Source organism: Chitinimonas sp. (assembly GCF_036568685.1).
GTDB lineage: Bacteria > Pseudomonadota > Gammaproteobacteria > Burkholderiales > Chitinimonadaceae > Chitinimonas.
Genome location: NZ_DATCSC010000074.1, coordinates 1 through 57,671, shown reverse-complemented (window position 1 = coordinate 57,671; position 57,671 = coordinate 1). Strand labels below are relative to the sequence as shown.

The following is a 57,671-nucleotide window of genomic DNA, read 5'->3' as shown; positions in this document are numbered from 1 at the left end:
ACGCCAACGTCTGCCCGCCAGACCCGTAGCGACTGGCAGACGCTGCTTACCCTGTTTCCCTATCTCTGGCGCTATAAGGGACGGGTGGTATTGGCACTGTCCTGCCTCGCGCTGGCCAAGCTCGCCAACGTCTCGGTGCCACTGTTGCTCAAGAGCGTGGTGGATCAACTGAGCCACCGTACCGATGCCCTGATCGCCGTACCGGCTGGCCTGATCGTAGGCTATGGCCTGTTGCGCCTGGCCTCGACCGCTTTTGGCGAGTTGCGCGACGCGGTGTTCTCCAAGGTGGCGCAAGGTGCCATCCGGCGGGTAGCACTGGAGACTTTTGAGCACCTGCACCGCCTGAGCCTACGCTTTCACCTCAACCGGCAGACCGGGGGCGTTACCCGTGATATCGAGCGCGGCACGCGTGGCATCGGCTCGCTGCTGAGCTTCATGTTGTTCAATATCCTGCCTACGCTGCTGGAGATCGCCTTGGTCACCGGCATCCTGGTCACCCTGTACGACTGGCGCTTTGCCGTTGTGACCCTGGCCACCATTGCGGTCTACGCGGTCTTCACTATCGGGGTGACCGAGTGGCGTACCAAGACCCGCCGGGCAATGAACGAGCTCGACTCCAAGGCCAACGTCAAGGCCGTGGATTCGCTGCTCAACTACGAGACGGTCAAGTATTTCGGCAATGAGCGTTACGAGGCGGACCGCTACGACGAATCCCTGCTGCGCTGGGAAAAGGCAGCCATACGCAATGAGATCTCCATCGGCCTGCTCAACAGCGGGCAGAGCGCGATCATTGCCTGCGGGGTGACGGGTCTCGTATGGCTGGCTGCCGATGGCGTGGCCAAGGGCACCATGACCTTGGGCGACCTGGTTGCGGTCAATGCCTTCCTGATCCAGCTCTACGCGCCGCTCAATTTCCTGGGCATGGCCTACCGCGAGATCAAACAGGCTCTGACCGATATGGAAAAGATGTTTGGCTTGCTGCACGAGCATGCCGAAGTTAGCGATGCCGCCGATGCGGTGCCGCTGGCCACCACGGCTGCAACCGTGCGCTTCGAGCAGGTGGATTTCGCCTACGAGACCAAGCGGCAAATTCTACAGGGGGTGGACTTCACCATCCCGGCCGGCAACACCTTGGCGGTGGTAGGCAGCTCCGGTGCCGGCAAGAGCACGCTGTCGCGCTTGCTGTTCCGCTTCTACGATGTCAGCGGTGGCGCCATACGGATCAACGGCCAGGATGTGCGCAGCCTCAGCCAGGCCAGCCTGCGCGCGCATATCGGCATCGTTCCGCAGGATACGGTGCTATTCAACGACAGCATCTACTACAACATCGCCTACGGCCGGCCAGGAGCCAGCCGCGAGGAGGTGATCGAAGCCGCCCGCTCGGCCCATATCCTCGACTTTATCGAGCGGCTGCCGGACGGCTGGGAGACGACGGTCGGTGAGCGGGGGCTGAAGCTTTCGGGCGGGGAGAAGCAACGGGTCGCCATCGCCCGCACCATACTCAAGAACCCGCCCATCCTGATCTTCGACGAAGCCACCTCGGCCCTGGATTCCAAGACCGAGCGCGGCATTCAGGCTGAATTGGCGGCCATTTCGGCCAATCGCACCACCCTGGTGATCGCCCACCGCCTCTCCACTATCGTCGATGCCGACGAGATCCTGGTCATGGAACAGGGCAGGGTGGTCGAACGCGGCAGCCATCGTGACCTGCTTGCCCTGGGCGGCAATTACGCCCGCATGTGGGCGCTGCAGCAAAGCGAATCCGAGCGCGAGGCTGAACTGGCCGCGGACTGATTGCGCTGCTTTACCTCGGCTTTCTCTTTGCGGGGATTTCTGAGCGCCTGCGCGGCACTCGCGATTTACTCGCTGACAACCAAATTCTCGACGCTCACGACGGTGAGGTCAGCCGCACCAGTAGATCGGCCGCCGCCAGCTTTTCCTCCTGATTGCCGTGCATCAGTATGTCTTCCAGGATCGCTGCACCCGCTTCACGGTCGCCACTGGCGATCAGGCGGCGGGCTTGCTCCATCGGGCTGGCTGGCGCTGCGTCGGCCGCCTTGGCTGCATCGGCTTGGTTGTCGGTAACGCCAGGGATATCGATCAGATCGAGGTGCTCCGGCTTGCCGACGGCCGTGATGGAGCGGTCCAATTCGAACGCCAGCGGTTCGGCCAGATGCTCGCGCGAGGGCGACGGTGCCGCCGCGATGCCGGCGTCCAGGACACTGTTGAAATCGTCATTGCCGTGGCCGAAGGCAGTCTGCTGGAGGTCGAACAAGGGCTCATCGGGCAACAATACCAGGCCCATCTGCCTGACCTTTTCCCATAGCGCCTCGCTGGCGAAACGCTGGCGAAAGTCGCGCGCCAGCGACAGGAAGCGTTCGGCGTCACGGTGGCTGTGGAGCAACTCCAGCAGCTGCATCCAGTTCACTACACTGGTTGGATAGGTCTGTATTTCGTCTTCCAGCATCGCGATGGCCCGATCGTACTGGCCATGGGCCGCCAGCACCGCTGCTTCGCTTGCGGCGCTGTTGAGTATGAAGACGTCCATGTCCGATTCCTGCGGCGAATGCCCAGGCGTGTCGAAGTGGGTCGGGGAGGCCGCCATCGCGCGCACGCCTTGGGGTGTTCCCGGCATTTCCACTGGCGGCTCGACGATGGTCTGCTGGTGCCAGGGCAAGGCTTCCTGCTCGTCGTTCAGCGCGGCGGCGATGGTGGCGGCTTGGGTCTGGACAGCGGCGCGGCGCTTGCCGATGCTTCCCAGCAGCCAAGCCAACCCACCGGCCAGGCCTGCGCCCAGTAGAGCGGCCAGCGCCAGCCCCTTCCACTCGGAGCGGTTTTGCTCCTGCGAGGCCGCGGCGCGTGCAGCGTCCCGACGCAGCATTTCGCCATCCAGCCAAGCCAGGCGCTTTTCCAGCTTGTCGATCCGGTTCTGCGCCTCATGCAGACGCGCCAGCTGCTCGGCAGCCTGGTCCATCAGCTCATGTTCGTGCGTCTTGAGTGCCTCAAGTTCACTGGTGCCACTAGCGCCGCTGGCGCTGGCCGGCGCTTCCGGCGCAATGGTACCTGAGAGCTTGAGCGAACCTTGGGGGGCGGGTGCCGTCGGCTGGACGGTTGCGCTGCTGGCCGGCACCGGCGTAGGGAGCTGTGCGGCTGCCGGTACCGGCTTGGTCGCGGGTTTGGTGGTGGTTTTGGGAGCGGCAAGTTTTTCCGGCAGGCGTAGCGGTACGCCGTCGACCAACGGTTCCTTGCTACGCAGCGGAAGCTGGGGGTTGAGCTGCCGCAGCTGCCGTATCAAGGTGCGCTGGGCGTTCTGCTGCCCTGGATAGATCTGGGCGGCGATCGAAGCGTAGCTGTCGCCGGACTTGCTGACCCACTGTCCGCCATAGGCGGTCAGCGGATTGTCGCCGTCGGCCCGGGACGATGCACCGTTCCGCGCCATGGCAGACGGTACGCTGCCGCCCATCACCGGCACCTCGTTACTGCTCCGCGCGAGCGGTGGGGCGACGTCCAGCGGGACGGCGCGATCCTGCGGCGGGTCGAACAGGAATACGTAGTCGCGACGCACCTCGCCGCCGTCGATACAGCGCAAGCGCAGCGATAGCTTGGCGATGGGTTCGTTGAGCGTGCCGTCGCTATTGATCAGCAGCCAGCCACCGCCACCTTTGTCCGCGCTGAACTCGATGAAGGCGCGGCGCAGGTAGCCGTCATCACCACCGTCGTAGATATTGGCCGAAATGCATTCTCGCCCTAGCGCTTCGTCGGCGTGGGCATTGATGCGGACACGGGCATCCAGGGACTGGCCTATCCGGGAGTTCACCTGGAGCTGGCCCAGCGTTGCACCGAGGGCTGGTTGCCACAGCAACGCCCCCATGATCATCAAAGCCGGCGATCCAATCTTGCTGCTGGATAGTCGATAGGACATGCGGTGCCTCTAATGCTTGGGTGACCTGCCACCTGGCGCCTCTAGCCATGCAGCGAGGTCTTTGAAATCGCTTTGCAGTTATAGGTGCAGCGTGCCTTGCCGGCCCTGCTTTATTTGTTGTCCTGCCTGTTGCTGGGAGTGTAGGTAAAAACGGTGCTCATCGGTATGGTCCTGGGGGTGTTGTCTGCTTTTTGTTTAGGTGATTTCTAAGAAAAATGCGCTAAACCCTGGTTTTTTTGAGTTTTTGTATGACGTTGTGTTGTACGTTCATCGCGCGGCACTTGATTTAAGATCGAACGATCGTGCTATTATTGGATCGTCGACGGTAGCCGCAGAGATACGGTGCAATGGCACGATCCATCAGCAAGGGTGAAGCCACCCGCGAAGCCATACTCGAGGCCGGCCTGTCGTTGGCGCGAGAGGTGGGGCTGTCTGCCTTGACCATAGGCGAGTTGGCTGAGCGGGTTGGCATGTCCAAGAGCGGGCTGTTTGCCCACTTTGGCGCCAAGGAGGAATTGCAGCTGGGGGTATTGCGTGCCGCCCAGCAGCGCTTTGACGACGAAGTGGCGCGCCAGGCCTTCCGCGAACCGCGCGGTTTGGCGCGGATGCGGGCGTTGTTCGGGCGTTGGTTGTCCTGGACTGCGGCCCAGCCACAGGGCGGTTGTGTGATCCTGTCGGCGGCCGGGGAGTTCGACGATCGTCCAGGGGTTATCCGCGACCATCTGGCCCAGCAGCAGCGAGGCTGGTTGCAAGGCTTGGCCCGCTTGGTCGGCCAGGCCATCGAAGCGGGCGAGTTGCCTGCCGATACCGACGAGGCGCAATTTGCATTTGAGCTGTTCGGTTTGATCCTCTCATCCCACCACCATGTCCGGTTATTGTCGGACGTCGGTTTTCTGCAAGCTGCGCATGCCGGCCTGGAACGCTTGATCGGCAATCCGCCGCGGCGCCCGGGCTAAGTCCAAGCCCTGTCTTCCTATCGAGGAGTTCATCATGCAGGCGGTAAATTTGACCTTTAATAGCACGAACGTTCGTAAAATTATTGCGCTCGGGTCGCTGCGTCTGGGCGTTGGCTTGCTCTCGCGCCTCGCGCCCAAGCTGGCTGTTGCCTGGGCCGAGCGCATCTTCTTGACCCCACCACGGCATGATTGGAGCGAGGTGGAGCGGCCATGGCTGGCCTCTGCACAACGCGCTTGGCTGCACACCAATGGCCTACCGGTTGCGGCCTGGAATGGTCGGCCTATGCAAACCTATCGCTGGGGAGAGAACCGGCGTGGCAAGGTCGCGCTGCTGCATGGCTGGGCCGGGCGGGCTACCCAGTTCCACGCCCTGGTTGAAGCCTTGGTGGCGGATGGCTACGAGGTTGTTGCCATCGACGCTCCGGCTCACGGCGCCAGCCCGGGACGGCAGGCATCCTTGCTGCACTTTGCCCAGGCGCTGGCCAGACTGGTGCGTAATGAGGGCGGGGTAGATGCGGTGATAGCCCATTCGCTCGGTGGGGCCGCCGCGGTCTACGCCATGGCGCGCTATCGCTTACCGGTGGGGAAGCTGGCCCTTCTGGGGCCGGCTGCCGATGTGGCGGTCTACGCTCGGCAGGTTGGTGCGGCACTTGACCTTGATGCCGAGCAGATGGCCGCACTGCGCTATGGCATGGAAACCCGCTTGGGCGTGCAATGGGCTGAATTGAATGCCGTTTCCCGCGCCGCGGAATTAAGACTGCCTGGCCTGGTAATCCATGATCGAGACGACAAGGAGGTGGATCATCAAGCTGGTGCCGCCATTGCCGCGGCGTGGCCGGGGGCGCAATGGCATCTGAGCCAGGGCCTGGGGCACCGTCGCTTGTTGCGCGATTCTGCTGTTATCGCGCAAGTCCGGACATTTCTGGCTGCTTAGACTGCGCCAGTCTTGTGCAGCTTGCTGGCAATGGCCTCGGCCAGTTCCCGGTAACCCTCCGCATTGGGATGAACTGCATCACTCTTGAGCTTGGCCTTGCCCAGGATCTGTCGCAAGGCCTGATCTTCCAAGGGGATGCGGTACTCCTCCGCCAGCTGCCGATAGAAGTCGGGTATGGCCAAGGTCAGGCCGGGTTTGGGCGTGGCGACGAGCAACACAGGTATTCTGCGGTTCTGGGCCTGGTTCAGCATGCTGCGCAGGTTGGCGACTGTTTCCGTTTCCGGTTTTTGCTGCAGAAAATCGTTGCCGCCCAGGCACAGGATCAGCAGCGCAGGATGCTGCTCGGCCAGTACGTCGTCTAGCCGGCCTAATCCGTCTTCCGTGGTATTGCCGGGAATGCCGGCATTGGCGACGGGGTGGCCAATCAGCTGGCTCAGGATGCTTGGGTAGCTGCTGTCCGGTGTGGCGCCGGTACCATAGGTCAGGCTGTCGCCAAAGGCCAGGATGGTAGCCTGGGCGGGAAGTCTGGGGAGTTTGGTCCGTTCCCCGCAGGCGGCGAGCAGCAATAGCAGGCAGCAGAGCAGCGGCCGCAACCACCGATGATGTTGCATAACGACTCCTTTTGTCGTGATCGTAGCAGCGAGGGCGGCATCGTTTACAATCCGGCGACTTCCGTCTATCGATTGCTTCCGTGCGCCTAACCCACGTCAAACTTGCCGGTTTCAAGAGCTTTGTCGATCCGACTGCCATCCCGGTACCGGGCCAGCTGGTTGCCGTGGTCGGCCCCAACGGTTGCGGCAAGTCCAATGTGATCGACGCGGTGCGCTGGGTGCTGGGCGAATCGTCAGCCAAGCAGCTGCGTGGCGAATCCATGCAGGACGTGATCTTCAACGGCTCGACCAGCCGCAAGCCGGTCAGCCGGGCGTCGGTAGAGCTGGTCTTTGACAACAGCGAAGGGCGTGCTGCCGGCGCCTGGTCGCAATATGCCGAGATCAGCATCAAGCGGGTACTGACCCGGCAGGGTGAATCCTCTTACCACATCAACAATATCCAGTGCCGCCGCAAGGATATTGCCGACCTTTTCCTGGGTACCGGGGTGGGCACGCGCGGCTATGCGGTGATCGAGCAGGGCATGATCTCGCGCATCATCGAGGCGCGACCGGAAGAGTTGCGCGCCTTCCTGGAGGAAGCTGCCGGCGTCTCCAAGTACAAGGAGCGGCGCAAGGAGACCGAAGGCCGGATGGCCGATACGCGGGAAAACCTGGCGCGTGTCGACGATATCCGACAGGAGCTGTTGGGCCAGCTGGAAAAGCTGGAGACCCAGGCCGGCGTCGCTGCTCAGTACAACGAGTACCGTCACCGCCTGACCGAGCGGCAGAACCTCCTGGCACTGCAGCGCAAGCTCGATGCCGAGCGCGAGGAAGCCAAGTGCCGTAGCGAGATTGCCGATGCACAGGCCGGCCTGGAATCGCAGACCACGCGGCTGCGCGAGACCGAGGCGGCCATCGAAATGCTGCGCGAGGCGCACTATGATGCGACGGACCGGGTAGGAACGGCACAGACTGCGCTGGCCGATGCAACCGCGACCGTGGCGCGCCTGGAGCAAAAGCTGCTGCACCTGCGCGAAACCCGCCAACGGCTCACCGGCCAGCAGACCCAGGCCCGCCAGCGGCTGGATGAGCTGGGCCGGCAGGAGCAGGCCCTGAGCGCCGAGCGCGAAGAGTGGCAGTTCAAGCGTGACGAAGCCGCCCTGGCCCAGGAAGACGTACAACTGGCCTTGCTGACCGAGCAGGACGCCTTGCCGCGGCTGGAAGAAGCGTACAAGACCCATGAGGCGGCGCTCAGCGAAGCCCAACTGGCTTTTTCGCACGCACGCCAGACCAAGCAGCTGGCCGAGCAGCAGCTGCTGCACCTGGAGCGCAGCCTGTCGCAACTGCAGCAGCGACGCGAGCGGCAAGAGGCCGAGTTGCGCAACCTGCCGTTACCTGATGCCGAGTTGCTGGAAGAGAAGCGGCTGGCGCTGGAAGAGCTCAGCATGGCGCTGGAAGAGGCGCAAGAGCGAACGCAAACACTGGATGCGACCTTGCACCAGCAGGAGCAGGCCCGTACCGATCATCGTCGTGAAGTCGAACGTCTGCGTGCCGAGCGGGCCGAGTTGGGCGCCCGGCATGAGGCCCTGACGCGGCTGCAGGCCCAGGCCGCCGCCGATCAGGCGCTCACCGGTTGGTTGGCTGAGAAGGGATTGCAGGACGCGCCGCGCGTCTTCCGCCATCTGCAGATCGAGGCGGGCTGGGAAGTGGCCGTCGAGGCCGTGCTGCGCGAGCGCATGAATGCTGTCTTGGCAGCTCAAGGTTTGCCGTCCGAAGCCGCACCGGCCCGGCTGACCGTGATCGCTGGGTCGATCGCCCCGGCAGGCCAGCCGACAGCATTGGGTGCAGCACAACCCTTGTTGGCCAAGGTCAGGACTGATCTGCCCGAGTTGGCAGGTGCGCTGGCAGACTGGCTGGCGCTGGTCTGGTGCGTGCCGGCCGATGGCGATCTCGGCGTCGTCCAATCGCAATTGCCGAGCGGTGGCTTGGTCGTATCGGCGACAGGGCAGGCTGCCAGTCGCTACGCACGCCACTACTATGCGCCGGACCAGGCCTTGGGCGGTATGCTGCAGCGTGAACGTGAGCTGGCCGAACTCGATGGCCGGCTGGGTAGCCTGGGCCCTGCCTTGGAGCTGGAGGGCAAAGCGCTGCACGCCGCTGAACAGCGGCTGGGTGAGCTGCATGGCGAGCTCAAGCACGCCCGGACCAAGCTTGATGCGTTGCGTCAGCAACGCGGCGAGCGGCAAGTCGAGGTTGCCCGCCTCAGCCAGGCGGCCGAGCAGGCGCAGGCGCGCCGGGCCGCCTTGCAAGCCGAGGTGAGCGAGATTGCGCAGGAGGCTGATGAGCTGGCCTTGGAGCGAGAAGAGGCTCGCCACGAGGCAGAGAGTGCCGCGACCGAGTTGCCCGCCTTGGAACGCCGGGTGGAAGCAGGCAAGCTGGCCAAGGTGGAATCCGAAACCGCGCTGGATGTGCAGCGTGGTCGCTTGCGCCAGGCCGAGCGCCAAGCACAGGAGGCCGGCTTTGGCCGGCAATCGGCCGAGGCTCGTTTGGCGGAGATGCAGCGGCGCAGCAGCGATCTTGCCAGCCAGATGGAAGAGGCAAGGTTGCGGCTGGAAGAAGCGAGCTTTGATCTCGAAGGCATAGACGAAGGCGAATTCGACGTCGGTTTCCAGGAGGCGGTCAACGCCCGGGCTGAGAAGGAGCGCCATCTGGCGGCCGTGCGTGACGCCGCCAATGCTGCAACCAACACGCTCAAGGAAAAGGAACTGGAGAAGCACCTGATCGAGCAGGGCTTTGACCCGCTACGCGATCGGGTAGGCGAACTGCGACTCAAGGAGCAGGAGGCTCGACTGGCGCTGGAGCGCTTCAGCCAGGAGCTGGATGAGGCCGGAGCGGACGTCGAGGCGTTGATGCCGCTGATCGGCAATGGGCTCAAGATCGCTTCGCTGGTTGGCGAGATCGGTAAGCTTACGCAGGCGATCACTTCGCTGGGCAATGTCAACCTGGCGGCGCTGGACGAGCTGAACGCCGCCCGCGAGCGCAAGGATTATCTGGATGCGCAGGCCAATGACCTGACCGAAGCGCTGGAGACGCTGGAAAGCGCCATCCGGCGTATCGACCGAGAAACCCGTGCCATGCTGCAGTCCACCTTCGATACGGTAAACGCCAATCTGCAGGAGCTGTTCCCCTTGCTCTTTGGTGGCGGCCACGCCGAGCTCAATTTGACCGGGGAAGAGATCCTGGATGCCGGCATCCAGATCATGGCCCAACCGCCAGGCAAGAAAAACTCCACTATCCATCTGCTGTCGGGTGGGGAAAAGGCGCTGACCGCGCTATCCCTGGTGTTTGCGCTGTTCCGACTCAACCCGGCGCCGTTCTGCCTGCTGGACGAGGTGGATGCGCCGCTGGACGACGCCAATACCAGCCGATTCTGTGAGATGGTCAAGCGCATGGCGGAAAAGACACAATTCATGTACATCAGCCATAACAAGATCACCATGGAAATGGCCGACCAACTCATCGGCATTACCATGCAGGAACAAGGCTGCAGCCGGGTAGTGGCGGTGGACATCGAGCAAGCGTTGCAGATGCGCGAAACCGCTTGATATCAAGGTGCTGGAACCGGTCCAGGCCATATAACAGACATGCCAGGAGACAGCATGGACAGCACGCAGGTCGATTTTGAGCTGCTGCAGGAAGTCATGGTCGATCTGCAGGATCGCCTTCCGTTGCTGGAGGACGATCTGCACCAGCTTGAGCGCTTTCGTGAGTCTCCCGAGTTGGTCGCCAGTGCCTTCCGCCATGTGCATACCATCAAAAGTGACTTCGCCTACTGTGGCGCGGCCCCCATCGCCGACTTTCTGCACCGGCTGGAGAATGTGCTGCAGTGCCTGCGGGAGCGGCGCTACCTGAATTCCGCACTGGTTGCAGAAGCCGTGCTGCAGAGCCTGGACCGGGTGCGCGACATGGCCATGACGCTGCGCAATACCCGCCGTTTTGACGAGACGCCGCTGGATGGCCTCCTGGCATCCATCGACGAGCTGGGTGGTGCCAGTAGTCAGGCTACCGCCGACCAGGCGGCCCGCCATGTATTGCTGGCGGCGCATTCGCCAGGCCTGATTCTGCAGGTGACCAGCCGCTGGGCCGAAGGGGCGCCGCCGGTGCTGGCCGGGCCTGCTTTCGACGCGGCCTTGGCACAGGGCAAGCAATTGGCCCAAGCGCTGGGCGAGCGCTACCCGCCTTGGCAGGGGCGAGCACAGAGCCAGCTGGAGATCGTGCTGTCACTCAATCGTCACTACCCGCAACCGCTGCCAGAGCCATCGCTCAGCTTGGCCGTCTATTGGCATGACGTGGCCATGCTGGCGCAGGCTGATGGTATGTTCACCCGCCCACCGAGCGGACCCAAGGAGGCCGAATGGCAACGCTGGACCGAGCACCCGGCTCAGGCGGCTGACTGGCTGCTCTCGGTATGTCCGGCCGCCGAGGAAACTGCCACCATGATCCGTCAGCACCACCAATGGGCCGATGGCCGTGGCTTTCCACTGCGGGGCGGGCCCAGCCCTTTGCACCCTGGCGCGCAAATGTTGGCCTGCGCCGACCTGTTCCATGCCGGCGTGGCCGGCTTCTCGGGCGAGGATTATCGCCGGGCGGCTTTGCGTGCGGTGTTCGACATCCACGGTGGGCTCGATACCCGCTTCGATGCCTTGCTGATCAATGCCTTCCAGGCAGCTTCTCCGGAGTGGACGCGGTCCGCCACGGGTCGGCCGTCCATTACCGGCTGATGATGTTGGTCATGGCTGGTTGGCGCGCCCCCCTACATCCGTTAAGCTGCCGCGCTGTCGGGCGCCTGCATCTATGGCGCGGAGAACCATCGCATGACTGAATTTCACTGGATTACGCTGAGTCTGGGCGCTGCACTGGTAGGTGGCGTGTGGGGCTACAACAGCTGGCAGGAGTGGCGCTTCAAGAAGCGCGCCGCAGCCGCGTTCGCCAAGAGCCATCCGGATGTTCTGCTCGATACCCCTAAGAATATGGTACGCCAGGGCGAGGCCGGTATGCGCTTTGAGCCCTCGTTGGAGCCGGAAGCCCCGGTACTGGGCGAGGCGACCACCAGTGCACCCGAAACGGTAGACCTGAGTGAATCCCTGGCCTTGGCTGTGGCTGTGCTGGACCCGGCCTTCGACTATGTGGCCGAGGTGCACCCTGGTGAGCCGATCGATTTTGCCGATATCCCTGCCATTGAAGTTGGCAAGCGGGTACGTATTCTTGGCCTGGGAGATAGTGACGAGTGGGAGGTCATCCGCAGCGGCCAGCGCTACCATGAACTACGGGTGGGCTTGCAACTGGTGGACCGGCAGGGGCCGGTCAGTGAGGCCCAGCTTGTCATGTTCTGCGAGCAACTGAGCGCTTTTGCCGAACGTGAGAGTGGCGTGGCGACCTTCCCGCGCCGTGAGGATAAGCTGCAGGTTGCCCGGCAGCTCGATGCCTTCTGTGCCTCGGTCGATATGCAGATCGGCCTGAACGTGCTGTCCAGCCGCAACCCTTTCGCCATCGGGCGCGTTGTGGCCATGGCCGAGGCCGCTGGCCTAGTGCTCGAGACCGACGGTGTGTTCCATGCCCGGTCCGAATCGGGCAAGGCCCTGTTCAGCCTGTCCGACCGCCATCATCGACCGCTTGATGCGCTCGAAGACACTCCCTCGCTCACCCTGTTGCTGGACGTACCCCGCGTCGCGGGGGGCGAACAGGCCTTCGACCGTATGGCGGACTTGGCCCAGCAGATGGCCCTGACCCTGGGTGGCGATCTGGTTGACGATGATAATCGCTCACTCAAGCCAGCCGACCTCGCCGCCATCCGCAAGCAGCTGGTGGCGCTGTACGCCCAGATGGACGACCGTGGTGTGCCTGCAGGTGGTGTTGCCGCGCTCCGTCTTTTTGCCTGAATACCCGCATGATCGCCAACTCTACTGAACGCGCAGCCGAGCTGCGTGCGCTGCTCAACCGCTATGGCCACGAGTACTACGTGCTCGACCAACCTAGCGTGCCGGACGCCGAATATGACCGGCTGTTCCGTGAACTGGAGGCGCTGGAAGCCGCCGACCCCGCCCTGCGCACCCCTGATTCGCCCACTCAGCGGGTAGGCGGCCGGCCGTTGGACGGCTTTCCGCCGGTACGGCATCGGGTACCCATGCTTTCCATCCGTACCGAGACTGATTCCGGGCCAGGTGGCGCAGAGAATTTCGATGCCAAGGTCCGTCGTGATCTTGGCTTGCTTGAGGACGCTGCCTCGGTTGAATATGCGGCCGAGCTGAAGTTCGATGGCCTCGCCATCAGCCTGCGTTATGAAGCGGGTGTACTGGTGCAAGCTGCGACCCGTGGCGATGGCGAAACCGGCGAGGATGTGACCCAGAATATCCGCACGGTCGGTCAGATTCCGCTGCGGCTCCTTGGCGTGACTGCGCCAGTGCTGGAGGTGCGTGGCGAGGTCTATATGCGTCGCGATGACTTTGACGCCCTCAACGAGCGCCAGGCTGCCAAGGGCGAAAAGACCTTCGTCAACCCGCGCAATGCCGCCGCCGGTGCGGTGCGTCAGCTCGACCCCAGGATCGCCGCCCAGCGCCCTTTGAGTTTCTTCGCCTATGGCCTGGGGGCTGTCGAGGGTTGGACCATACCCGAGACCCACAGCGGCATACTGGATGCGCTGGCTGCCATGGGCATACCGGTCTGTGCCGACAGGACGGTTGCCAAGGGCGCTGCCGGCTTGATTGCCTTCCATGCTGCGATTGCCGCAAAGCGTGATGCTTTGCCCTTCGATATCGACGGCGTGGTGTACAAGGTAGATAGCCGTGCCCTGCAGGAACAGCTCGGCTTTGTCAGCCGTGAGCCGCGCTGGGCGGTTGCCCATAAATATCCTGCACAGGAAATGTTGACCACGGTAGAGGCCATTGACGTCCAAGTCGGCCGTACCGGTGCCATCACCCCGGTGGCGCGGCTTGCGCCGGTCTTTGTTGGTGGCGTTACCGTCACCAATGCCACGCTGCACAATCTCGACCGTATCCGTCAGCTCGATCTGCGCGTGGGGGATACTGTGATCGTTCGACGTGCCGGCGATGTGATCCCCGAGATCGTAGACGTGGTACTAGACCGTCGCCCCATGGTGGAAGAGACCGTCGACCTGCTGGAGGTGCAGCAGGTACCACGTTACGCCCCCTTTGAAATGCCTACCGAATGCCCGGTCTGCGGCTCGCATGTTATCCGCGAGGAAGGCGAGGCGGCCTTCCGCTGTACCGGTGGCCTGGTCTGCTCGGCCCAGCGCAAGCAAGCCCTGCTGCACTTTGCAGGACGCCGTGCGATGGACATCGAGGGCCTGGGCGACAAGCTGGTGGAGCAACTGGTCGATACCGGCCTGGTCCGTACTCCGGCAGACTTCTACAAGCTTGGCATCCTCAAGCTGGCAGCGCTGGAGCGCATGGCGGAAAAATCTGCCGCCAATCTGCTGGCCGCCATTGAACAAAGCCGTAATACCACGCTGGCGCGCTTCATCTACGCGCTGGGTATACGCAACGTAGGGGAGACGACCGCCAAGGATCTCGCCCGTCACTTTGGCAAGCTGGACGCGTTGATCGCCGCTGCGACCGATGTGGATGAAGCCAAGGCGCTGGCCGCAATGCAGTCTGTGCCCGATGTCGGACCCATCGTTGCGCAGTCGATACGCGATTTCCTGCTTGAGGCGCATAATGTCGAAGTCATAGAGCAACTGCGCGCTGCCGGCGTAAGCTGGCAGGAATTTGAACCGAGCGAAGCCTTGCCCAGCGGCCCTTTATTGGGCAAGACGCTGGTGATCACCGGCACGCTGCCCAGCATGAGCCGGGACGAGGCCAAGGCCTTGATCGAAGCGGCCGGCGGCAAGGTGGCGGGATCGGTATCGAAGAAGACCGACTATCTGCTAGCGGGGGAAGCGGCAGGATCCAAGCTGGACAAGGCACAGGAGCTCGGGGTTGCCATCCTCGATGAAGCGGCCTTGCTCAGCTTGCTCAATAACTAGACCAGGTCAGACCCGGCTCCCTTAAGCGTTTCAGAGGAACCCCATTCAATGCAAAAGATTACCAAGGCCGTCTTCCCCGTTGCGGGGCTGGGCACGCGTTTTCTGCCCGCGACCAAGGCCAGTCCCAAGGAAATGCTTAATGTCGTCGATAAGCCGCTGATCCAATATGCGGTTGAAGAGGCGATAGAAGCCGGTATTACCGAGATGATCTTCGTCACCGGCCGCAACAAGCGCGCCATCGAGGACCATTTCGACAAGGCTTATGAGTTGGAAACCGAGCTTGAGGCCAAGGGCAAGATCGAACTCCTGGAAGTGGTTCGCAACATCATTCCCAAGAACGTCAGCTGCGCCTATGTCCGTCAGCCAGAGGCCCGTGGCCTGGGCCATGCCGTGCTGTGCGCTCGCCCATTGGTCGGCGACGAACCATTCGCCGTCATTCTGGCCGACGACCTGATCGATGCGCACAAGCCGGTCATGCAGCAGATGGTTGAACTCTATGACGATACCCACAGCTCGGTGATCGGTGTGCAGGAAGTGCCGCGTGAGGAAACTTCTTCCTATGGCATCGTCGTCGCCGAGAAGAACGGCGGTGGCCATCTCAAGATCGGCGGCATCGTCGAGAAGCCCAAACCTGCCGAGGCGCCTTCCACCCTGGCTGTGGTTGGTCGCTACGTGCTTAGTCCTCGTATTTTCCGCCATCTGATCAATGCCCGTCCTGGTCAGGGCGGCGAGATCCAGCTGACCGACGCGATCGCTGCGCTGCTGGAAGAAGAGCGTGTACTGGCCTTGCCCTTCATCGGCACCCGCTATGACTGCGGCACCAAGCTGGGCTACCTGCAGGCCACGCTGGCCTACGGTGCTCGTCACCCGGAGGTCGGCGGCGAGTTTGCTGCCTATCTGCAGCAGTTCTGCAACGTCGCTGTACCGCGATGAATATCCGGCAACTGCAGGCTGGCGACCTGCTCGACGAGGCCGCCCGTTTATTCGACGCCTATCGCCAGTTCTACCGCCAGCCCAGCAACCTCACGGCCTGCCGTACCTGGCTGGCAATGCGTTTGCAGATGGGGCAATCCACCGTCTTTGTGGCGGAGGAGGGTGGTCGGGCGGTCGGGTTTATGCAGCTTTACCCGGGCTTTTGCTCGGTAGCGCTCGCGCCGGTCTGGACCTTGTACGACCTGTATGTCAGCCCCGAGGCGCGTGGTCGCGGCGTGGCCGGTGCCTTGCTCGAAACCGCCCGCCACTTCGGGTTGGCACAGGGCGCTGCCTATCTGCAACTCTCTACCGCGCATGACAACCATAGCGCCCAGCGGCAATACGAGCGGCACGGCTGGCAGTACGATACGGTGTTCAGGACCTATACCTTGCCGCTGGAAAGCAGCGGCACCGTTTAAGACGTTTAAGAAAGGCAGCGGCCCCCGAGGGCCGTGCCACATTGAATACAGTTACAGGGAGAGGTTTATGCTCGCCATCATTGGCGGAACCGGGCTGACCCGGCTGAAAAACCTGCTCATCACCCATAGGCAGGTCATACGTACCCCTTACGGCGAGCCTTCGGGCGCGCTGACATTTGGCGAGATCAACGGCCATCAGGTTGTCTTCATTGCCCGCCATGGCTATGGCCATACCATTCCCCCGCACGAGATCAACTACCGAGCCAACCTCTGGGCATTGGCCGAGCAGAAGGTCAAGCGGGTGGTTTCGGTGTGTACCGTCGGCGGTATCCGTGAGGACCTGTCGCCCGGCACCTTGGTGCTGCCCGATCAGATCATCGACTACACCAGCGGCCGCCGGCATACCTTCTTCGAAGGTGGCGACAAGCCGGTGACCCATATCGACTTCACCGAACCCTACTGCCCCAAGCTGCGGGCACGCCTGCAGAAGGCCGCCAAGGCCAGCCAGCAGCGCATACTCAATGATGGCGTCTACGCCGCAACGCAAGGTCCGCGGTTGGAGACCGCTGCCGAGATCAACCGTATTGCCGGTGACGGTGGCGATATGGTCGGTATGACCGGCATGCCCGAAGCCGCCCTGGCCCGCGAAGCCGGCCTGAGCTACGCCGCCATAGCCGTGGTTGCCAACTGGGCTGCCGGTCGAGGCGACAGCCGCCACCACGTCGATCTGGCTGCCGCCGAAGGCATCTTCGACGAGGCGATCGAACATGTACACCGTATCTTGGAAGCCCTGGTGAAAGTCGATGGCGATTAAACCCATAGTCAAGATGGGCGACCCGCTGCTGCTCAGGGTTGCCGATACCATCCCGCCAGAAGCCATCGGTTCGCCGGAGCTCAATGCGCTGATCCAGGATCTCAAGGACACTATGGTGGCCATGAATGGCGCCGGCATAGCTGCGCCGCAGATTGGTGTTTCCAAGCAGATCACCATCTTTGGTGGTTTCAAGAGCCCGCGTTACCCCGATGCCGAAGCCGTGCCCTACACCATCCTGATCAACCCGGTGCTGACCCCGCTGGATGATGAACTGGTGGATGACTGGGAAGGCTGCTTGAGCGTGCCCGGCATGCGCGGGGTGGTGCCACGCCACCGGCGCTTGCGTTACCAAGGCTTGGACGAGCAGGGTAGGTCTATAGACCGGACGGTGACGGACTTCCACGCCCGGGTGGTACAGCATGAGTGCGACCACTTGTTCGGCGTGCTCTACCCCATGCGTATCCGCGATATGCGGACCTTTGGCTTTATCGACGCACTGGGGCTCGGAGATCTGCCTGACGAATAGATGGCAGGCTTATTGCTATAGTCCAGATTCAAGCTAACAACACAGATCGAACGGCCATGAGCGACACGGATTTCTTCAAGGACAAGGCCATACTGGTCACCGGCGGTACCGGTTCTTTCGGCCGCAAGTTCATTGCCACCTTGCTGCGTGACCATAAGCCGCGCCGCGTGGTGGTCTTTTCCCGCGACGAGCTCAAGCAGTTCGAGATGCAGCAGGACCTCAACGCGCCCGAGATGCGCTACTTTCTGGGCGACGTGCGCGACGCCGAGCGCCTGCGGCAGGCCATGCGTGGTATCGACTACGTGGTCCATGCAGCCGCGCTCAAGCAGGTGCCGGCTGCGGAATACAACCCCACCGAATGCATCCGTACCAATGTTGGCGGGGCAGAGAACGTCATCAATGCCGCCATTGAGTGCGGTGTAGAGAAGGTGATCGCCCTCTCCACTGACAAGGCCTCCAGCCCCATCAACCTGTACGGCGCAACCAAGCTGCTTAGCGACAAGCTGTTCATCGCCGCCAATAATATCGCCGGCGGTCACAAGACCCGCTTCGCGGTCGTCCGCTACGGCAACGTGGTCGGTTCGCGGGGCTCGGTGCTGCCCTTTTTCCGCAAGCTGATGGCCGACGGCGTCGATTCGCTCCCCATCACCGACGCCCGGATGACCCGCTTCTGGATCACCCTGCAAGACGGCGTGGACTTCGTGATCAAGAACTTCCAGCGCATGCGCGGTGGTGAGCTGTTTGTGCCCAAGATCCCCTCGGCCCGCATTGTTGACCTGGCCACCGCCATGGCACCGCAGTTGCCGCATCGCATCGTCGGCATCCGGCCGGGCGAAAAGCTGCACGAGATGATGATCTCGCGCGATGACGCCCAGCACACCTTCGAGTTTGCCAAGCACTACGTCATTGCCCCAGCCATCAACTTCATCGTCCAGTCCAGCTTCCAGACCGACGGCCTGGGGGAGACCGGTAAAAAGGTCGCCGAAGGCTTCGAGTACGTGTCGGACACCAATCCGCACTACCTCAGCATTGCCGAGCTGGAACAACTGGAGCGTGCCACAGCATGATCCCCTACGGCCGGCAGCAGATAGACCAGGCCGACATCGACGCGGTCGTTGAGGTATTGCACTCGGACTGGCTCACCCAGGGCCCTGGCATCGCCCGCTTTGAAGCGGCCCTCGCCGAGCGTTGTGGTGCCCAATACGGCGTGGCTGTCTGTAACGCGACCGCGGCCTTGCACATCGCTTGCCTGGCTGCCGGCCTTGGGCCGGGTGACCATCTCTGGACCAGCCCCAATACCTTCCTCGCCAGCGCCAATTGCGGCCGCTACTGCGGTGCCGATGTCGACTTTGTCGACATCGACCCCGATACCTGGAACCTCTGCGCTGACAAGCTTGAGGCCAAGCTCAAGCTGGCCAAGCAGAAGGGCTGCCTGCCCAAGGTCGTGGTACCGGTCGCCTTCAGTGGCCAGAGCTGCGATATGGCGCGCATCAAGGCGCTGTCTCTGGAGTACGGCTTCACCATCATCGAGGACGCCTCGCACGCTGTTGGCGCTGACTACCTGGGCAAGCCGGTGGGGTGCGGCGACTACGCCGATATGACCGTGTTCAGCTTCCACCCGGTCAAGATCATCACCACGGGGGAGGGTGGCCTGATCCTCACCAATCGCCCCGAGCTGGCCGAACATCTGCAGCGCCTGCGCAGCCACGGCATGACCCGCGACCCGGCCCAGATGACCGAAGCCAGCCATGGCCCCTGGTACTACCAGCAGACCGAGCTGGGCTACAACTATCGGATCACCGATCTGCAGGCTGCGCTGGGTCTTTCCCAGCTACAAAAACTGGATGGCTTCCTTGCGCGTCGCCGCGCCCTGGTGGCGCGCTACGACCGGTTGCTGGCCGGCCTGCCGCTCCAGCTGCCCAAGCGCCAAGCGGGGGCCGAATCCGCCTGGCACCTCTATGTGGTGCGGCTCAAGCCGGAATCGGGCATTGCCCACAAAGCCTTCTTCGAAGCCCTGCGCGCAGCCGGTATCGGCGTCAACCTGCACTACATCCCGGTGCATACCCAGCCTTACTATCGGGCGCTGGGCTTTCAGACTGGCGACTTTCCCGAGGCGGAGCGCTACTACGCCGAAGCGCTCAGCCTGCCCATGTACGCCGGCCTGAGTGATGCTGAGCAGGATATTGTCGTCAGCGCCATCCGCAGCGCCCTGGGCCAACCCTGAGCGGCAACCCCGGCGGGGTTGCCGGTCAAGACTGATAGAGCCGCCGATATGACTACCATCGCCATCATTCCCGCCCGTGGCGGCAGCAAGCGTATTCCGCGCAAGAACGTCAAAGCCTTCCATGGCCGGCCCATGCTGGCTTACTCCATCGCGGCGGCCAAGGCGAGCGGCCTGTTCGACCGTGTTGTCGTCAGTACCGACGATGACGAGATCATGAGCCTGGCGCGTGCCGAGGGGGCTGAAGTACCCTTTGTCCGTCCCGCGGCGCTGGCCGACGACCACACCACCACCATTGCCGTCATCCAGCACGCCATCGAGGCCCTGCGAGCCGAAGGCGAACCGGTCGAATTGGCCTGCTGCATCTATGCCACCGCGCCCTTTGTACAGGCCCGCTACCTGCAGGCCGGCCATGCCGCCTTGCTTGAGCATCCCACCAAGTCCTACGCTTTCTCGGTCACCAGCTTTCCCTTCCCCGTCCAGCGCGCCATCCGCCTGACCGAGGAGGGCGCGGTCGATGCGCTCTATCCGCAGTATCGCAATACCCGCTCGCAAGATCTGGAAGAGGCCTACCATGATGCCGGCCAGTTCTACTGGGGTCGGGCCGAAGCCTGGTTGCGTGGTGACGTCATCTTCTCGCCGGCCTCGCTGCCGGTGGTACTGCCGCGTTACCTGGTACAGGACATCGACACCCTGGAGGACTGGCGCCGTGCGGAATACCTCTACGGCGCGCTGTTGGCCGGCGGTGAGATCGCGTGAAGGTATTGATCCGCGCCGATGCCTCCCTGGCCATCGGTTCCGGCCATGTCATGCGCTGCCTTACCCTGGCGCGGGGTTTGCAGGAACGCGGCGCTGAGGTCACCTTCGCCTGCCGCGAGCTGCCCGGCCACGCCTTGGCCCAGGTGACGGCGGCCGGCTTCAATCACCTCGCCTTGCCTGCACACTACCCGGGTGAATCCCCTGTCAACGACATCGAGCACCTCATCGCCTGGCAGGCCGATCTGGCCGCCTTGCAACAGTTGGCGGCGGGCATGCCAACCTGGGATTGGCTGCTCTTGGATCACTATGGGCTCGACGCCCAGTGGCAGCACGGTGCGCGAACGCTGGCGCATCGTATCGCGGTGATCGACGACCTTGCCAATCGCCCGCACGATGCCGACCTCTTAATCGACCAGAACCTGACGGCAAACCTTGCCGCCTACACCGGCCTGCTGCCGGCGGGCTGCCGCTGCCTGCTCGGCCCTCGCTACGCCTTGCTGCGCCCGGAGTTCGCCACCCCTGCCGCCGCTCCGCGTCCCCGCGTGGCACGCGTGCTGGTGAATTTTGGTGGCGTGGACGCCAGTGGCGAGACACTCAAGGCCATGGAGGCATTGGAAGGATTGAGCGAGCTCACGGTGGACTTTGTCGCCGGCGCCGCCAATCCGGCATGGAACGCCTTGCAGGTGCGCGCCCAAGGGCAGCCCAACTGGCACCTGCACCGCCACGTCACCGACTTTGCCACGCTGATGCGTCAAGCCGACCTATTCATTGGTGCGGGTGGTGGCACCAGCTGGGAGCGGGCCGCGCTGGGCTTGCCGACGCTCTGCATCGCAGTCGCTGCCAACCAAGTCGCTAATGCGCAAAAGCTGGCCGAGGCCGGCGTCCATGCTTATCTTGGGCCTGCTGCAAAGGTCGGCGCTGCGGGCTTGCGGCAGGCGGTCGTTGCCCTGATTCCCGACCAAGCCCGCCGCCAAGGCTATGCCGACCGGTCCCGGGCGCTGGTAGATGGGCAGGGCGTACGTCGCGTCGCCGCTGCCTTTGCCACTGCCACGCTGCAACTACGACTTGCCACAGCGGCCGATGACCAGTTGTTGTTTGATGGCCGTAATGCCGAGTTGGTACGCCGCTGGTCGCTCAATCCAGAGCCCATCGTCTGGGAGGCTCATCTCGGCTGGCTGGCGGCCACCTTGGCCCGATCGGATCGTGTACTGCTGATCGGAGAAGGAGCGGATGGCCCGGTCGGTGTGCTGCGTTACGACCGCCACCCAACCCAGTCGGAGCGTGCTGAGGTCTCCATCTACCTGTTTGCCGGCAACGAGGGCATGGGCTGGGGCGCAGCCCTGTTGGCTGCGGGAGATGCCTGGGTAGCGAGCCAATGGCCTGGGCTCAAGGCGATCGATGCGACAGTGCTACCGGGCAATACGGCTTCGCTCAAGCTGTTCCAGCAAGCTGGCTACCGGCAGTCGGGTGATCGTTTCGAGCGTACTCTGTAGCGCTTTGTCTGCAGCGGCTGCCGTGTGGATCGGCCGCTACGTGTAAGAACCGCGTGCGTAAGCGCCGCGCGGGCGGTATGGTTAGCAATCATTGCCGGCCGGTATATTTCCCTGGGGAGCTTCTATGCGAACTTTCAAGATCGGCAATCGTGCTGTTGGCCCGGATGCAGCGCCGTTTGTGATCGCCGAGATGAGCGGCAACCATAACCAGTCGCTAGAGCGCGCGCTGGCCATTGTGGAGGCGGCGGCCAAGGCTGGCGCCCACGCGCTCAAGCTGCAGACCTACACACCGGATACCATGACGCTGGATCTGGATGAGGGCGAATTCCATATCGCCGATCCAAACAGTCTCTGGGCCGGGAATTCGCTGTACAAGCTCTATCAGGAGGCCTACACCCCTTGGGAGTGGCACAAGCCCATCTTCGATCGGGCCAAGGCACTGGGCATGCTGGCTTTCTCCACCCCGTTTGATGAAAGCGCGGTGGATTTTCTCGAGAGCCTCGATGTGCCGGCCTACAAGATCGCCAGCTTTGAGAATACCGATATCCCCTTGATCCGCCGCGTGGCGGCGACCGGCAAGCCCATGATCATCTCTACCGGCATGGCCAATGTGGCCGAGCTGGACGAGAGCGTGCGTGCCGCCCGTGCCGCAGGCTGCCAGGACCTTGTGCTGCTCAAGTGCACCAGCACCTATCCGTCCACGCCGGAGAACACCCACCTGCGTACCATCCCACATCTGCGTGAGCTGTTTGGCTGCCAGGTAGGCCTGAGCGACCACACCATGGGGGTTGGCGCCTCGGTCGCGGCGGTGGCGCTGGGCGCCACGGTGGTCGAAAAGCACTTCACCCTGGCCCGTGCCGATGGCGGTGTGGATTCCACGTTCTCGTTGGAGCCGGCCGAAATGGCCTCGCTGGTGGTCGAGACCGAACGGGCCTGGCAGGCCATGGGCCATGTGCAGTATGGCGCCACCAGTGCCGAAAAGAAGTCGCTGGTTTTCCGTCGTTCGCTCTACGTGGTCAAGGATATGGCGGCCGGTGAGGCATTCAGTGCCGATAATGTCCGGGCCATCCGCCCCGGCCTGGGCCTGCCGCCCAAGGAGATGGACGTGATCATCGGTCGCAAGGCCGGTAAGGCCATCAAGCGCGGTACCCCGCTGAGCTGGGAGCTGTTGGCGTGATGAAGGCCGGGCTGGTCGGTTGCGGCCGGATCGGTTGTGAGTTCGATGAAGATGCCGACCGGGTCGGCATCTATACCCACGCTGCGGCGTATCGAGCTGCAGAGGGGGTTGCGCTCTGGGCGATTGCCGACGCTGACCCGGCCAAGTTGGCCAACTGTGGCGAGCGCTATGGCATTCCGCCAGAGCGGCGCTATACCGATGCTGCGCAGATGTTGGCCAAGGAGCCACTGGATCTTCTGAGCATTGCCGCCCCGGATAGATTGCACGCCCCGTTGGCGAAACTGGCTGCAACTGCGCCCCGTCTGCGCGGGCTGCTGCTGGAAAAGCCGCTGGCGCTGGATCTGGATGAGGGGCGCGCCGTGCTGAACCAGTTGCAGGCGCGTGGTCTGGCCGTGGTGGTGAACTACTCTCGTCGCTTTTGTCCTGCCCACGCCAAGCTCAAGACGGCACTCGCCGAGGGTAGGCTGGGGCGTATTCAGCAGGTGTCCGGCTACTACGGCAAGGGCGTCAAACATAACGGCGGCCACTGGCTGGACCTGCTGCGTTATCTGCTGGGGCCCTTGGTTTCCGTACAGGCCTGGCCCAGCCAGGCCAGCGACTATGAGGGCGATCCCACGCCCGATCTGCGCATCACCCTGGCTGGCGGCGTCACTGCGAGTCTGCTGGGCACGGATCATCTGCACTACAGCCTGTTCGAGATGGATATCGTGGCTGAACAGGGCAGGGTACGCATCACCGAGAGCGGCCACTGCATAGCGTGGTATGCCGCAGCGGAGAGCCCTTACTACGCCGGTTATCGCTTGCCCGTGCTGACCGATACCGATACCAGCGGTATGCGTGATCTCCTGCTGGGCGCGGTCGAGAACCTCCGAGATACCGTCCTGGAACGTACTGCTTCGCGGTGCGATGCCGAAGACGGGCTGCTGGCACTTTGCGCTGCCGATGCGGCCTGCCGTTCCATGCTGAGTGGCAAGCCGGAGCCGGTGGTATGAAGCCCTGGGCCATCGTCGCCGGCGACCCTGGCGGGGGGAGTGCTTTGGCGCCGGTCGTGGCGCAGATGCAGCAGCAAGGCCTGCCTTGCCGGCTGTTTGCCTATGCCCAATCCGCCCATGCCTGGCGCGAGCGTGGCTGGGTGGTGGCAGACGCCGAGTTACCTGACCTGGAGGGCTGTGCGGGCCTGTTGTGCGCTACCTCGGTCAATGAGCATATGTTCGAGCTGCGTTGGCTGCAGGCGGCACGCCAGGCCGGCGTGGCCAGCCTGGCGCTGCTGGATTTCTGGAGCAACTACCGGGCGCGCTTTCTGATGGGGGCGGCGCTTTGTCTGCCTGACCGCATTGCGGTACCCGATGAGCTGGCGCGGCAAGAGATGCTGCGGGACGGCTTCCCCGCCAGCTGTCTGCTGGTAACTGGTCAGCCGGCCTTGGACAAGCTGGCGCATGCCGGCGGGTTGAGCCCGGCACGTCGCGCCACTTTGCGTGCAGCCTGTGGTGTCGGCGAAGCGGAACAGCTATTGCTGTTTGCTTCCCAACCCCTACGCATGCTGGCGCAGCAGCTGGGGCAGCACCGCTGGATAGACGAGCAGGCCGCCTTGGCGGATGTTGAAGCGGCCCTGCGCGAACTGGGCCGCCCCATCGCCCTGCGGGTCAAACCACATCCCCGTGAAAACGCTGCCGATTTTGCCGCCCTGGGCCAGGTCTGGGCCAATAGCAGACTGGCACCGGACGCCCTGGCTCATGATTTGCTTAAATGTGCCGATATCGTAGTTGGCATCCATTCGATGCTGCTGCTGGAAGCGTGCTATCTTGGTTGCCGTGTGTTGAGTTACCAACCCGGCCGCTGGGATAGCGACCCATTACCCTCAAATCGTTCAGGCCTCAGCCGGCGCTGCGACGATCCCGCCGGGTTGGCCCGGGCGATCGCCGAACTGCTGGATGGCCCGGCGCCCGTACCGCCCAGTCCCGATGGTCAGGCTGCGCAGCGTGTGCTGGACGCCATGCATGCGCTGCAGGGCTGAACGAGATGTGCCTGGACGGTATTTGGCATGATGCAAGAACTCGCCCTCTTCGGCGGATCCCCGGTGCGCAAGGCGCCGCTACCCGCCTACAACACGCTTGGTCCGGAGGAACGGGCCGCCGTCAACGCGGTACTCGATAGCGCGGTCCTGTCGCGCTTTCTGGGTGCCTGGACGCCCGACTTCTACGGCGGTGACCGCGTTCAATCGCTGGAGCGCGACTGGGAGCGCCACTTCTCGGTCGCCCACGCCGTCTCGATGAACTCCGCCACCTCCTGCCTGTATGCCGCTGTCGGCGCGCTGGGCATCGGTCCCGGCGATGAGGTCATCGTGTCGCCCTACACCATGTCTGCCTCCGCAGTGGCTGCCGTGGTCTATGGTGCCGCGCCGGTCTTTGCCGATATCGACCCGGATACCTTCTGCCTGTCTGCCGCTACGATCGCCGCGCGCATCACCCCGCGTACCAAGGCCATCATCGTGGTCGATATCTTTGGCCAGCCGGCCGATTTCGAGCCCATCATGGCTCTGGCACGCCAGCACGGCATCAAGGTGATCGAAGACAACGCCCAGGGCCCCGGTGCCCGCTACAAGGGCCGCTACAGTGGCACTCTGGCCGATATCGGCGTTTTCAGCCTCAACTATCACAAAACCATCCACTGCGGTGAGGGTGGCATAGCCGTTACCGACGATGCTGACCTCGCCGAGCGTATGCGCCTGATCCGTAACCATGCCGAGGCCGTGGTCAAGGCCAAGGGAGAGACCAACCTCGTCAATCTGGTCGGCTTCAACTACCGCATGACCGAGATCGAGGCGGCGATTGCCGCCGAGCAACTGAAAAAATTGCCGGCGCTGCTGGCTCAGCGGCAAAGCCATGCCGCCCATCTTAGCCGCCGCCTTGCCGGTCTGCCGGGTGTCACCGTACCCCATGTGCAGCCTGAGGTTGAGCACGGCTGGTATGTCTACGCCATCAAGTACGACGCTACGGCGACCGGCGTACCGCGCGCGCGGCTCGCGCAGGCTTTGCGAGCAGAGGGGATTCCGGTGGGCGAGGGCTACGTCGAGCCGCTCTACCTGCAGCCCATGTACCAGCAGCAGATCGCCATCGGCCGCGATGGCTTCCCCTTCAACCATCCGGCCTACCAGGGCAAGCTGGACTATGCCCGTGGCCTGTGCCCGACAACCGAGCACATGCACTTCCAGTCGCTGTTGTACGCCGATTATGTGCATGCCAGCCTCAGTACGGCCGATGTCGACAGCGTGGCCGATGCCTGGGAAAAGGTGCTGGGCCAGATCGGCCGTCTGCGAGAGGAAGCGGCATGACGCTACCCGCCTTCTTGCAAGGCCCTCGTATATACCTGCGGGCATTGGCAGATAGCGATGCCGATGGTGCCTATCCGGGCTGGCTGAACGATGCGGAGGTTTGCGCTGGTAACAGCCACCATGTCTTCCCTTACGGTCGCGAGGCGGCCTTGGACTTCATCCGCGCCAGCCGGCAGCGGCAGGACAGCCTGACACTGGCCATCATGCTGACTGTCGAGCAACGCCACGTCGGCAATATCTCGCTTAACCAGATCCACGCCCGCCACCGCTCGGCCGAGTTTGCCATCCTGCTGGGTGACCGCTCCGCCTGGGGCAAGGGGGTGGGTGAGGAGGCTGGCCGTTTGCTGCTGCAACATGGTTTTGATGCCCTGGGCCTGCACCGGGTGCACTGCGGCACCTTTGCCGACAACGCCGGCATGATCGGGCTGGCCCGTAAGCTGGGCATGCGGGAAGAGGGTAGGCGTGTGGAGGCGGCCTGGAAGGATGGTCGTTTCGTGGACGTGATCGAATTTGCCGTGCTACGCAACGAGTTCAAGGCGGCGTAGCCGGCGTGCAAGACAATGGTTGTGATAGACAATAAGTACCCAGAGACAGGAATGCACCATGAGTGACAATAAACAAGCCTTGATCGACTGGAAGACGGATGCCTGGAAGGACGCCAATATGGTGGCCTGGTACTCCAAGCGGATGTTCGAGAATACGGGCACCAACCAACTCAAACACCAGCTCGAGATGCGCTACATCGAGCGCTATGCCACCGGCCCGCGGGTGCTGGACGTAGGTATTGGTACCGGCCGTGGCTCTATCCCCCTGGCTCAGCGTGGCATGGACGTGACGGGTATCGATAGCTCCCAAGCCATGCTTGACGAGACCCGTCGCTTGGCCGGCCAGACGCCCATGACCCTGATGCCGGGCGATGTGGCCAATCTGCCGCTACCCAGCGCCAATTTCGACTTCTTGCTGTCGCTCAATGTGGTGGTCCACTTCCCGCACTGGCGGGAGATCCTGCTTGAGTGGGACCGGGTGCTCAAACCTGGTGGTCGCATCCTGTTTGATATCCACTCGCTTGACCATCTCGAGGCCGTGTATGGCGCGGGAGAGGCAACCGAGCGCATGGTGGCTGAAGGCGAGGCGGCCTTTGGCAGCTATATGTCCCTGGCGCGAGCTGGCGACCTTGTCCAGTGGGCAGATATGCATGGCTACCGTGTGCAAGCGATCACGGCGGTCGGTGGTTTTGTGGTCAGTACCCGCAATCATTGGCTCGCCAGCCTGGAAACCAAGCATTGGTGGAATCGCTTGCTGGGTTGGATGACGACCGATAAGAAGCTGTTCGATTTCGCGCTGTGGCTGGAAACCGAGGTGATCTGGAAGCTGCCTTGTACGGCCACCGGCCGTTTCATGGTGGTGTTGGATAAGGTGGCGGATCCTGCTGCCAATGCGGCCTGGCTCGCCGAGCAGCAGCGCTTGAACGCCTCCTGGCGTGCAGGCGATGTTGCCGCGGTCTTCCCACCGCTGGCGGACAACCAGGCAGCGGCGCTGCGTCAGCATCTATCGCACCCGCGCAATAGCTTCCTGCTGTTTGAGTTGCTCAAGGTAGTACGCCAGCACTTCCCGGCGCTGCCGCTTGCAGCCTATCTGCCGGCAGAGATTTCCGCCTTGTTCGAGGATTGGCAGCTTCAGGAACAACTGGACCAATACGCACTCCGGGTAGCGGGTGAATGGCGCCGCAATGGGGATTTCGGTGCCAAGTTCGAGCACGGTGGCGTGCCATTGGGACCCGGCCTGGAATACAACCTCGTGCGTGACGTACTGGTCGATTACCTGAACGTGTTTTACCAGGGAGAAGAATAATGAATAACAAACAAGGAGCTGTCGTCTCCCTGTTGTGGCCTCGCTACCATAATGTGATCGAGGCATTTTGTGCGAATGAGCCGGGGCTGGTCATTCTGACCCCGCGTGCCCATTTCAGCCCGGAGCTGGCTCGCAGCCTGGAACGTTTCGGTAGCCAGTTGCTGGAGCTGGAGAGCCTGGTCGATGAAGCTGGTGAGCAACGTATCCACGAGTCGGTCAACGCCAATCTGAGCAAGCTGGCGCATTATTTCACCACTACCGGCTGGGAAGACGGTTGTGCCCAGCTGGAGCTCGACGAATCGCGCTTCCAGCCCTTGTTGAAACAACGTGCCGACGCGGAAGTGCCGGCCATGATCCATCTGCTGCAGTCGCTTGAGGCGGCTCAGGCCCAGTATGACGTCCGTTTGCTGGTGGCCAGCGAAGATCTGACTTCCCAGTCCAAAACGGCGGTCATCTGGGCCAAGCGTGCCAGCATTCCCAGCCTGCAATTGATGCACGGCGTGGCCTTGTGCAAGCCCTACACGGTGCATGGCGCGTTGTTTGCCGACCATCTGGCGGTGTATGGCCAGCGTGGCCTCGAAAGTTACCTCGACATCGGTGTCGACCCGCAACGGTGTTATGTCACCGGCAATCCCGCCTGGGACCACTACCCGGCCCATCTATCCGCGCGAGACGTCTATAGGGATCAACTGGCGCAGGCGCATGGTTTGTCCAAAGACAAGCCCTGGGTGTTGTTTGCGACGACCTGGGCCGCCTACCTGACCGCCGTCGGCAACCCGCTCGCATTCGAGCAGGGTGTACAGCAGTTCCTCACTGCCGTGCGCGACCTGCGCGAGGCGGGCATCGATGCCGAGTTCATCATCAAGGACCGGCCCGGCACCCATGCTGAATCGGAAGCGGTGATGCGCAAGATCGCCGCGGACCTGGGGCTGGCCGAAGGGAGTTATTGCTATAGCACGGCCAGCGCGGAGCAATGGGTCGTCGCTGGCGACGTGGTCATTGGCACCGATTCGAATATCCAGGTCGAGGCCATGATCGCCGGTACGCCGGTTGTGAACCTGATGAATTGGTTTGGCGTCCGGCTCGGCCCGAGCTTTGACACGGATTCTGGCGTCATCGAGGCGTCGCCCGACGAGCTTGCCCCGATACTGGCCCATCTGGCGACCAATGCCGAAACCCGCGCCCATCTGGGCGACAAGCTCAAGGCGGCAGCGCCTCGATACAACATCGGGGTTGATGGCCTGGCGCATCAGCGCGCTGCAGAACTGATGCGGCAACTTCTCAAGGCCAAGCAGGCCAGTGGCTACATCTGGCAGGAATTGCTCGACGTAGAGCACATGGATGCCACCGGTTACCACGATGGCCGTCGGCCTGACCTGGTGGAGATGTTCAGCAATGAGCCTAGCTTGCTGCTCGATATCGGCTGCTCGGCTGGCGGTACCGGCTTGGCCTTCAAGCAGAAATACCCCCATGCCAAGGTCTGGGGTATCGAGCTGAACCAAGCGGCGGCTGCGAAGGCGGCGACCCGGCTCGACAAGGTGCTGTGCGGCAAGTTTGAGGACTTCGATCTTGTCCTGGAGGGAATCGAGCCCGGCACGCTTGATGCCGTGATCATCGCCGACGTCCTGGAGCACATGTACAACCCTTGGGACGTGTTGGTGCGGCTGAAGCCGCTGCTGTCGCCCAAAGGGCAGATCGTCACTAGTATCCCCAACACCCGCAATGCCGGCCTGATGGAAGATCTGGCGCGCGGCTACTGGCGTTACGATGCCTGGGGCCTGCTCGACATTACGCACATCCGCTTCTTTACGTATAAGGAAATCAAGCGCTTCTTCCACGAAACCGGGTATCGCATCACCAAAGCGGTCAATGGTATCGATCCGCGTCTGAAGAACCTGTACGACATATTTGCGCCCAAGGTGCCCTGCGACATCGATTGCGGCAAGATGGTGCTGAAGGGCGTAACGCTGGAGGAGCTGGGTGAGCTGTGTTCCATCCAGTTCTATACCGTGGCCGAGCTTGGGGCCGAACCACTGACCGACTACAACCCGATTGCACCGGCGGTGGTCCAGCCGGCGGAGACCTACAAGCAGTTCCTGCATTCCCATCTGCTCACCGCCGTCGAGCTGGGACATTACGAGAAGCGGATTGCACAATGGGGTAAGCAACCCATGGTGCATGTGGTTGTGGTCGCCAGCCAGGAGGCATTGGCGAACCTGCCGGCTTCGATCCAGTCCCTGGCCAACCAGCTCTACTACGCTGTCCGCTTCACCATTCTGGCGCCGGTGGACGTTCCAAATGGCTTTGGGCTGAGCGATAGGGTGTCCTGGAGGGTGTATGAAGGCCATCCAAACAATGCCATCAATGAGATCCTGATCAGCAGCGATGCCGAATGGATCACCGTGCTGCAGGCCGGCGATGAGCTGGTCCCCCATGGCTTGCTGTATGCCATGGAGTCCGCCTACAGCCACCCGGACTGGCGCGTCATCTATACCGACGAAGATCGTCGCGACGAGGCCGGGGCCTATGGCAGCCCTTACTTCAAACCGGACTTCTGCCTGGACTATTTCCAGTCGATTCCGTATATCGGCGACTTTTTCCTGGTTCGTCGCGATTTCTTTGCGCAACTGGGTGGGTTCGCGCCAGAGGCGCTGGGCGCCAGCAACTTCGATTTCTTGTTGCGGGCCTTGGAGCTAGGCGGGGAGGGGGTGTTCGGCCACATTGCCGACGTACTCTACCATCGTGCCGAAAAGCGCAGCCTTGACACGCTGCCGACGCAGGAAAGCATCGCCGCAGGCCATGTCGCCCTGACCGACTCCTTGCGACGCCGGGGCATTGATGCCGAGGTTCGTAGCGGCAATCTCCCTGGGACCTACCGGATCCACTACCAGCACGCAGATCGGCCTCGTGTTTCCATCATCATCTTGGTCCGTGAGCACCTGGTCTCGCTGCAGACGACCCTGGAAGGTGTGCTGAACAGTACGGATTGGCCCGACTATGAGCTGTTGATCGTCGATATGGGCAGCGAGTCGCAGGAGACTCTGTCCTATTTGGCTGCGCTGGATGGTATGGGTGAGGACCGTTTGCGGGTCTATCGCGTCACCGGTGAGCCGAACCTTGCCAAACTGCGCAATCAGGCTGCCGCCTCGGCAACCGGTGAATACCTGCTGTTCCTGGATCACAGTGCGACGCCGCTACATGCTGACTGGCTGTCTGAAATGATGTCGGAGGCACAGCGTCCCGAAGTTGGGGTGGTGGGTCCCCGTCTACTCCGTCAGGACGGCTCGGTGGACGATGCCGGCCGCATTCTGGGCCTCTTGGGCGTGGCGGAAAGTCCCTTCCTCGGGCTGCATTTCGATGAACCCGGCTACTACGGCCGGTTGCAGACGACGCAGAATTATTCCGCGGTGTCTGGCAGCTGCCTGTTGATCCGTCGTTCGGTCTTCCAGTCGGTTGGTGGCCTCGACGAGGCATTCGACCAGAACCAGGCGGATCATGACCTTTGCTTGCGCGTGACCAAGCATGGCCAGCGCATCGTCTGGACACCCTATGCCAACCTGCTGCACACCCGCGGCGAGAGCCTGGTCGACGAGGCCGTGTTGCCGGCACCGCTGCGTGAGGAGCGGGAGCGGGCCAACCAAGCGCAGCTCTACCAGCGTTGGTTGCGTGAGCTCTCGTTTGATCCGGCCTACAACAGCAACCTGATCCTGCAGGGCGGTGTATTCGAAATCGAACCCCGACCGCAGCTGACCAAGCAGGCCTTGCCGTGGAAGCCGTTGCCACGACTGCTATCTATTCCCGGCGATGATTGGGGTTGCGGTAACTACCGGATCATCCAGCCGCATATGGCGGCGGTAAATGCAGGGTTGCTCGAGGGCTGGAAGTCATTCGACCATTATCTGATGGTCGAAATTGGTCGGATGGAGCCTGACACCATCGTCCTGCAGCGGCAGATCATGGACCACCAGCTGCCCTTCCTGCGCGAGTACAAGCACCAGAAGAACATCCGGCTGGTATTCGAGGCGGACGACCTCATGACGGCGGTGCCTAAGAAGAGCCTGCACCGGGCGGACCTGCCGCGCGATATGGCGGACAAGATGCGCCGTGCGTTGGCCTTCTGCGACCGCTTTATCGTGACGACCGAGCCGCTCAAGGAAGCTTTCCGCGATATGCATGAAGATATCCGGGTCGTGCCCAACAGCATCGACTTTGATATCTGGGGTGAGCTCAAGCCCAAGCGCCGGGTCGGTAAGAAGCCTCGGGTCGGCTGGGCAGGCGGGGTCAGCCACGGCGGTGACCTGGAGTTGATCTACGATGTGGTTCGTGAGCTGGCTGATGAGGTCGAATGGGTGTTCTTCGGCATGGCACCGGATGCCATCGCGCCCTATCTTGCGGATATCCGTGGCGGCGTACCCTTCAAGGACTATCCGGCCAATCTGGCCAGCCTGAACCTGGATGTGGCGCTCGCACCGCTGGAGCTCAATGCCTTCAACGAGTGCAAGAGCAATCTGCGGGTGCTGGAGTACGGTGTGCTCGGCTACCCGATGATTGCGACCAACCACACGCCTTACCAGGGTAATTACCCGATCACCTTGGTGAACAACACGACCGAGGAGTGGGTGAAGGCAATCCGGGAGCACGTCAATGATCTGGACGAGGCTGCTCGTCGTGGGGATGCCCTGCGCCAGCATGTGATCGACCACTGGCTGCTGCAGAACCGTCTGCCGGAGTGGATGTCGGCCTGGTTCGAGTTCTAAGGCCTTTGGGAACCGGGGCGACCGGCAATTTTTGCCAGGCGGCAAAAAAATTTGCCGGTCGCCCCTAAAGTTCCATCAGTCCTCGTCGATATAGGGAGCAAGGCGTTGACCGCCTGGTTAATTTAACCTCAGCCCCTAGCAGGAGACGAGATCATGCAAGTCATCAACACCAATATCCCGTCGCTCAACGCCCAGCGTAATCTCAGCAAGACGTCGGACGCCTTGAGCACTTCTTTGCAGCGCCTGTCCACCGGCCTGCGCATCAACTCCGCCAAGGATGACGCCGCTGGTCTGGCCATCTCCTCGCGTATGACTTCCCAGATCCGCGGCCTGGATCAAGCCCGTCGCAACGCCAACGATGGCGTGTCGCTGGCGCAGGTGGGTGAAGGCGCGCTGGGTCAGATGAGCGACCTGCTGCAACGTATTCGCGAACTGGCCGTGCAGTCGGCCAACGGTACCAACACCTCGACCGACCGTGCTTCGCTGAACGCGGAAGTCTCGCAACTGTCGTCGGAACTGGACCGCTTTGCCGTGACCACCGACTTCAACGGTCAAAAGCTGTTCGACGGCTCCTTCGGCACTGCGGCCTACCAAATTGGCGCCAACGCCAACGAAGTGGTGACCGCCAGCACTGCCAACTTCCGTACCAACAGCTACGGTACCTACCAGATCAAGAACCAGATCAACCTGGCCACCTTCGCCGTGACCGGTAGCATGTCCGGTACCACCCTGAGCGGTGCCAGCGGCGCCGTGGTGAACGCGATCGGTAGCTCGGGCGGTACGTCCGGCGGTATCGTGATCAACGGCGGCAACGGCGGTGGCCAGATCACCTCGCTGACCTCCGGTTCGACCGCCCGTGAAGTGGCTGCTTCGATCAATGCCCTGGGTACCGGTGTTCGTGCTACCGCACGTAACGACGCGAACATCCAATTCACCAACTTCACTGCTACCCAGATCGCTGCCTCGGGCCGCGCCACCTACTCGCTGAACGTGACCGGTTCGAACACCACCGTGGTGAACGTGACCTTCAGCGTGGGTGAACTGACCGCCGCAGGTCTGGCTGAATCGATCCAGGCCTTCAACGACCGTTCTTCGCAAACCGGTATCACCGCACGCCTGAACGACACCTCGAACGGCATCATCCTGTCGAACGATGATGGTAGCGACATCATGATGCAGACGGTGTCCCTGCAGTCCGGTGGTACCGTGTCCCTGGTGACCGGTGGTCAAGGCGGTGTGCCGCTGGCATCCGCAGCCTTCATCACGGCCGGTGGTTCGGGCGGTGCTGCTGGTGGCGCAACCCAATCGTCGGGCGCCGTGCTGAAGATCGGTGGTCAGGTGACCCTGGACTCGGACAAGAGCTACTCGATCACTGCCCAATCCGGTACTGCACTGGCTTCGGGTGTGATCTCGACCTCCGGTACCCAACCGGGCTCGATCTCCGGTCTGGCACTGGGTTCGGGTACCACCAACAACACTCTGGGCTCCAACCTCAGCGCGGTTAACTCGCTGGACGTGTCCACGGTGTCCGGTGCCAACCAAGCCCTGCGCATCATCGACAGCGCGCTGTCGGTGGTCAACAGCCAGCGCGCCAAGTTCGGTGCCCTGCAGAACCGCTTCAACGCGACTATCGCCAACCTGCAGACTTCGTCGGAAAACATCTCGGCTTCGCGTTCGCGGATCCAGGACGCCGACTTCGCTGCGGAAACCGCGAACCTGACCAAGGCACAGATCTTGCAACAGGCTGGTACTGCGATGCTGGCCCAAGCCAACGCGCTGCCGAACCAGGTCCTCTCTCTGCTCCGCGGTTAATCAGCTAGATTAACGTAGAGAGACAGTGTGCCCCGGCAGCGCCTCTAGGCGAGCCGGGGCTTTTGCCTAGGAGAAGCCATCATGCAAGTGCAAGCAGTTGGTGTTGCGCCAGTTCAGTCCAGTGGTACCACGCACGTGGATCCGCAGGCTGTGCGGGTTGCGGTGTTGGGTGAGCAGCAGCCTCCGGTGGTGAGCCAGGATGGTGTGACACACGTCACAGCAGCCGGCAAGCCCGAAAAGGTGACCGAGAAGCAACCCAGCGTTGAGGAATCAGTCAAAAAGCTGAACGACACCATCGCTACGTTCAACCGTAGCCTGCAGTTCAGTATTGACTCAGATACGCGCCTCAATATCGTCAAGGTCGTGGATGTGAATTCGAAGGAAGTGATCCGTCAAATTCCGTCCCAGGAAGTGGTCGATATTGCCAAGGCAATCGATAAGTTGCAGGGCCTGCTGTTGAGCGATAAGGCTTGATGTAGGCCGGCAGGGCGGCAAGTCTTGCCGTGGAATGGAGGGTAGGAAGATGGCGATCACATCTACCGGGTTGGGCTCTGGGCTCGACGTAGAAGGTCTGGTTTCCAAGCTGGTTGCGGCAGAACGCGATCCAGTCACGAAGCAGATTCAGACCAAAGGCAGCGCCATCACCGCCAAGGTTTCGGCGCTGGGCCAGGTCAGTGGTGCCCTGGCGGCGTTCCAGGCGGCGGCACGGTCCCTGGAGACGACTTCCCAGTATCTGACACCGGTTGTCAGCTCCTCCGATTCCGCCAGTATCTCTGCCACTGCCTCTTCTGCCGCCAAGATCCAGAATCATGTGATCTCGGTATCGCAGCTGGCTCAAAACCAACGGCTGACCACGGGTTCTTTCGCCACGACCGACACCGTCGTCGGTTCTGGCAAGCTGGTCATCGACTTTGGCAAGATCACCAAGCTCGACGGCACCCCGGCAACGCCGAACGCGAGCGGCATCTACGACAATACCGATGCCAAGTTCACCACCAACTCGACCAAGGGTTCGGTGTCGATCACCATCGATTCCCAGCACAATACGCTGGCGGGCATCCAGGATGCGATCAATGCATCCGGTGCGCCGGTTACCGCATCCATCGTGAACGATGGCTCTGGTTATCGCCTGGTCCTGTCCTCGACCGATTCGGGCGAGTCCAATTCGATGCGGATTACCGTCAGCGATGACGCTGGTGGTAGTACCGACACGACCGGCCTTTCTCAACTGGCCTACGACGTGACCCGTGCCGCAGGTGCAGGGCAGAACATTTCCCAGGTGCAGGCTGGCCAGAGTGCCAAGCTCAATGTGGACGGCATTGCGGTTACGACCGAGACCAATACTCCCTCCAATATCCTGTCGGGGATCACGCTCAACCTGCTCAAAACCACGACTTCGCCGGTGAATCTGTCCCTTGGGCGTGACGCGACCAGCGCCGCCAAGGGCATCAGCGCTTTTGCCAAAGCCTACAACGACCTGCAGAAGACCTTGAGCGACGTGTCTTACTATGACGCCAAGACCAAGAGCGCGGGTGCTTTGCAAGGCGAAAGCGTGATCCGGACCATTCAGTCCCAGGTGCGCTCGGTGCTCAATGGCGTAGTGCCCGGCGGTACGTTCGATAGCTTGAACGATGTTGGTATAAGCTTCGAAAAAGATACGGGGAATATGCTCTTTAACCAGGGCGTCTTTTCCAGCGCAATCCAGAAGGATGCGGCGTCTGTTGCCTCTTTGTTTGGCAGCTACGGCAGCGCCACGGACAATCAGGTCAGCTATGTCAGCTCCGGTAGTGGGACCAAGCCGGGCAAGTACGCGATCAGTATTACCCAGGCGGCCACGCATGGTGCCCTGACTGCTGGTGCGGCCGCCTCGTCTACTACCAATATCGATCTGACCGCTACCACCAATACCCTGAGCTTCAAGATCGATGGTACCAATTCGGGCACCATCACCCTCGCCGCGAACAACTATGCCACCGGTGGTGACCTGGCCCTGGAATTGCAGTCCAAGATCAATGGTGACGCGGCGCTCAAGGCGGCCGGTGTTTCCGTTTCGGTCAGTTTCGATAACACGAGCGGCAAATTCTCGATTACGTCCAACCGCTATGGCTCGACCTCGAGCGTGGCGGTCAATACCATCAGCAGCGATCTCAATACTGCCCTGGGCCTTTCGACGAGCGATGCCGGTGTCGCGGGCCAGGATGTGGCCGGTACGATCGGTAATGCCGTGGCCACGGGCAGCGGGCAGTATTTGACCGGCGTGGGTGACGCCCAGGGGCTCAAGCTGTTGATCGACGGCTCCTCTGCCGGTAGCCGCGGTACTGTTACGTATAACCGTGGCTTTGCCATGCAGTTGGACGATGCTATCTCGACGCTTACGGCCAAGACGGGTGCGCTGACTGGCCGGCAAGATTCGCTGAACAATTCGCTCGATGACCTGACCAAGCAATTGGACAAGTTGAGCACACGCATGGATGATCTGGAAAAGCGCTACCGTGCCCAGTTCACCGCGTTGGATGTAACCATTTCCAGCTTGCGTAACACCAGTAGTTTCCTCTCGCAGCAATTGGCCGCCTTGCCGGGGGCTAGCAGTTCTTAAGTAAGGATGGATGGCTCGTGGCCGCCAATATCAAGAATGCCCTGAATGCCTATGGGCAAAGCAGTGTCGAAATCGACGTGGAGCATGCCTCGCCCCACAAATTGATCTGCATGCTGTATGAAGGGGCGATCAAGGCGCTGTTCATGGCCAAGTTGCACATGCAGAACAAGGAGATCGGCCCCAAGGGCGTGGCCATCTCCAAGGCGATCGCCATCATTGAAGAAGGGCTGCGCAACAGCCTGGATGCCGCCGAACAGAGCAGTGAGATCGCCGCCAGCCTGGATGCGCTCTATGACTACATGAGCCGGCGCCTGCTGGAAGCGAATATCCGTAACGATGTTGCGATGATCGACGAAGTGCAGCAGCTGTTGTCTCAGTTGAAGGACGCTTGGGAATCGATCAACAAACCCGCTGAACCGGAACCGGCTGCGAGTGCTTCGGCCGAGCCTCAGTCCGGTCGGCAACCATTGAGCTATGGCCGTGTCTGAGTCTGAAGATCTGCTCGCGGGGCAAGCGAGCCTGCTGGAAGCAACCTTGGCCCTGCTGCATCTGGCTCGTGAAGAGTCATGGGACCGTCTGCTGGAAGCCATGCCTGCACAGCGCGCTGCTTTTGCCAGGCTGCAAGCGAGCGGGGTGGGTGGCTTGGATGCGAGCACGCAGGACAGTTTGAAGCGCCTGATCGAGCAGACCGAAGCAGCCAACGAGGAGCTGGTGACTCGTTTGCTTGCATGGCAGAACGAAGTTTCGACTATTCTTCAAGAGATCGACATGACCCGCGCCAATGGCAAAAAGATCAGCCGTGCGTATGGTGCTTGAATAGTTTCTTCGTCGGACAGCGAACATGAATGCTTGGTTTTCCAGTGGGTGGCAGTGGCTGACAAGCCTGGTTCTGTTTGCCAGTTGTCTGGGCTATATGGTGGTGTTGCTGCGCCGTGCCGCGCAGGACCGCCAAGCAGCTCGGCAATTGCTTGAGCGTGTCGAATCCTTGGAAGATCAGCTGGTAGCGGTGCGACGAGAGCTTGCTGGTATTGCCGATGCCGCTCGTCCACAAGCCCAGCCGGTCGAAGAGGCCGAGACGGCCTATTCGCAAGCCATTCGTCTGGCCCGGCAGGGGCTGGATTCCTCTGCGGTTGCGGCCGGTTGCGGTATTTCCCGTGGTGAGGCCGAGTTGATCGTCGCGCTCTACCGCGCTTCTCAGCGCCCCTGAACCGGGAGGCGGTCATGATTCCCGCCAACGCACTGGTAGCCTCGCTGCAGAATTACATCCGTACCGCCGACATCCCGCTGGTGCAGGTGGTTGATGCCCTGCAGGAAATCCAGCAGCTGTTTACCATCGGTGAGCAGGTCCGGGCCCAGGTGACCGGGCAGCTGCCCAGTGGTCGCTATTCGGTACTGGTCAAAGACCAGTTGCTGGACCTCAATCTCCCTCGCAATACCGAAGAGGGCGAGCAGCTCGACATGCGGGTGCTGGCCAATTCGCCGCGCCTGACCTTTCTGCTTGAGCGCCAGCCGGGCAACGTGCCTTTGCCGCAGCCTCAGCAAGCACCACCTGATACTTCCAGCAGTGTGGACCTAAGCGAGACCGCACGCTTTCTTGGCAATCTGTTGGCGGAATCTGCCGGCGAGGAAGCCCCCGTACAGACCCGGACCCAGGTGCTGACCCAGCCTCTGATGGCTACCCTTGCCGCCGCGCCCGATACCGTCAAGCTGGCAGATGCCCTCAAACAGGCCTTGAGTGAGAGCGGACTGTTCTATGAGTCTCATCTTGCCCAATGGAGCAATGGTGAGCGTACCTTGCAGCAGCTGCTGACCGAGCCGCAGGCCAAGGCGTTTGAATTATTGCGCCAGCAGATCGAGCAACAGCGGCCGGCAACGGCTGCCGAGCCCGGCAAGAATGCCCGGCCGGCGGTGGAGGCGAGGGCGTCTGATGTGATGCTTCCGGCGGACAAGGACCGTCAAGTATCCGAACGCGCCAGCCAAGCATTGGGTGCCGGTCTGCTCGATGGCAACACGCAGGAACTGGATAATATGCCGGCCACGGCCAGGCAGTTGGTGCAACAGCAGTTGCAGGTGCTTGATCAGCGGCAGGTGGTTTGGCAGGGCCAGGCCTGGCCTGGCCAGCCCTTGCGCTGGGAGATCGAGGAAGATGGCCAGGGGCGCAGCGGGGAAGAGGCGGATAGACCTAAGGTCTGGCGCACCCGGCTGCATCTGACCTTGCCGCACCTGGGTAGCGTGGAGGCGCTGATCAGTTTGATGGATGGCAGCCGGCTGGAAGTCGGTTTCCGCGTCAAGCAGAGTGATACTGCCGCCAAGATCCGTGACGCCCAGCCGCGGCTGCAGGCGCAACTGGAGGCGGCTGGTCTCGATCTGCGTGCCAATCAGGTAACGCTGGTCACGGAGAAGGAAGACCTTGGCTAAGCAGCTGCGTCGACCCCCTCCACCTGAAGCGGTTGCCCTGGCCTATCGGGAAGGGGCTGTCGCCCCTCGGGTTGTGGCCAAGGGACGTGGTGTTCTGGCTGAAACCATCATCGAGAAGGCACGCGAGGCCGGTGTCTACGTGCATGAGTCACCAGAGTTGGTGGCTTTGCTCATGCAGGTGGATCTGGATCACCATATACCCGCTGAGCTCTACCGCGCTGTGGCTGAACTGCTGGCCTTTATCCACTTCCTTGAGCGCGGTGCGGCGGATGAAGCACCCGCATTCGACCTGAAGTCCCTCCTGCCTGTGGCCGAAGCCGGCAAATCCTGAGTCCACCCGTCCATTTCTTCCTTTAAGCCGGTCGCTTGACCGGCTTTTTGCCGTCTGTTGGCCATAGGTTTGCCGGCAAGTACCGGCAAACCTTTGCCGCCCCACTTTGCCGTCACCGGCAAAGCGGTGGAAGTCTTTGCCGTAGTTCATTTTTTTGACGAAATATCTTGCCGCTATGGCGGCAAATTATTGCCGTCTGTTGCCGGTATATCTCTTGCATTGCCTATTTTGTGTGTCAATCAGAGAAAAATTGGCATTTTCAAAAGCTGGCACACCTAATGCTTATAGTCCTCCGTCCAAACCGTCAGAGCGTTGGGAAAGACCATGCTAAGACCGAAACGATTACAGGAGCTTCGCCGTACGCGCCGCCATGCCGGTGCGATGGGGCTTGGACGGGACGCAGAAGCGGGGTGGGGTATGGATGCACATTAGCGACCTTACTCCCCGCGCAGAGCATCGACCTAGTCGAACCTCTGCGTCTTGTGTAGTCGGTTTGTTGCCCGGGGGCATGGGTAGCAACCGTGGGGAAATGAAAAAGCGAAAAGCCAACGTTTCCATTCGGTGATCGTCATTGACCGCGTCCTGCTACCCAGGGCACACGGCGAAGGAGAGCAATCATGCAAGTAATCAACACCAATATTCCGTCGCTCAACGCGCAACGGAATCTGGATACCTCTAAAGGCAGTCTCGAGACGTCGCTTCAACGTCTGTCTTCGGGTCTGCGTATCAACTCGGCGCGCGACGATGCGGCCGGCCTCGCGATCTCGCAGCGTATGACGACGCAGATCCGCGGTTCGGACCAAGCCCGCCGCAACGCCAACGACGGCGTTTCGCTGGCGCAGGTCGGTGAAGGCGCACTGTCGCAGATGGGCGATCTGCTGCAACGGGTACGCGAGCTGGCAGTACAGTCGGCCAACGCGACCAACTCGCCGCAAGATCGTCAGGCGCTGAACTCTGAAGTGTCGCAGTTGACCGCGGAACTGGATCGTTTCGCCGTCTCCACCGACTTCAACGGCCTCAAGCTGTTCGACGGTAGCTACGGCGCGGCGATCTATCAGGTTGGCGCCAACGCCAACCAGACCATTACCGCCACCACGGCCAACTTCCGTACCAATAACTACGGTACCTACCAGATCTCGAACGTCACGCAGTTCGCAACCTACGCCGTGACCGGCAGCCTCACCGGTACCACTTTCGGTGGCCAACTGGCCAGCGGCGGTACCGTGATCGCTGGTTCCGGTGGTGCCTCTGGCAGCTTGGCAATCAACGGCGGTAACGGTGGCGCATCGATCAGCACGCTGACCTCGGCCTCGACCGCTCGCGACCTGGCTGCAGCGATCAATGCTAGCAACACCGGTGTGCGCGCCACGGCGCGCAACCAGGCCAACGTCCAGTTTGCCAATACCACGGGCCTGTCCTACTCGATCAACGTGACCGGTGCAAACCAGGTTCCGGTGAACGTAACCTTCCAGGTCAAGGATGGCCGTACGGCCGCCGGTCTCTCGGAAGCGGTCCAGGCCTTCAACGATCGCTCCTCGCAGACCGGCATCACTGCCCGCCTGAACGATACGGCCGACGGCATCATCCTGACCAATGACGATGGCAGCGACATCATGTTGCAATCGGTCTCGACCACGCAGAACGGCACGGTGTGCGGCACGATTTCGCTGTCGACCGGTGGTCTGGGTGGCACGCCGCTGGGCCAGGCCTTTACCATCACCGCGAACGGTTCCGGCGGTGCTGCAGGTGGTGCAACCGCTACCTCGGGCTCGGTACTGCGTATCGGTGGCCAAGTGACTCTGGACTCGGACAAGAGCTACTCGATCTCCACCAGCAGCATGGGCTTCCAGAGCGGTACCGTGGCATCCTCGGGTAGCACGCTCAATGCGACCTCGGGTCTGTTCCTGAATTCGGGTACCAGCCTGGGCTCGAACCTGAAGGCGGTAAACACGCTGGACATCAGCACGGTGGATGGTGCCACGCAGGCCCTGCGCATCGTGGATAGCGCGCTGGCTACCGTGAACGGTCAGCGTGCCGCCTTCGGTGCCCTGCAGAACCGCTTTCTGGCGACCATCACCAACCTGCAGGTCACCTCGGAAAACCTCTCGGCTTCCCGCTCGCGTATCCAAGACACCGACTTCGCCGCGGAAACTGCCAACCTGACGCGTGCGCAAATTCTTCAACAAGCGGGTACGGCGATGCTGGCACAAGCCAATGCCTTGCCCAATCAGGTCCTGTCGCTGCTGCGTAGTTAAGCCCCCGGATACTGTGCAGCAGTCCTTTCAGCCAGCGGTTAACACCGCTGGCTTTTTTGCATACGTCTCCCGCTGTGGGGGGGGCGAGCCACAAAGAAAAAGCGCCCGGCCATGGTCGGGCGCTTGCGCTGTGGTGAGTGCAGAATGGCAGGCTAACTGGCCTGCTGCTCGAGCTGGTAGCTGGCGCCGGCATCGAGTGCCAAGGCGTCACGCAGATAGGGCAGGGTGGTTTGCAGTTCTTCGTGCAGCAGCCAGGGCGGGTTCAGGATGAATAGCCCGCTGCCGTGCATGCCAAAGCCGTCGCTACGCGGCTTGTGCACAGTCAGGCTGGCATGCAGCCAGCCCTTTACCGGCAGCTGCTTGAGCTGTTCGATCATCAGGCGCGGTTCACTGCGCTGTAGCAGGGGGTACCAGACCATATAGACGCCGGTGGCAAAGCGGGTCAGGCCATCGGCCAAGGTATCCACCACGCGTTGATAGTCCTTCTTTTCCTCGTAGGGTGGGTCGATCAGCGTTAGGGCGCGCCGAGGGGCGGGCGGCAACAGCGACTTCAGACCGGCAAAACCGTCCCCCTTTACCAGCTTGGCTTGCCGGCCGGCGCTGGCGAGGTTCTCTTCCAGCAAGGGGAAGTCGGTCGGGTGTAGCTCAAACAGGCGCAGCTTGTCCTCGGCGCGCAATCGCGGCTGAGCCACCAGGGGAGAGCCGGGGTAGAGGCGCATGGCGCCGTCGGCGTTCATCGCTTTCACCTGTTCCACATAGCTGGCCAGGGCAGCAGGCAGATCCTTGCGGTCCCACAGCCGGGCTATACCTCCGGTGTATTCGGCATTCTTGGCCGCGTAGCCGGCGTCGAGCTGGTAGCAGCCGGCGCCGGCGTGGGTATCGATATACCAGTAGGGCTTGTCCTTCTGGTTCAGGTAGTCGATCAGGCTGGCAAGCACATAGTGCTTGAGTACGTCGGCATGGTTGCCGGCGTGGAAGGCGTGGCGGTAGCTGAGCATGGTGGCCGGCTGTTTGGGTCAAGTATGGATTTTACCCTTTGGCGGCCTGCTTGCCGAACGGCCGATACGTGCCTGGATAACCTTATGCCAATTCGGTTTTTCGGATCGCCACAACCTTCTGGTAAAACATAAGCTCCAAGAAGCCGGCTTGCCGGTTGCTCCCCGACAAAAGCGATACCAGCGTATGACCTCGATTTCCGACGCACGGCTGACTCATTTGAAGCAGCTGGAGGCCGAATCCATCCACATCATCCGGGAGGTGGCGGCCGAATTCGACAACCCGGTGATGCTCTACTCCATCGGCAAGGATTCCGCCGTGATGCTGCATTTGGCCAAGAAGGCTTTTGCGCCCGGCAAGCCCCCGTTTCCGCTTATGCATGTGGATACCACCTGGAAGTTCCAGGATATGTACAAGCTCAGGGAGAAACAGGCAGCCGAAGGCTGGAAGCTGATCACCCATGTGAACGAAGAGGGTGTCAAAGCCGGCATCAACCCCTTTACCGCCGGTAGTGCCAAGCATACCGACGTAATGAAGACCCAGGGCCTCAAGCAGGCGTTGGACAAGTACGGCTTCGATGCGGCTTTTGGCGGTGCCCGTCGCGATGAGGAAAAGAGCCGCGCCAAAGAGCGGGTCTATTCCTTCCGTGATCGCAACCACCGCTGGGACCCCAAGAACCAGCGGCCCGAACTCTGGAACATCTACAACTCGCGTATCGACAAGGGCGAGAGCATTCGTGTCTTTCCGCTGTCGAATTGGACCGAGCTCGATATCTGGCAATACATCTTCCTCGAGAACATCGAGATCGTACCGCTGTATTTCTCGGCCGAGCGGCCAGTGGTGAACCTGAATGGCACCCTGGTCATGATCGACGACGACCGTATCCTGCAGTACCTCACCCCTGAGCAGAAAGCCAGCATCGCCACCAAGTCGGTACGCTTCCGTACCTTGGGCTGCTATCCGCTGACCGGGGCGGTGGAGTCCACCGCCGCAACCCTGCCCGAAATCATTCAGGAAATGCTGCTGACCACCACCAGCGAGCGGCAGGGGCGGGTGATCGACCACGATTCGAGCGGGTCTATGGAAAAGAAGAAAATGGAAGGGTATTTCTGATGTCGCACCAATCTGACCTGATCGCCAGCGACATCCTGGCCTACCTCAAGCAGCATGAGAACAAGGACATGCTGCGCTTTATCACCTGCGGCAACGTGGATGATGGCAAGTCGACCCTGATCGGCCGCCTGTTGCACGACTCCAAGCTGATCTTTGAAGATCAGCTGGCTGCCATCCAGCGGGACTCGCAGAAGTACAACACTACCGAGGACGAGATCGACCTCGCCTTGCTGGTCGACGGCCTGCAGGCGGAGCGGGAGCAGGGCATCACCATCGATGTGGCCTACCGCTACTTCAGTACCGACAAGCGCAAGTTCATCATTGCCGATTGCCCGGGTCATGAGCAGTACACCCGCAATATGGCAACCGGCGCCTCCACCAGCAACCTGGCCATCATCCTGATCGACGCCCGCCATGGTGTGCAGACCCAGACGCGTCGTCACAGCTTTATCGTCAGCCTCCTGGGCATCAAGCATGTGATCGTGGCGGTCAACAAGATGGACCTGGTGGACTTCGATCAGGCGGTGTTCGAGCGCATCCAGGCTGAATACCTGGCCTTTGCCGAGCAACTGGGGATAGCCGATATCCGCTTCGTGCCCATCTCGGCGTTGCGTGGTGACAATGTGGTCAACGCTTCCACGCAGGCTACGTGGTACCAGGGCCCGACTCTGATGCACCTGCTTGAGTCCATCGAAGTGGAAGGCGACGTGCATCTCGACGCCTTCCGCCTGCCGGTGCAATACGTCAACCGCCCCAATCTGGATTTCCGCGGCTTCTGCGGCACCATTGCCGCAGGGCGCATCCAGCCGGGTGACGCCGTGGTGGCCCTGCCTTCGGGTAAGCAAAGTCGGGTCAAGGCTATCGTGACCTACGAGGGCGAGCTGTATTCGGCCCACGCCGGTCAGGCCATCACGCTGACCCTGGAGGACGAGATCGACGTCTCGCGCGGCGATATGTTGGTCCGCGTCAACGAGACCAGGCCCAATGTCTCGACCAGCTTTGAAGCCCACATCGTCTGGATGAATGAACAGCCGTTGATGGTGGGCAAGGAGTACGCCTTCAAGCTGGCTGGCAAGCAGGTGTTCGGCAAGGTGCAACGCATATTGCACCGCGTGGACGTCAACAGCCTGGCGAGCTCCGAGGCAGAGCAACTGGCGCTCAACGAGATTGGTCTGTGCCGTATCAGCGTCAACGCGCCGGTTGCCTTCGATGCCTACCGTGAATGCCGCGGTACCGGCAGCCTGATTATCATCGACCGGCTCAGCAATGCCACGGCCGGTGCCGGCATGATTGAAGGTGCCGCAGTAGCGGATGCTGGCGACAATGCCCAGTTGGATGAACTGGCCCGTTTGCGGGCCTTCGAACTGGAACTCAATGCCCTGGTGCGCAAATACTTCCCGCACTGGGAGGCGAGAGATATCAGCAAACTGCTGTCGAAGTAAGTCTGCGCAGTGGTCGGGTCACGGCAGGCCGGTACGCAAGTACCGGCCTGTTTCCTTTTGGGCACGCCGGGCGGTTGCGCCCAGCGTAGCGATTTTGGTCCATAATACGGTCTGTCATGAAATCGTTTTCATGACCTACGGTTACACTGCCTCCTAGCCGAAAGTCCCGCATGTCCGCTCCATCTCCAGCCCCCAAACAGCGCCTGCTTTCGCTCGCCTGGCCCATCTTCATCGAGCAGTTGCTGCATCTTACAACCGGCATGATGGGCACCTTCATGATCAGCCATATCTCGGACGACGCGGTCGCGGCGCTGGGGACGGCCAACCAGATTGTGGTGCTGTTCGTCATCTTGTTCGGCTTTATCGGCATCGGTACCAGCGTGGTGGTCACCCATCATCTGGGTGGTGGCGACAGGGAAGGGGCGGACCAGATTGCCTCGACCGCCATCGGGGTGAATAGCTGGTTCGGCTTGATCATCAGTATCGCGGTCTACTTTCTGGCCGAGCCCATGCTGCGGCTGATGCAGCTGTCCGATCACCTGCTTGAGTACGCCGTACCTTTCCTGGCATTGATGGGCGGTACCTTGTTCCTGGAGGCCATGAATCTGGCTATCTCGGCCGTGCTGCGCGCCCATGGCCACACCCGCGACCCCATGCTGGTGACGCTGGGCCAGAACGTGCTGAACCTGTTGGGCAACTGCATCCTGCTGTTTGGCTGGTTCGGTGCGCCCAAGATGGGCGTGGTCGGCGTGGCCTTGGCCACCATCTTCAGCCGGCTGGTGGCCTGCCTCGTGATGTGGGCGCTACTGGAGTACCGCACCCACCTCAAGGTTAGGGCGCGCGACTTCTTCAATTTCTCGCGCGAGCGGCTGGCGCGCATCCTGCACATCGGCCTGCCGGCGGCCGGCGAGCAGGTCAATTGGTACCTGGCCTTCATGACCGTGACGGCTTTTACCGCGCGCATGGGCGATACCGCGCTGGCGACCCAGTCCTACGCCATGCAACTCGTATGGATCGTCGTACTCTGCAGCGTGGCAATAGGCCTTGCGACCGAGATCATGATCGGCCATCTGGTGGGGGCGGGGGAGTTCGACGAGGTCTATCGGCAGCTGCTGCGCAGTCTGCGGGTTGGTTTTGCGGCGGCCATTGTCGTTGTGCTGCTCGTGGCCATTGCTTCTCGTTGGCTGTTGGGCTGGTTCACCCATAACGAGGAAATTATCTCGATGGGGGTGACGTTGATGTTCATCGGTATCGTCCTGGAGCCGGGGCGGGTCTTCAATCTGATCGTCATCAATGCGCTACGCGCCACTGGCGATGCCCGCTACCCGGTGATGATCGGTGCCGTGTCCATGTGGGGGGTGATGGCCTTCGGAGCCTGGCTGCTCGGTACCGTCCTGGGCCTGGGTCTGGTTGGGGTCTGGATCGCCTTCGCGCTCGACGAATGGCTGCGTGGCCTGCTCATGTACCGGCGCTGGAAGAAGCGCAAGTGGCTGAAGTATGCGGAACGCACCTACCAGAGTGTGAAAGCCGCCGCCCAGCCCGCCTGACCTTGTCAGTCCCGATCAGCCACCGCCTTGCCGGTGGCTTTTTTCTGGGCGGCAAAGCTTGCCGCCTGTCTCGTCCTACTTTGGACTGTGAAGGGTACCGGGCTTGATCTATCAGCCTCTGCTAAGACTGGCACAACCTGTGCTTTGGTCTGTCTCGACAGGACCAGTACAACAGAAAAATCGCCAGCGAGAACACCATGCTCTCCAGTCTCAACAACTACTTCGCTTCCAACGAAGCCGCCCTGAAACTCAGGGCCACCCGTCAGGAAGTGATCGCCAGCAATATCGCGAACGCGGACACGCCCGGCTACAAGGCGCGTGATTTCGATTTCGGCGAGGCATTTGGCAAGGCACTGGATGCGCAAAAGGGGATCAAGCAAGGCATGAGCCTGGCACGGACAGACGACCGACACTTGTCTGCCAAGACCGGCGGCGCCCTAGAGGCCGACTTGTTGTACCGGAACGATGTGCAGCCCTCCATCGATGGCAACACGGTGGATATGAATATCGAGATGAGCAACTTTACCGATAACGCCATCCGTTATCAGGCCAGCCTGACCTTCATGCAAAAGCGCATTGAAGGCATGCGTGCCGCGCTGCAATCGCAATAAGCCGTAGTAACCGGGAAACGGGAGTCACACCATGTCATTGTTCCGCGTATTTGATATTGCCGGCTCGGCCATGACCGCGCAGTCGATCCGCCTCAACGCGACCGCCAGCAATATGGCCAACGCCGAGAGCGCGACCAGCTCGACCGGGCAGCCCTATCGCGCGAAACAGGTGGTGTTTGCCGCCACCCAGCTGAACGCCAACCAGCCGCAGGCGGTGGGCGTGCAGGTGGCGGCAGTGTCCGAGGATCAGGCGCCGCCCCGGCTGGTGTACGACCCCAAGAATCCGCTGGCGGACGGTAACGGCTATATCGCCATGCCCAATGTGAACGTGGTGGAGGAGATGACCAATATGATCTCCGCCTCGCGCTCCTACCAGACCAATGCGGACATGATGAATACCGCCAAGACCCTGCTGCAGCGCACGCTGCAGCTGGGCCAGGCTTGATTGAGGTGAGATGAGATGAGCTCGGTTAGCAACGTCAAGAGCAGTGCGGACCTGTTCGAGAGCCTCAATCAGGCGCGGGATACCAAGAGCAAGTCACAGGAGACGCAAGACCGTTTCCTCAAGCTCCTGATCACGCAGCTGCAGAACCAGGATCCGATGAACCCGGTGGACAACGCCCAGAGTACTAGCCAGATGGCGCAGATGAGCACTGTCACCGGCATCGAGAACCTCAATGCCTCCATCACCAGCATGATGACCACCTTCAACGCCGGCCAGTCCTACCAGGCTGCCGCGCTGATCGGCAAGCAGGTGCTGGCCGAAGGCGACACCATGCAGTTCGACGGCAAGACCGAGGTCACTGGTGAATTGGATGTGCCGGACGGTGGCGCACGTGTGACGGTCACCATCTACAACGCCAACAATCAGAAGGTCGACGAGATCAGCCTGGGCGACCAGAAGGCTGGCCGCCAGTCGGTGAGCTGGGACGGCAAGGATGCCAGCGGCAATACTTTGCCAGCCGGCAAGTACTACATCTCTGCCACGGCTGACCAGCCTACCGGTGCCGGCAAGGTTTTGCCGACCTACACCTATGTGGGCGTCAAGAGCGTCGCGCTCGACAATGGCACGGTCAACCTGAGCCTCTCCGACGGCCGGGTCCTGCCCTACAGCAAGATAAGCAGCATCATGTAAGCACCCTGTCGCAACTCATCCATCGCATCCAGTTACGGCCATATTCGGTAGGAGAATTAAAATGGGTTTCCAACAGGGTCTGAGCGGTCTGAATTCCGCATCCAAGTTCCTCGACGTGGTTGGCAACAACGTTGCCAACGCCAACACTGTCGGCTTCAAGGGCTCGCGCGCGGAATTTGCCGACGTGTACGCCAACACCCTGGCCAGCACCAATGTGCAGGTGGGTATCGGCGGCCGCACCTCGAACGTGGCCCAGCAGTTTGCCCAGGGCAATATCACGAGCACCAGCAATCCGCTCGACATTGCCATCCAGGGCAACGGCTTCTTCCGCATGATCGACCCGGCTGGCTCCTACAGTTACGCCCGTAACGGTCAGTTCCAGCTGGACCGCGATGGTTACATCGTCAACAACGGCCAGAAGCTGGCGGGCTTTGGTGTAAATCCCTCTACCAACCAACTGATCACCGGTGCAACACCCTCTGCGTTGCAGATCAAGACCTCCAATATTGGTGCGCAGGCAACCGGTGGTTCATCGTTGGCCAACGCCGGCCTGACTTTGGGCATGAACTTTGATGCGCGTAGTCCCGTTGTCAACCGTGGTACCAGCACGGTGTCGGTCAATGGTCTGCAACTGAACAATGCGGCGCCCAATAACACGCAAGTGAATTACCAGTTGCGTGTAACGGACTCAGCTGGTCGCTTCCATGACATGGATGTCCGTTTGACCAAGGTGGCGGCGAATACCTGGAGCGTGGCTACCGATCTGGATAACACCGGTACGTTTACTCCGGCTGCCAATCCGTTGGTTTTCAACGCATCTGGGCAGTTGCAGTCGGGCTCCCCGGCTGCGGTCAGCTACAACCTGTCTTCCCCGGCCCCGGCCTATGGAACAACACCGTTCAACGTCAATGTGAACTTCTCAGGCGCGACCGAGGTAGCGACGCCTACGGTACCGGGGACGATCAACGTCAACGACACCGCGGCTCAGAACCTGACTATGTCGATTGCCAATTCCAATCTGGATGCAGCTGATCCTGTTGGTGCAACCCATACCTATTCGGGTACCTATCTGGACAGCACGGGCGCCCCCCACACGGTTGATATCACCTTGACCAAGGCGGCGGCGAATACCTGGACGCCCACCCTTGCGGTCGATGGTGCCGCCTTCCCCATCGTGCCGGCGCCGACTGCGGTCAGCTTCAATAACGCGGGCTTGCTGGTGACTGGTTCGCCTATTGCGATTACCGGTGCTGCCGGCGGTACCAATTTCAATATCAGTCTGCAGGGCATCACGCAGAAGGCGGCGGCTTTTACTTCTGCACCTATCGAGGTCCGCAGCACGCCTAGTGTGATTCCTTCCGATCCGACGACCTACACCCATTCGACCTCGGCCACGGTTTACGATTCGCAAGGCATTGGCCACACCCTGACGGCGTACTTTACCAAGGTGGGCGTGAATGCCTGGGAGGTGCAGACCAGTTTTGACGGGGCGACCCCAGTCACCCAGCCCGGCTACATCACCTTCGACGCCGCCGGCAAGATGAATGGTGGTAGCCAGTTGGCCTACACCTCGCCGATCCCATCGCCCAGCGGTGCGCAGACCCCGCTGGCCTTCACGACCTATTTCACTGGGACGACCCAGTTCGGCAACCAGTTCGGGGTCAACGAGTTGAATCAGGACGGCTATGCGGATGGCAATATCACCGGCCTCAGCATTGGCAAGGACGGCATCATCCTGGGCCGTTATTCCAATGGCCAGAACCGGACCATCGGCCAGATCACGCTCTATAATTTTGCCAACCCGCAAGGCCTGCAGCCCCTGGGTGACAACCGCTGGGCGGAGACCTTCGCCTCCAACCAGGCCCGTCAGGGAACGCCAGGCACCAGTGACTTCGGTACCCTGCAATCCGGTGCGGTCGAAGACTCCAACATCGACCTGACCAAGGAACTGGTGGACATGATCACCGCGCAGCGCAGCTACCAGGCCAACGCGCAGACCATCAAGACGCAGGACTCGGTACTGCAGACCCTGGTCAACCTCCGCTAAGTCTTGCCGCCGGCGGCGAATCTTGCCGCCAAGCCCCCGCCAGAACCGACCATTGCCCCGCAATGGCCGGTTTTTGCATGCCTTTTAAGGCTGGCACACTTGCTGCTTATATCTGTTCGACGCATAACCGCGACCCGTACAGAGGGATAGCAAATGGATCGGCTTATCTACGTGGCCATGACCGGGGCAAAGCATGCTGCCCTGCAACAGGCCACCGTTGCCAACAACCTGGCCAACGCCACCACGCCAGGCTTCAAGCAGGAGCTGGCTGCCTCACGCGCCGTGCAGGCCGTGGGTGGTACCGGCTACGCCACCCGGACCTTTACGCTCGAACAGACGCTGGGGTCGGACTTCACCCCCGGCACGCTGCAGACCACCGGCCGCGAGCTGGACATTGCCGTCACTACCGAGGGCATGTTTGCGGTGCAGACCGGCAATGGCGAGGCCTACACCCGTAACGGCAGCTTGCAGATCGACGAGAACGGCCTGTTGAAGACCCGTGCCGGCTACCCGGTGCTGGGCGATGCGGGGCCGATCACGGTGCCCGAGAACAGCGTACTGACCTTTGGCAAGGACGGCACCATCAGTGCCTCCCCGCTCAACGATCCAGCCCAGCGCAACGAGATCGGCCGGATCAAGCTGGTGAAGCCGGACGAGCGACAGCTTGACCGGGGTAACGACGGCCTTTTCCGCTTGCGTGACGGCACGCCGGCCCAGGTGGACGCGAACGTGCAGATGAGCAACGGCATGCTGGAGGCCAGCAATGTCAGCGCGGTGGATCAGTTGGTGAAAATGATCGATTACCAGCGCAACTACGATCTGCAGGTACGGATGTTGCAAACGGCAGACCAGAATGCCCGCGCTGCCGCGCAAGTGATGACGCTCAGCTGATATAGCAGCGCATAGACAACGACAGGAATAAACGGAAAGGATTGCCGCCATGATGCGCTCGCTTTGGATCGCCAAGACCGGCATGGACGCGATGCAGATGAACATCGACGTCGTGTCCAACAACCTCGCCAACGTCAATACCAATGGCTTCAAGCGGAGCCGCGCGGTGTTCGAGGATCTGCTGTACCAGACCCTGCGCCAGCCGGGTGGCACTACCAGCCAGCAGACCCAGCTGCCGACTGGCTTGCAGCTCGGCACCGGTGTGAAGCCGGTGGCGACCGAGCGCATCCACACCCAGGGCAATCTGCAGCTCACCGACAATCCCTATGATCTGGCGATCAATGGTCAGGGCTTCTTCCAGGTTGACCTGCCAGACGGCACCATCGGCTATACCCGCGACGGTGCCTTCCACCTGAACAACCAGGGCGTGATTGTTACTTCCGAGGGCTATCCGCTCTCTGGCAACATCACTGTGCCGCAGGGCGCCATCCAGTTCGGCGTGAGCCGCGACGGCATCGTGACCGCCCTGCAGTCTGGCCAGACTCAGGCCACCCAGATCGGCAATATCCAGCTTGCCACCTTTATCAACCCGGAAGGGCTGAAGAGCGTGGGCGAGAACCTCTACCTCGAGACCTCGGCCTCCGGGGCACCGCAGGTCGGCACGCCGGGCCAGAACAGCCTGGGTGTGCTCAACCAGCAGTACGTGGAAACCTCCAACGTCAACATCACCGAAGAACTGATCAATATGATCCAGGCGCAACGGGCCTACGAGATCAACTCCCGGTCCATCCAGACCTCGGACCAGATGCTGCAGAAGCTCACGCAGCTGTAAGACCGACGCGAACCTAGACGCCCTGGAGCCCACCATGTCCCGACTGCTCGTAACTGGCCTGATCGCCGCACTGCTCAGCGCCTGTGCCACCAGCGTGCCGCGTACCATCGTTACTGCGCCCACCAGCATCCGGCCCTCGGCGCAGCGCCCAGAGGTGGTCGCCAACGGCTCGATCTACCAGATGGCCAATGCACGGCTCCTCTTCGAGGACCGCATGGCGCGGCATATCGGCGACAACATCACCATCCAGATCCAGGAGCAGGTCAACGCCTCGGCCAAGTCGGGCAACACCGCCGAACGCAAGACCACTAACTCTGGCAGCGTTGCGGCAGGTACCTCGGGCACGCTCAGCAAGCTCCTCGGTGGTATCAATATGAATATCACCTCGGACAACAAGCACGACGGCAGCGGCACCACCACCTCGACCAACAGCTTCAATGGCGCGATCACCGCCCAGGTGATGGACATGCTGCCCAATGGTAACCTCGTGGTCGGTGGTGAGAAGCAGGTCAATATCCGTGGCGAAATCAGCTACTTGCGGGTCTCGGGCATCGTGAACCCCAGCGATATACAGGCAGGCAATGTGGTATCCTCGACAAAGGTAGCCGAGGCCCGCATCGAAGAAATGGGTTCCGGCACCGTGGCGGCCGCCGATAAGGCGGGCTGGCTACAAAACTTCTTCTTCAGCTTCCTACCGTTCTAAGCAATGACCTTATCCCGCACCGCCCGACTGATCGCCTGTGTGCTCCTGATCTCCGGTAGTGGTGCGGTTTACGCCCAAAAAATCAAGGAATTGGCCAGTATCGGCGGGGTGCGTAGCAACCAGTTGATCGGTTATGGGCTGGTTGTCGGCCTTGATGGTAGTGGCGACCAGACTACCCAGACGCCATTCACGGTGCAGAGCGTGGTCAATATGCTGACCCAGCTCGGTGTGAATATGCCGCCGGGTACCAATCTGCAGCTTAAGAACGTCGCAGCAGTGACGGTGACCGCCTCCTTGCCCGCTTTTTCGCGGCCGGGGCAGAACATAGACGTCACTGTCTCCTCCATCGGCAATGCGAAGAGCCTGCGTGGCGGCACCTTGCTGATGAGTCCGCTCAAGGGGGCAGACGGCCAAATTTACGCGGTGGCCCAGGGCAATCTGGTGGTGGCCGGTGCCGGGGCTTCGGCGGCGGGTTCCAGTACCACGGTCAACCAGCTTGCGGTAGGGCGCATTCCCAATGGGGCTACGGTGGAGCGTGAAGTGCCGGGTGGGGTGGGGCAGGGCGATTTCATCACCCTCTCGCTCAATGATGCCGATTTCAGTACCGCCAGCAAGGTTGCCCAGGCGGTGAACACCGGCATGGGCGCGACCACGGCGCGCGCTTTGGATGCCCGTACCATTCAGGTCAAGGCACCGCAGGACCCGGACGCGCGCGTGAGTTTCATGGCCAAGCTGGAGAACCTGACGGTTACGCCGTCGGATGTCACAGCCAAGGTCATCATCAACGCCCGTACCGGCTCGGTGGTCATGAACAAGGCAGTAACGCTGGAGCCCTGCGCCATTTCACACGGCAACCTGACGGTCACGATCTCGGCCAAGAACGAGGTCAGCCAGCCTAATGCACTTTCCGGCGGCAAGACCAAGCCGGTGCAAAATGCGACCGTGGATATCAAGGCGGAGAAGGGCGGCGTGACCGCCGTTCCCAAGAGTGCCTCGCTCAATGAGGTGGTGCGCGCCCTCAACCAGATAGGTGCTACGCCGCAAGACCTGCTGGCGATCTTGCAGGCCATGAAGTCGGCCGGTGCCTTGCAGGCCGAGTTGGAAGTGATTTGATCGCGAATCGCGATATGGAAAAAGGGTGCTGCGGCACCCTTTTTTGTTGCCCGTAGCGGCGGCGGAGATTTTTGCCGCCTGCCTTGCCGCTGCTGAGGCGTAGGCTGAAGATTTTCTTGTATTTTACTTATAAATCAATAGCTTGATTGTTGGCATGTAACGTGCTTTGGATTGTCCGAGATTGATCGGCAGCCCGAGTACACCATGCAAACTTCTTCCGCTACCAGCAATGCCAGCCTGAACGCCCGCCTCGCGATCGACGCGCAGGCCGTGGGCGACCTGCGCTCGCGCGCTGCCCGCGACCCCAAGGGTGCGGCACGCGAAGTGGCTGGCCAGTTCGAGAAGATGTTTCTCGACATGGTCATGAAGTCCATGCGGGAGGCGACGCCCAAGTTCGACGAGCTGGAAAGCAACTCCGTAGGCATGTTCCGCTCAATGTATGACCAGCAGCTCTCTCAGACCATTACCAGCGGCAAGGGACTGGGCCTGGCGGATGTGATCGCCGCCCAGGTCGAGCGCATGAACAACCCTGCCAGCCTGCAGGTGCCGCTGCATCGTCCGTCGCGCGATACCTTCGACCTGAAGGCAGCCAGGACCGGCACCTCCGCGGGTGCTGCCACGCCATCTGCTGCCGCAAGCAAGGCAGAAGGCTCGGCCAGCGACTTCGTCAGTACCTTGGGCCAGGCCGCCGTGGGCGCTGCGCAATCGCTGGGCCTCTCGCCCCACCTGATGCTGGCCCATGCCGCGTTGGAAAGTGGCTGGGGCAAGAAGCCCATTACCGACAGTGCCGGCAACAACACCTACAACCTGTTCGGCATCAAGGCCGGCCGAGACTGGACTGGCAAGACCGCCGACATCACCACTACCGAGTATGTGGATGGTGTTGCCCAGAAGCGGGTCGAGAAATTCCGCGCCTACGACAGCTATGCCGATGCCTTCGCCGACTATGCCCGCCTCTTGAGCAAGCGCTACGGCGATGCTGCCCAGGCCGGCAGCGACGCGAAGACCTTCGCCAATGAGTTGCAGGAAGGTGGTTACGCCACTGACCCGGCCTACGCCAAGAAGCTGGCCCGGGTGGCCGAACATCCCGCTCTGCGCGCCTACCGCGCGATGAGCTGAGCAACAGACAGCAAGAAATCAAAGCCGCCCTGTGCGGTGAGGATGGAACATCATGGGTAACAGTATCTACGGCATTGCGGTATCGGGTCTGAAGGCGGCACAGATCGGCCTGACCACGACCGGCCACAACATCGCCAACGCCAATACTCCCGGCTACAACCGCCAGCAGATCGTGCAGAGTGCGGTCACGCCGTTCCCCACGGGTGGGGGCTTTCAGGGGCGTGGCGTCGAAGTCGATACCATTACCCGTATCTACAACGAGTTCATGGCTCGCCAGGTGCAGACTGCGACCGCACAGGATGGCTACCTCAGCAACCTGCAGTCGCATCTGTCGGACCTGGATAACCTGCTGGCTGACCCTTCGGCCGGCTTCTCGCCCTCGCTGCAGGACTTCTTCACCGGCGTGCAGACGGTGGCCAACAACCCGCAGAACGTGCCTGCCCGGCAGGCGCTGCTGGGCCTGGCGCAGTCCATGATCACCAAGCTCAACACGGTCAACGACCGGATGCAGACGCTTCGTGACGACGTCAACACCGAGATCAAGGCCACGGTTAACAATATCAATTCGATCACCGGCCAGATCGCCAATCTGAACGATCAGATCATCCTGGCCACCGGCGCCGGTGGTGGTAACCCGCCCAACGACTTGCTGGACCAGCGAGATCAACTGGTCACGGACCTGAACAAGTACGTCAAGAGCACGGTCATCAAGCAGTCGGACGGCAGCTACAACATCTTTATCGGCAACGGTCAGAATCTGGTGGTGGGCAAGAATGCCTTTACGCTGGGCGCCGTACAGGCCGCGGACGACCCGGGTCGGCTGGACGTGGCCTACCAGCAGTTCGGTACCACGGCGGTCATTCCCTCAGAGATGCTCACAGGCGGTTCGCTCGGCGGCGTACTGGACTTCCGCAAGAATGTGCTCGATGTGGCACAGAATTCACTCGGCCGCGTCGCGATCACGCTGGCGCAGACCGTGAACGACCAGCATCGCAAGGGTCAGGACCTCAATGGCAACTACGGCGGCAACTTCTTTCAGTTCCCGGTCGAGAATACCAATGCCCAGTACAACCTGGGCGGTGTTGCCGGCACGAACCTGACGGCGCAGCTGACCAATACCCAGCCTTTTATCAAGAGCGATTTCAATGTCGCGCTGGATGCCACCGGTACCAACTACACCATTACCCGGCTGACTGACGGCCAGACCGCCACGGTATCGCTGGCCAGCGGTGCCATGACCACGCCCCCCGGCTTTGTAGCTTTTGGCGTTCGTTTCCAGCTGAGTGCCAATATCGCAAACGGAAGGAACTACGGCGTCAGCTTCCTGCCTGCCGCGTCCAACATCATTCCGAACGCCAAGAATACCGGTAACGCCAATCTGCAGGTTTCGATCTCGAATACCAACCAGCTGACGGCCAGCGACTACGAGTTCATCTATGACGGCCCGGATTATCGCGTAGTGCGCAAGGACGATGGTGCGGTGTTCAACATCAACGCCGCCGCCTGGGCCAACCCGCCGGTACAGGTCGACGGCATGCAGTTCCGCATCAACAGCGGCACGATAAATCCGGGTGACCGCTTTACCATCCAGCCCACCCGCGGCTTTGCCGACAATATGACCGTCGGCATCACCGACACGGCAGAAATTGCCGCCGCCGCACCGATCAGTACGACTGGTGATACCGCGCATGTCGTCAGCGCGGGCGACCCGAACAATACCGGTACCGGTACGATTACCACCATTACCGCCTCGCTCTCCGCGCTGGGTGGGGCTGCGGCCAAGAAGGTGGACATCGTCTTCACGGCGGCGGGTACCTACGACATTCGCGACACTGCGACCGGCAACACCTTGGTAGCCAACCAGGCCTATGTCGCTGGTGGCAACATCTCCTACAACGGTTGGACGGTGCAGATCGCCGCCGCGCCGGCTGCCGGTGACCGCTTTAC

Annotated in this window: 47 protein-coding genes (1 of these 47 running past the window's edge); 44 read left to right on the top strand and 3 right to left on the bottom strand. The window is 61.7% G+C overall.

What is annotated here, in order from left to right; genetic code table 11:
- Nucleotides 1-1,794: the 3' portion of an ABC transporter ATP-binding protein/permease gene (locus tag VIM95_RS11790; protein ID WP_331985876.1), read on the top strand. Its footprint begins 30 nt before the window's first position; the window shows 1,794 of its 1,824 coding nt (coding positions 31-1,824); its start codon lies beyond the left edge, outside the window; its stop codon occupies nt 1,792-1,794.
- A 94-nt stretch (nt 1,795-1,888) separates the two neighbouring features.
- Here VIM95_RS11790 and VIM95_RS11785 read toward each other — a convergent pair whose 3' ends face one another.
- On the bottom strand, nt 1,889-3,922 hold the full coding sequence (locus VIM95_RS11785; RefSeq protein WP_331985874.1) for a hypothetical protein: 2,034 nt from the start codon (nt 3,920-3,922) through the stop codon (nt 1,889-1,891).
- Between the two features lie 347 nt (nt 3,923-4,269).
- Here VIM95_RS11785 and VIM95_RS11780 point away from each other — a divergent pair, with 347 nt between their 5' ends.
- Together VIM95_RS11780 and VIM95_RS11775 are read left to right on the top strand one after the other, a co-directional pair.
- Entirely contained in the window at nt 4,270-4,878 is a 609-nt protein-coding gene (locus tag VIM95_RS11780; protein WP_331985872.1) for a TetR/AcrR family transcriptional regulator, read from the top strand.
- 115 nt (nt 4,879-4,993) lie between these two features.
- Nucleotides 4,994-5,812 (top strand): alpha/beta hydrolase, encoded by an 819-nt coding sequence (locus VIM95_RS11775; protein WP_331985870.1) that lies wholly within the window; start codon nt 4,994-4,996, stop codon nt 5,810-5,812.
- On the opposite strand, the gene VIM95_RS11770 is transcribed toward VIM95_RS11775, so the two are convergent.
- The gene (locus tag VIM95_RS11770; protein ID WP_331985868.1) at nt 5,809-6,423 is read right to left on the bottom strand and encodes an arylesterase; all 615 of its coding nucleotides are present in this window, start codon (nt 6,421-6,423) and stop codon (nt 5,809-5,811) included. The two genes, VIM95_RS11775 and VIM95_RS11770, sit on opposite strands and share 4 nt — an antisense overlap.
- Nucleotides 6,424-6,503: 80 nt before the next feature.
- On the opposite strand from VIM95_RS11770, the gene smc reads away from it, so the two are divergent.
- The 28 genes from smc (at nt 6,504) to VIM95_RS11630 (ending at nt 42,175) form a co-directional block, all read left to right on the top strand.
- Nucleotides 6,504-10,007 carry a chromosome segregation protein SMC gene (smc, locus tag VIM95_RS11765; RefSeq protein WP_331985866.1) on the top strand — a complete coding sequence of 1,168 codons (3,504 nt, stop codon included), beginning with the start codon at nt 6,504-6,506 and terminating at the stop codon, nt 10,005-10,007.
- A 54-nt stretch (nt 10,008-10,061) separates the two neighbouring features.
- A complete protein-coding gene (locus tag VIM95_RS11760; protein WP_331985864.1) occupies nt 10,062-11,183 on the top strand; it encodes an HD domain-containing phosphohydrolase in 1,122 nt (373 codons plus the stop codon).
- 93 nt (nt 11,184-11,276) lie between these two features.
- Nucleotides 11,277-12,341 (top strand): cell division protein ZipA C-terminal FtsZ-binding domain-containing protein, encoded by a 1,065-nt coding sequence (locus VIM95_RS11755; RefSeq protein WP_331985862.1) that lies wholly within the window; start codon nt 11,277-11,279, stop codon nt 12,339-12,341.
- A gap of 8 nt (nt 12,342-12,349) precedes the next feature.
- Nucleotides 12,350-14,443, top strand: a complete 2,094-nt coding sequence (gene ligA, locus VIM95_RS11750) for an NAD-dependent DNA ligase LigA (RefSeq protein ID WP_331985860.1) — start codon at nt 12,350-12,352, stop codon at nt 14,441-14,443.
- 48 nt (nt 14,444-14,491) lie between these two features.
- Nucleotides 14,492-15,376: a UTP--glucose-1-phosphate uridylyltransferase GalU gene (galU, locus tag VIM95_RS11745; RefSeq protein WP_331985858.1), complete on the top strand. Its 885-nt coding sequence runs from the start codon at nt 14,492-14,494 to the stop codon at nt 15,374-15,376.
- Nucleotides 15,373-15,834 carry a GNAT family N-acetyltransferase gene (locus VIM95_RS11740; protein WP_331985856.1) on the top strand — a complete coding sequence of 154 codons (462 nt, stop codon included), beginning with the start codon at nt 15,373-15,375 and terminating at the stop codon, nt 15,832-15,834. The genes galU and VIM95_RS11740 overlap by 4 nt, the downstream gene beginning before the upstream one ends.
- A gap of 67 nt (nt 15,835-15,901) precedes the next feature.
- Nucleotides 15,902-16,648 (top strand): S-methyl-5'-thioinosine phosphorylase, encoded by a 747-nt coding sequence (locus VIM95_RS11735; protein ID WP_331985854.1) that lies wholly within the window; start codon nt 15,902-15,904, stop codon nt 16,646-16,648.
- Nucleotides 16,638-17,174, top strand: coding sequence for a peptide deformylase (locus VIM95_RS11730; protein ID WP_331985852.1), 537 nt, complete (start codon nt 16,638-16,640; stop codon nt 17,172-17,174). The genes VIM95_RS11735 and VIM95_RS11730 overlap by 11 nt, the downstream gene beginning before the upstream one ends.
- A 56-nt stretch (nt 17,175-17,230) precedes the next feature.
- Nucleotides 17,231-18,241 (top strand): UDP-N-acetylglucosamine 4,6-dehydratase (inverting), encoded by a 1,011-nt coding sequence (gene pseB / locus VIM95_RS11725; protein WP_331985850.1) that lies wholly within the window; start codon nt 17,231-17,233, stop codon nt 18,239-18,241.
- Nucleotides 18,238-19,398 carry a UDP-4-amino-4,6-dideoxy-N-acetyl-beta-L-altrosamine transaminase gene (gene pseC, locus VIM95_RS11720; protein ID WP_331985848.1) on the top strand — a complete coding sequence of 387 codons (1,161 nt, stop codon included), beginning with the start codon at nt 18,238-18,240 and terminating at the stop codon, nt 19,396-19,398. Before pseB ends, pseC begins: the two co-directional genes overlap by 4 nt.
- Before the next feature lie 48 nt (nt 19,399-19,446).
- Nucleotides 19,447-20,154: a pseudaminic acid cytidylyltransferase gene (gene pseF, locus VIM95_RS11715; protein ID WP_331985846.1), complete on the top strand. Its 708-nt coding sequence runs from the start codon at nt 19,447-19,449 to the stop codon at nt 20,152-20,154.
- Nucleotides 20,151-21,647 (top strand): UDP-2,4-diacetamido-2,4,6-trideoxy-beta-L-altropyranose hydrolase, encoded by a 1,497-nt coding sequence (gene pseG / locus VIM95_RS11710; RefSeq protein WP_331985844.1) that lies wholly within the window; start codon nt 20,151-20,153, stop codon nt 21,645-21,647. Before pseF ends, pseG begins: the two co-directional genes overlap by 4 nt.
- A 124-nt stretch (nt 21,648-21,771) precedes the next feature.
- Nucleotides 21,772-22,824, top strand: a complete 1,053-nt coding sequence (gene pseI, locus VIM95_RS11705; RefSeq protein WP_331985842.1) for a pseudaminic acid synthase — start codon at nt 21,772-21,774, stop codon at nt 22,822-22,824.
- A complete protein-coding gene (locus VIM95_RS11700) occupies nt 22,824-23,816 on the top strand; it encodes a Gfo/Idh/MocA family oxidoreductase (RefSeq protein ID WP_331985898.1) in 993 nt (330 codons plus the stop codon). The genes pseI and VIM95_RS11700 overlap by 1 nt, the downstream gene beginning before the upstream one ends.
- Nucleotides 23,813-24,838, top strand: a complete 1,026-nt coding sequence (locus VIM95_RS11695; RefSeq protein ID WP_331985840.1) for a hypothetical protein — start codon at nt 23,813-23,815, stop codon at nt 24,836-24,838. Before VIM95_RS11700 ends, VIM95_RS11695 begins: the two co-directional genes overlap by 4 nt.
- A 27-nt stretch (nt 24,839-24,865) precedes the next feature.
- Nucleotides 24,866-26,155 (top strand): DegT/DnrJ/EryC1/StrS family aminotransferase, encoded by a 1,290-nt coding sequence (locus VIM95_RS11690; protein WP_331985838.1) that lies wholly within the window; start codon nt 24,866-24,868, stop codon nt 26,153-26,155.
- The gene (locus VIM95_RS11685; protein ID WP_331985836.1) at nt 26,152-26,700 is read left to right on the top strand and encodes a GNAT family protein; all 549 of its coding nucleotides are present in this window, start codon (nt 26,152-26,154) and stop codon (nt 26,698-26,700) included. Before VIM95_RS11690 ends, VIM95_RS11685 begins: the two co-directional genes overlap by 4 nt.
- A 58-nt stretch (nt 26,701-26,758) precedes the next feature.
- Nucleotides 26,759-28,006 (top strand): class I SAM-dependent methyltransferase, encoded by a 1,248-nt coding sequence (locus VIM95_RS11680; RefSeq protein ID WP_331985834.1) that lies wholly within the window; start codon nt 26,759-26,761, stop codon nt 28,004-28,006.
- Complete coding sequence (locus tag VIM95_RS11675; protein ID WP_331985832.1) at nt 28,006-32,763, top strand: glycosyltransferase; 4,758 nt, start codon at nt 28,006-28,008, stop codon at nt 32,761-32,763. Before VIM95_RS11680 ends, VIM95_RS11675 begins: the two co-directional genes overlap by 1 nt.
- Nucleotides 32,764-32,916: 153 nt before the next feature.
- Entirely contained in the window at nt 32,917-34,575 is a 1,659-nt protein-coding gene (locus VIM95_RS11670) for a flagellin (RefSeq protein ID WP_331985830.1), read from the top strand.
- Between the two features lie 81 nt (nt 34,576-34,656).
- Nucleotides 34,657-35,049: a flagellar protein FlaG gene (locus tag VIM95_RS11665; RefSeq protein WP_331985828.1), complete on the top strand. Its 393-nt coding sequence runs from the start codon at nt 34,657-34,659 to the stop codon at nt 35,047-35,049.
- A 49-nt stretch (nt 35,050-35,098) separates the two neighbouring features.
- Nucleotides 35,099-37,171, top strand: coding sequence for a flagellar filament capping protein FliD (fliD, locus tag VIM95_RS11660; RefSeq protein ID WP_331985826.1), 2,073 nt, complete (start codon nt 35,099-35,101; stop codon nt 37,169-37,171).
- Between the two features lie 17 nt (nt 37,172-37,188).
- Nucleotides 37,189-37,659: a flagellar export chaperone FliS gene (fliS, locus tag VIM95_RS11655; protein ID WP_331985824.1), complete on the top strand. Its 471-nt coding sequence runs from the start codon at nt 37,189-37,191 to the stop codon at nt 37,657-37,659.
- On the top strand, nt 37,652-37,987 hold the full coding sequence (locus VIM95_RS11650) for a hypothetical protein (protein WP_331985822.1): 336 nt from the start codon (nt 37,652-37,654) through the stop codon (nt 37,985-37,987). The genes fliS and VIM95_RS11650 overlap by 8 nt, the downstream gene beginning before the upstream one ends.
- 25 nt (nt 37,988-38,012) lie before the next feature.
- Complete coding sequence (locus tag VIM95_RS11645; protein ID WP_331985820.1) at nt 38,013-38,378, top strand: DUF2802 domain-containing protein; 366 nt, start codon at nt 38,013-38,015, stop codon at nt 38,376-38,378.
- A 14-nt stretch (nt 38,379-38,392) separates the two neighbouring features.
- Nucleotides 38,393-39,589, top strand: a complete 1,197-nt coding sequence (locus VIM95_RS11640) for a flagellar hook-length control protein FliK (RefSeq protein ID WP_331985818.1) — start codon at nt 38,393-38,395, stop codon at nt 39,587-39,589.
- On the top strand, nt 39,582-39,920 hold the full coding sequence (locus VIM95_RS11635; protein WP_331985816.1) for an EscU/YscU/HrcU family type III secretion system export apparatus switch protein: 339 nt from the start codon (nt 39,582-39,584) through the stop codon (nt 39,918-39,920). The genes VIM95_RS11640 and VIM95_RS11635 overlap by 8 nt, the downstream gene beginning before the upstream one ends.
- A 617-nt stretch (nt 39,921-40,537) precedes the next feature.
- Complete coding sequence (locus VIM95_RS11630) at nt 40,538-42,175, top strand: flagellin (protein ID WP_331985814.1); 1,638 nt, start codon at nt 40,538-40,540, stop codon at nt 42,173-42,175.
- A gap of 152 nt (nt 42,176-42,327) precedes the next feature.
- Here VIM95_RS11630 and VIM95_RS11625 read toward each other — a convergent pair whose 3' ends face one another.
- Nucleotides 42,328-43,173 carry a 23S rRNA (adenine(2030)-N(6))-methyltransferase RlmJ gene (locus VIM95_RS11625; RefSeq protein ID WP_331985812.1) on the bottom strand — a complete coding sequence of 282 codons (846 nt, stop codon included), beginning with the start codon at nt 43,171-43,173 and terminating at the stop codon, nt 42,328-42,330.
- A 184-nt stretch (nt 43,174-43,357) separates the two neighbouring features.
- Here VIM95_RS11625 and cysD point away from each other — a divergent pair, with 184 nt between their 5' ends.
- From cysD to flgK, 13 genes are all read left to right on the top strand, one after another.
- On the top strand, nt 43,358-44,284 hold the full coding sequence (cysD, locus tag VIM95_RS11620) for a sulfate adenylyltransferase subunit CysD (RefSeq protein ID WP_331985810.1): 927 nt from the start codon (nt 43,358-43,360) through the stop codon (nt 44,282-44,284).
- Complete coding sequence (cysN, locus tag VIM95_RS11615; RefSeq protein WP_331985809.1) at nt 44,284-45,726, top strand: sulfate adenylyltransferase subunit CysN; 1,443 nt, start codon at nt 44,284-44,286, stop codon at nt 45,724-45,726. Before cysD ends, cysN begins: the two co-directional genes overlap by 1 nt.
- 170 nt (nt 45,727-45,896) lie before the next feature.
- Nucleotides 45,897-47,273 (top strand): MATE family efflux transporter, encoded by a 1,377-nt coding sequence (locus tag VIM95_RS11610; RefSeq protein WP_331985807.1) that lies wholly within the window; start codon nt 45,897-45,899, stop codon nt 47,271-47,273.
- Between the two features lie 197 nt (nt 47,274-47,470).
- Nucleotides 47,471-47,884: a flagellar basal body rod protein FlgB gene (flgB, locus tag VIM95_RS11605; protein WP_331985805.1), complete on the top strand. Its 414-nt coding sequence runs from the start codon at nt 47,471-47,473 to the stop codon at nt 47,882-47,884.
- Nucleotides 47,885-47,915: 31 nt separating this feature from the next.
- Nucleotides 47,916-48,329 carry a flagellar basal body rod protein FlgC gene (gene flgC / locus VIM95_RS11600; RefSeq protein WP_331985803.1) on the top strand — a complete coding sequence of 138 codons (414 nt, stop codon included), beginning with the start codon at nt 47,916-47,918 and terminating at the stop codon, nt 48,327-48,329.
- Between the two features lie 15 nt (nt 48,330-48,344).
- Nucleotides 48,345-49,019, top strand: a complete 675-nt coding sequence (locus VIM95_RS11595; protein WP_331985801.1) for a flagellar hook assembly protein FlgD — start codon at nt 48,345-48,347, stop codon at nt 49,017-49,019.
- 61 nt (nt 49,020-49,080) lie between these two features.
- Complete coding sequence (locus VIM95_RS11590; protein WP_331985799.1) at nt 49,081-51,066, top strand: flagellar hook protein FlgE; 1,986 nt, start codon at nt 49,081-49,083, stop codon at nt 51,064-51,066.
- Nucleotides 51,067-51,219: 153 nt separating this feature from the next.
- Nucleotides 51,220-51,957, top strand: coding sequence for a flagellar basal-body rod protein FlgF (gene flgF / locus VIM95_RS11585; RefSeq protein WP_331985797.1), 738 nt, complete (start codon nt 51,220-51,222; stop codon nt 51,955-51,957).
- A gap of 49 nt (nt 51,958-52,006) precedes the next feature.
- The gene (gene flgG, locus VIM95_RS11580) at nt 52,007-52,789 is read left to right on the top strand and encodes a flagellar basal-body rod protein FlgG (protein ID WP_331985795.1); all 783 of its coding nucleotides are present in this window, start codon (nt 52,007-52,009) and stop codon (nt 52,787-52,789) included.
- Nucleotides 52,790-52,823: 34 nt separating this feature from the next.
- On the top strand, nt 52,824-53,492 hold the full coding sequence (locus tag VIM95_RS11575) for a flagellar basal body L-ring protein FlgH (RefSeq protein WP_331985793.1): 669 nt from the start codon (nt 52,824-52,826) through the stop codon (nt 53,490-53,492).
- A 3-nt stretch (nt 53,493-53,495) separates the two neighbouring features.
- Nucleotides 53,496-54,605, top strand: coding sequence for a flagellar basal body P-ring protein FlgI (locus VIM95_RS11570; protein WP_331985791.1), 1,110 nt, complete (start codon nt 53,496-53,498; stop codon nt 54,603-54,605).
- Nucleotides 54,606-54,809: 204 nt separating this feature from the next.
- A complete protein-coding gene (flgJ, locus tag VIM95_RS11565; RefSeq protein WP_331985789.1) occupies nt 54,810-55,724 on the top strand; it encodes a flagellar assembly peptidoglycan hydrolase FlgJ in 915 nt (304 codons plus the stop codon).
- A 52-nt stretch (nt 55,725-55,776) separates the two neighbouring features.
- The coding region (gene flgK / locus VIM95_RS11560; RefSeq protein ID WP_331985787.1) for a flagellar hook-associated protein FlgK at nt 55,777-57,671 on the top strand (1,895 nt) is incomplete at its 3' end.

What these genes read in the sequence shown, in the direction of transcription:
- VIM95_RS11785 (WP_331985874.1), bottom strand. Translation starts at nt 3,922, where the DNA reads ATGTCCTATCGACTATCCAGCAGCAAGATTGGATCGCCGGCTTTGATG.
- VIM95_RS11780 (WP_331985872.1), top strand. Translation starts at nt 4,270, where the DNA reads ATGGCACGATCCATCAGCAAGGGTGAAGCCACCCGCGAAGCCATACTC.
- VIM95_RS11770 (WP_331985868.1), bottom strand. Translation starts at nt 6,423, where the DNA reads ATGCAACATCATCGGTGGTTGCGGCCGCTGCTCTGCTGCCTGCTATTG.
- VIM95_RS11760 (WP_331985864.1), top strand. Translation starts at nt 10,062, where the DNA reads ATGGACAGCACGCAGGTCGATTTTGAGCTGCTGCAGGAAGTCATGGTC.
- VIM95_RS11755 (WP_331985862.1), top strand. Translation starts at nt 11,277, where the DNA reads ATGACTGAATTTCACTGGATTACGCTGAGTCTGGGCGCTGCACTGGTA.
- ligA (WP_331985860.1), top strand. Translation starts at nt 12,350, where the DNA reads ATGATCGCCAACTCTACTGAACGCGCAGCCGAGCTGCGTGCGCTGCTC.
- galU (WP_331985858.1), top strand. Translation starts at nt 14,492, where the DNA reads ATGCAAAAGATTACCAAGGCCGTCTTCCCCGTTGCGGGGCTGGGCACG.
- VIM95_RS11740 (WP_331985856.1), top strand. Translation starts at nt 15,373, where the DNA reads ATGAATATCCGGCAACTGCAGGCTGGCGACCTGCTCGACGAGGCCGCC.
- VIM95_RS11735 (WP_331985854.1), top strand. Translation starts at nt 15,902, where the DNA reads ATGCTCGCCATCATTGGCGGAACCGGGCTGACCCGGCTGAAAAACCTG.
- VIM95_RS11730 (WP_331985852.1), top strand. Translation starts at nt 16,638, where the DNA reads ATGGCGATTAAACCCATAGTCAAGATGGGCGACCCGCTGCTGCTCAGG.
- pseB (WP_331985850.1), top strand. Translation starts at nt 17,231, where the DNA reads ATGAGCGACACGGATTTCTTCAAGGACAAGGCCATACTGGTCACCGGC.
- pseC (WP_331985848.1), top strand. Translation starts at nt 18,238, where the DNA reads ATGATCCCCTACGGCCGGCAGCAGATAGACCAGGCCGACATCGACGCG.
- pseF (WP_331985846.1), top strand. Translation starts at nt 19,447, where the DNA reads ATGACTACCATCGCCATCATTCCCGCCCGTGGCGGCAGCAAGCGTATT.
- pseI (WP_331985842.1), top strand. Translation starts at nt 21,772, where the DNA reads ATGCGAACTTTCAAGATCGGCAATCGTGCTGTTGGCCCGGATGCAGCG.
- VIM95_RS11700 (WP_331985898.1), top strand. Translation starts at nt 22,824, where the DNA reads ATGAAGGCCGGGCTGGTCGGTTGCGGCCGGATCGGTTGTGAGTTCGAT.
- VIM95_RS11695 (WP_331985840.1), top strand. Translation starts at nt 23,813, where the DNA reads ATGAAGCCCTGGGCCATCGTCGCCGGCGACCCTGGCGGGGGGAGTGCT.
- VIM95_RS11690 (WP_331985838.1), top strand. Translation starts at nt 24,866, where the DNA reads ATGATGCAAGAACTCGCCCTCTTCGGCGGATCCCCGGTGCGCAAGGCG.
- VIM95_RS11685 (WP_331985836.1), top strand. Translation starts at nt 26,152, where the DNA reads ATGACGCTACCCGCCTTCTTGCAAGGCCCTCGTATATACCTGCGGGCA.
- VIM95_RS11680 (WP_331985834.1), top strand. Translation starts at nt 26,759, where the DNA reads ATGAGTGACAATAAACAAGCCTTGATCGACTGGAAGACGGATGCCTGG.
- VIM95_RS11675 (WP_331985832.1), top strand. Translation starts at nt 28,006, where the DNA reads ATGAATAACAAACAAGGAGCTGTCGTCTCCCTGTTGTGGCCTCGCTAC.
- VIM95_RS11670 (WP_331985830.1), top strand. Translation starts at nt 32,917, where the DNA reads ATGCAAGTCATCAACACCAATATCCCGTCGCTCAACGCCCAGCGTAAT.
- VIM95_RS11665 (WP_331985828.1), top strand. Translation starts at nt 34,657, where the DNA reads ATGCAAGTGCAAGCAGTTGGTGTTGCGCCAGTTCAGTCCAGTGGTACC.
- fliD (WP_331985826.1), top strand. Translation starts at nt 35,099, where the DNA reads ATGGCGATCACATCTACCGGGTTGGGCTCTGGGCTCGACGTAGAAGGT.
- VIM95_RS11645 (WP_331985820.1), top strand. Translation starts at nt 38,013, where the DNA reads ATGAATGCTTGGTTTTCCAGTGGGTGGCAGTGGCTGACAAGCCTGGTT.
- VIM95_RS11640 (WP_331985818.1), top strand. Translation starts at nt 38,393, where the DNA reads ATGATTCCCGCCAACGCACTGGTAGCCTCGCTGCAGAATTACATCCGT.
- VIM95_RS11630 (WP_331985814.1), top strand. Translation starts at nt 40,538, where the DNA reads ATGCAAGTAATCAACACCAATATTCCGTCGCTCAACGCGCAACGGAAT.
- VIM95_RS11625 (WP_331985812.1), bottom strand. Translation starts at nt 43,173, where the DNA reads ATGCTCAGCTACCGCCACGCCTTCCACGCCGGCAACCATGCCGACGTA.
- cysD (WP_331985810.1), top strand. Translation starts at nt 43,358, where the DNA reads ATGACCTCGATTTCCGACGCACGGCTGACTCATTTGAAGCAGCTGGAG.
- cysN (WP_331985809.1), top strand. Translation starts at nt 44,284, where the DNA reads ATGTCGCACCAATCTGACCTGATCGCCAGCGACATCCTGGCCTACCTC.
- VIM95_RS11610 (WP_331985807.1), top strand. Translation starts at nt 45,897, where the DNA reads ATGTCCGCTCCATCTCCAGCCCCCAAACAGCGCCTGCTTTCGCTCGCC.
- flgB (WP_331985805.1), top strand. Translation starts at nt 47,471, where the DNA reads ATGCTCTCCAGTCTCAACAACTACTTCGCTTCCAACGAAGCCGCCCTG.
- flgC (WP_331985803.1), top strand. Translation starts at nt 47,916, where the DNA reads ATGTCATTGTTCCGCGTATTTGATATTGCCGGCTCGGCCATGACCGCG.
- VIM95_RS11595 (WP_331985801.1), top strand. Translation starts at nt 48,345, where the DNA reads ATGAGCTCGGTTAGCAACGTCAAGAGCAGTGCGGACCTGTTCGAGAGC.
- VIM95_RS11590 (WP_331985799.1), top strand. Translation starts at nt 49,081, where the DNA reads ATGGGTTTCCAACAGGGTCTGAGCGGTCTGAATTCCGCATCCAAGTTC.
- flgF (WP_331985797.1), top strand. Translation starts at nt 51,220, where the DNA reads ATGGATCGGCTTATCTACGTGGCCATGACCGGGGCAAAGCATGCTGCC.
- flgG (WP_331985795.1), top strand. Translation starts at nt 52,007, where the DNA reads ATGATGCGCTCGCTTTGGATCGCCAAGACCGGCATGGACGCGATGCAG.
- VIM95_RS11575 (WP_331985793.1), top strand. Translation starts at nt 52,824, where the DNA reads ATGTCCCGACTGCTCGTAACTGGCCTGATCGCCGCACTGCTCAGCGCC.
- VIM95_RS11570 (WP_331985791.1), top strand. Translation starts at nt 53,496, where the DNA reads ATGACCTTATCCCGCACCGCCCGACTGATCGCCTGTGTGCTCCTGATC.
- flgJ (WP_331985789.1), top strand. Translation starts at nt 54,810, where the DNA reads ATGCAAACTTCTTCCGCTACCAGCAATGCCAGCCTGAACGCCCGCCTC.